The sequence below is a fragment of the Desulfurivibrio modestus genome, from assembly GCF_044068625.1.
GTDB lineage: Bacteria > Desulfobacterota > Desulfobulbia > Desulfobulbales > Desulfurivibrionaceae > Desulfurivibrio.
This window is the reverse complement of record NZ_JBIPKH010000011.1, coordinates 1-57,671: the sequence shown is the minus strand read 5'-3', so window position 1 is coordinate 57,671 and position 57,671 is coordinate 1. Positions and strand designations below refer to the sequence as shown.

Annotated in this window: 46 protein-coding genes (1 of these 46 running past the window's edge); 13 read left to right on the top strand and 33 right to left on the bottom strand. The window is 60.7% G+C overall.

All coding sequences use genetic code 11. The features are described 5' to 3' along the window. The 18 genes from ACHHRT_RS08330 to ACHHRT_RS08245 form a co-directional block, all read right to left on the bottom strand. Nucleotides 1-240: the beginning of a CBS domain-containing protein gene (locus ACHHRT_RS08330; protein ID WP_395499307.1), read on the bottom strand. Its footprint begins 2,415 nt before the window's first position; the window shows 240 of its 2,655 coding nt (coding positions 1-240); its start codon is at nt 238-240; its stop codon lies beyond the left edge, outside the window. A gap of 99 nt (nt 241-339) precedes the next feature. After that, entirely contained in the window at nt 340-1,650 is a 1,311-nt protein-coding gene (locus ACHHRT_RS08325; protein WP_395499306.1) for a multiheme c-type cytochrome, read from the bottom strand. A gap of 183 nt (nt 1,651-1,833) precedes the next feature. Next, nucleotides 1,834-4,020, bottom strand: a complete 2,187-nt coding sequence (locus tag ACHHRT_RS08320) for an HD domain-containing phosphohydrolase (RefSeq protein ID WP_395499305.1) — start codon at nt 4,018-4,020, stop codon at nt 1,834-1,836. A 128-nt stretch (nt 4,021-4,148) separates the two neighbouring features. Then, on the bottom strand, nt 4,149-7,082 hold the full coding sequence (locus ACHHRT_RS08315) for a PAS domain S-box protein (protein WP_395499304.1): 2,934 nt from the start codon (nt 7,080-7,082) through the stop codon (nt 4,149-4,151). Further along, a complete protein-coding gene (locus tag ACHHRT_RS08310) occupies nt 7,079-8,206 on the bottom strand; it encodes an ABC transporter substrate-binding protein (protein WP_395499303.1) in 1,128 nt (375 codons plus the stop codon). The genes ACHHRT_RS08315 and ACHHRT_RS08310 overlap by 4 nt, the downstream gene beginning before the upstream one ends. 135 nt (nt 8,207-8,341) lie before the next feature. Then, complete coding sequence (locus tag ACHHRT_RS08305; protein WP_395499302.1) at nt 8,342-9,964, bottom strand: ABC-F family ATP-binding cassette domain-containing protein; 1,623 nt, start codon at nt 9,962-9,964, stop codon at nt 8,342-8,344. A 74-nt stretch (nt 9,965-10,038) separates the two neighbouring features. Next, entirely contained in the window at nt 10,039-11,013 is a 975-nt protein-coding gene (gene xerD / locus ACHHRT_RS08300; RefSeq protein WP_395499301.1) for a site-specific tyrosine recombinase XerD, read from the bottom strand. 23 nt (nt 11,014-11,036) lie between these two features. Beyond that, nucleotides 11,037-11,231: a 30S ribosomal protein S21 gene (rpsU, locus tag ACHHRT_RS08295; RefSeq protein ID WP_462348132.1), complete on the bottom strand. Its 195-nt coding sequence runs from the start codon at nt 11,229-11,231 to the stop codon at nt 11,037-11,039. Nucleotides 11,232-11,442: 211 nt separating this feature from the next. Next, complete coding sequence (locus tag ACHHRT_RS08290) at nt 11,443-11,859, bottom strand: ATP-binding protein (RefSeq protein ID WP_395499300.1); 417 nt, start codon at nt 11,857-11,859, stop codon at nt 11,443-11,445. Between the two features lie 67 nt (nt 11,860-11,926). After that, the gene (locus ACHHRT_RS08285; RefSeq protein WP_395499299.1) at nt 11,927-12,466 is read right to left on the bottom strand and encodes a DUF1638 domain-containing protein; all 540 of its coding nucleotides are present in this window, start codon (nt 12,464-12,466) and stop codon (nt 11,927-11,929) included. Next, complete coding sequence (locus tag ACHHRT_RS08280) at nt 12,463-12,864, bottom strand: carboxymuconolactone decarboxylase family protein (RefSeq protein ID WP_395499298.1); 402 nt, start codon at nt 12,862-12,864, stop codon at nt 12,463-12,465. Before ACHHRT_RS08280 ends, ACHHRT_RS08285 begins: the two co-directional genes overlap by 4 nt. Before the next feature lie 238 nt (nt 12,865-13,102). Continuing rightward, nucleotides 13,103-13,750 carry a flavodoxin family protein gene (locus tag ACHHRT_RS08275; protein WP_395499297.1) on the bottom strand — a complete coding sequence of 216 codons (648 nt, stop codon included), beginning with the start codon at nt 13,748-13,750 and terminating at the stop codon, nt 13,103-13,105. Nucleotides 13,751-13,866: 116 nt separating this feature from the next. Continuing rightward, entirely contained in the window at nt 13,867-14,571 is a 705-nt protein-coding gene (locus ACHHRT_RS08270) for a Crp/Fnr family transcriptional regulator (protein ID WP_395499296.1), read from the bottom strand. A 375-nt stretch (nt 14,572-14,946) separates the two neighbouring features. Further along, nucleotides 14,947-15,672, bottom strand: coding sequence for a hypothetical protein (locus ACHHRT_RS08265; RefSeq protein WP_395499295.1), 726 nt, complete (start codon nt 15,670-15,672; stop codon nt 14,947-14,949). Beyond that, nucleotides 15,665-17,467, bottom strand: a complete 1,803-nt coding sequence (gene vsr / locus ACHHRT_RS08260) for a DNA mismatch endonuclease Vsr (RefSeq protein ID WP_395499294.1) — start codon at nt 17,465-17,467, stop codon at nt 15,665-15,667. The genes ACHHRT_RS08265 and vsr overlap by 8 nt, the downstream gene beginning before the upstream one ends. A 21-nt stretch (nt 17,468-17,488) precedes the next feature. After that, nucleotides 17,489-19,144 (bottom strand): imidazole glycerol phosphate synthase subunit HisF, encoded by a 1,656-nt coding sequence (gene hisF, locus ACHHRT_RS08255; RefSeq protein ID WP_395499293.1) that lies wholly within the window; start codon nt 19,142-19,144, stop codon nt 17,489-17,491. Next, a complete protein-coding gene (locus ACHHRT_RS08250) occupies nt 19,141-19,827 on the bottom strand; it encodes an XTP/dITP diphosphatase (RefSeq protein WP_395499292.1) in 687 nt (228 codons plus the stop codon). The genes hisF and ACHHRT_RS08250 overlap by 4 nt, the downstream gene beginning before the upstream one ends. A gap of 13 nt (nt 19,828-19,840) precedes the next feature. Further along, on the bottom strand, nt 19,841-21,157 hold the full coding sequence (locus tag ACHHRT_RS08245; protein ID WP_395499291.1) for a nucleoside recognition domain-containing protein: 1,317 nt from the start codon (nt 21,155-21,157) through the stop codon (nt 19,841-19,843). Between the two features lie 146 nt (nt 21,158-21,303). Between ACHHRT_RS08245 and ACHHRT_RS08240 the strand changes: the two genes are divergently transcribed. Continuing rightward, nucleotides 21,304-22,365: a LysM peptidoglycan-binding domain-containing protein gene (locus ACHHRT_RS08240; RefSeq protein WP_395499290.1), complete on the top strand. Its 1,062-nt coding sequence runs from the start codon at nt 21,304-21,306 to the stop codon at nt 22,363-22,365. Between the two features lie 152 nt (nt 22,366-22,517). On the opposite strand, the gene ACHHRT_RS08235 is transcribed toward ACHHRT_RS08240, so the two are convergent. Further along, on the bottom strand, nt 22,518-23,144 hold the full coding sequence (locus tag ACHHRT_RS08235) for a peroxiredoxin (RefSeq protein ID WP_395499289.1): 627 nt from the start codon (nt 23,142-23,144) through the stop codon (nt 22,518-22,520). 164 nt (nt 23,145-23,308) lie between these two features. Here ACHHRT_RS08235 and ACHHRT_RS08230 point away from each other — a divergent pair, with 164 nt between their 5' ends. The 9 genes from ACHHRT_RS08230 (at nt 23,309) to ACHHRT_RS08190 (ending at nt 36,656) form a co-directional block, all read left to right on the top strand. Beyond that, nucleotides 23,309-23,866, top strand: coding sequence for a shikimate kinase (locus ACHHRT_RS08230; protein ID WP_395499288.1), 558 nt, complete (start codon nt 23,309-23,311; stop codon nt 23,864-23,866). A gap of 18 nt (nt 23,867-23,884) precedes the next feature. After that, entirely contained in the window at nt 23,885-24,946 is a 1,062-nt protein-coding gene (aroC, locus tag ACHHRT_RS08225) for a chorismate synthase (RefSeq protein WP_395499287.1), read from the top strand. A gap of 10 nt (nt 24,947-24,956) precedes the next feature. Beyond that, nucleotides 24,957-26,606 carry a glycogen synthase gene (locus ACHHRT_RS08220; RefSeq protein ID WP_395499286.1) on the top strand — a complete coding sequence of 550 codons (1,650 nt, stop codon included), beginning with the start codon at nt 24,957-24,959 and terminating at the stop codon, nt 26,604-26,606. Nucleotides 26,607-26,687: 81 nt separating this feature from the next. Continuing rightward, nucleotides 26,688-27,692 carry a type I glyceraldehyde-3-phosphate dehydrogenase gene (gap, locus tag ACHHRT_RS08215; protein ID WP_395499285.1) on the top strand — a complete coding sequence of 335 codons (1,005 nt, stop codon included), beginning with the start codon at nt 26,688-26,690 and terminating at the stop codon, nt 27,690-27,692. Nucleotides 27,693-27,746: 54 nt separating this feature from the next. After that, nucleotides 27,747-31,991, top strand: coding sequence for a PEP/pyruvate-binding domain-containing protein (locus tag ACHHRT_RS08210; RefSeq protein WP_395499284.1), 4,245 nt, complete (start codon nt 27,747-27,749; stop codon nt 31,989-31,991). A 180-nt stretch (nt 31,992-32,171) separates the two neighbouring features. Next, nucleotides 32,172-33,635, top strand: coding sequence for a multiheme c-type cytochrome (locus tag ACHHRT_RS08205; RefSeq protein ID WP_395499283.1), 1,464 nt, complete (start codon nt 32,172-32,174; stop codon nt 33,633-33,635). A gap of 107 nt (nt 33,636-33,742) precedes the next feature. Next, nucleotides 33,743-34,549 carry a TSUP family transporter gene (locus ACHHRT_RS08200; protein ID WP_395499282.1) on the top strand — a complete coding sequence of 269 codons (807 nt, stop codon included), beginning with the start codon at nt 33,743-33,745 and terminating at the stop codon, nt 34,547-34,549. A gap of 14 nt (nt 34,550-34,563) precedes the next feature. Continuing rightward, complete coding sequence (locus tag ACHHRT_RS08195; protein ID WP_395499281.1) at nt 34,564-36,003, top strand: sensor histidine kinase; 1,440 nt, start codon at nt 34,564-34,566, stop codon at nt 36,001-36,003. Next, nucleotides 36,000-36,656 carry a response regulator gene (locus ACHHRT_RS08190; RefSeq protein WP_395499280.1) on the top strand — a complete coding sequence of 219 codons (657 nt, stop codon included), beginning with the start codon at nt 36,000-36,002 and terminating at the stop codon, nt 36,654-36,656. The genes ACHHRT_RS08195 and ACHHRT_RS08190 overlap by 4 nt, the downstream gene beginning before the upstream one ends. Before the next feature lies 1 nt (nt 36,657). Here the strand turns inward: ACHHRT_RS08190 and ACHHRT_RS08185 are convergent, their stop codons facing one another. Beyond that, nucleotides 36,658-37,458: an undecaprenyl-diphosphate phosphatase gene (locus tag ACHHRT_RS08185; RefSeq protein WP_395499279.1), complete on the bottom strand. Its 801-nt coding sequence runs from the start codon at nt 37,456-37,458 to the stop codon at nt 36,658-36,660. A gap of 180 nt (nt 37,459-37,638) precedes the next feature. Here ACHHRT_RS08185 and ACHHRT_RS08180 point away from each other — a divergent pair, with 180 nt between their 5' ends. Continuing rightward, nucleotides 37,639-37,944 carry an ArsR/SmtB family transcription factor gene (locus tag ACHHRT_RS08180; RefSeq protein WP_395499278.1) on the top strand — a complete coding sequence of 102 codons (306 nt, stop codon included), beginning with the start codon at nt 37,639-37,641 and terminating at the stop codon, nt 37,942-37,944. Here the strand turns inward: ACHHRT_RS08180 and ACHHRT_RS08175 are convergent. The 7 genes from ACHHRT_RS08175 to dnaN form a co-directional block, all read right to left on the bottom strand. Further along, nucleotides 37,941-38,789: a GGDEF domain-containing protein gene (locus ACHHRT_RS08175; RefSeq protein ID WP_395499277.1), complete on the bottom strand. Its 849-nt coding sequence runs from the start codon at nt 38,787-38,789 to the stop codon at nt 37,941-37,943. The two genes, ACHHRT_RS08180 and ACHHRT_RS08175, sit on opposite strands and share 4 nt — an antisense overlap. 172 nt (nt 38,790-38,961) lie before the next feature. Further along, complete coding sequence (locus tag ACHHRT_RS08170; protein ID WP_395499276.1) at nt 38,962-40,395, bottom strand: DUF3373 domain-containing protein; 1,434 nt, start codon at nt 40,393-40,395, stop codon at nt 38,962-38,964. A 239-nt stretch (nt 40,396-40,634) separates the two neighbouring features. Next, nucleotides 40,635-41,681: a selenide, water dikinase SelD gene (gene selD, locus ACHHRT_RS08165; protein WP_395499275.1), complete on the bottom strand. Its 1,047-nt coding sequence runs from the start codon at nt 41,679-41,681 to the stop codon at nt 40,635-40,637. Beyond that, the gene (locus ACHHRT_RS08160) at nt 41,682-42,713 is read right to left on the bottom strand and encodes an NAD(P)H-dependent glycerol-3-phosphate dehydrogenase (RefSeq protein WP_395499274.1); all 1,032 of its coding nucleotides are present in this window, start codon (nt 42,711-42,713) and stop codon (nt 41,682-41,684) included. Beyond that, nucleotides 42,706-45,216: a DNA gyrase subunit A gene (gene gyrA / locus ACHHRT_RS08155; protein WP_395499273.1), complete on the bottom strand. Its 2,511-nt coding sequence runs from the start codon at nt 45,214-45,216 to the stop codon at nt 42,706-42,708. The genes ACHHRT_RS08160 and gyrA overlap by 8 nt, the downstream gene beginning before the upstream one ends. Nucleotides 45,217-45,240: 24 nt before the next feature. Further along, nucleotides 45,241-47,640 (bottom strand): DNA topoisomerase (ATP-hydrolyzing) subunit B, encoded by a 2,400-nt coding sequence (gyrB, locus tag ACHHRT_RS08150; protein WP_395499272.1) that lies wholly within the window; start codon nt 47,638-47,640, stop codon nt 45,241-45,243. 64 nt (nt 47,641-47,704) lie between these two features. Further along, entirely contained in the window at nt 47,705-48,835 is a 1,131-nt protein-coding gene (gene dnaN / locus ACHHRT_RS08145; RefSeq protein ID WP_395499271.1) for a DNA polymerase III subunit beta, read from the bottom strand. Between the two features lie 382 nt (nt 48,836-49,217). On the opposite strand from dnaN, the gene ACHHRT_RS08140 reads away from it, so the two are divergent. Further along, the gene (locus ACHHRT_RS08140; RefSeq protein WP_395499270.1) at nt 49,218-50,333 is read left to right on the top strand and encodes a serine hydrolase domain-containing protein; all 1,116 of its coding nucleotides are present in this window, start codon (nt 49,218-49,220) and stop codon (nt 50,331-50,333) included. On the opposite strand, the gene ACHHRT_RS08135 is transcribed toward ACHHRT_RS08140, so the two are convergent. Continuing rightward, nucleotides 50,325-51,482, bottom strand: coding sequence for an iron-containing alcohol dehydrogenase (locus ACHHRT_RS08135; protein ID WP_395499269.1), 1,158 nt, complete (start codon nt 51,480-51,482; stop codon nt 50,325-50,327). The two genes, ACHHRT_RS08140 and ACHHRT_RS08135, sit on opposite strands and share 9 nt — an antisense overlap. 17 nt (nt 51,483-51,499) lie before the next feature. Then, nucleotides 51,500-52,318, bottom strand: a complete 819-nt coding sequence (locus ACHHRT_RS08130; RefSeq protein WP_395499268.1) for a mechanosensitive ion channel family protein — start codon at nt 52,316-52,318, stop codon at nt 51,500-51,502. A 196-nt stretch (nt 52,319-52,514) separates the two neighbouring features. Between ACHHRT_RS08130 and ACHHRT_RS08125 the strand changes: the two genes are divergently transcribed. Then, entirely contained in the window at nt 52,515-53,297 is a 783-nt protein-coding gene (locus ACHHRT_RS08125; protein WP_395499267.1) for a DUF481 domain-containing protein, read from the top strand. Here the strand turns inward: ACHHRT_RS08125 and ACHHRT_RS08120 are convergent. From ACHHRT_RS08120 to ACHHRT_RS08105, 4 genes are all read right to left on the bottom strand, one after another. Further along, entirely contained in the window at nt 53,266-54,213 is a 948-nt protein-coding gene (locus ACHHRT_RS08120) for a mechanosensitive ion channel family protein (protein WP_395499266.1), read from the bottom strand. The two genes, ACHHRT_RS08125 and ACHHRT_RS08120, sit on opposite strands and share 32 nt — an antisense overlap. Nucleotides 54,214-54,235: 22 nt before the next feature. Beyond that, complete coding sequence (gene recQ, locus ACHHRT_RS08115) at nt 54,236-56,059, bottom strand: DNA helicase RecQ (protein WP_395499265.1); 1,824 nt, start codon at nt 56,057-56,059, stop codon at nt 54,236-54,238. Further along, the gene (locus ACHHRT_RS08110; RefSeq protein ID WP_395499264.1) at nt 56,056-57,291 is read right to left on the bottom strand and encodes an LL-diaminopimelate aminotransferase; all 1,236 of its coding nucleotides are present in this window, start codon (nt 57,289-57,291) and stop codon (nt 56,056-56,058) included. The genes recQ and ACHHRT_RS08110 overlap by 4 nt, the downstream gene beginning before the upstream one ends. 222 nt (nt 57,292-57,513) lie before the next feature. Beyond that, on the bottom strand, nt 57,514-57,671 hold a 158-nt coding region (locus ACHHRT_RS08105), incomplete at its 5' end, for a BamA/TamA family outer membrane protein (protein ID WP_395499343.1).

The following is a 57,671-nucleotide window of genomic DNA, read 5'->3' as shown; positions in this document are numbered from 1 at the left end:
GCCCAGGCGGGAGGCCTGGCGGGTATCGACCAGAATCAGTTTGGTGATCTGGTCAAAGGGAATATTTTTCAGCCGCTGAAAGTCATAAACATACTCCACCGCCTGGCTGAAAAAATCGCGCAGGTTCTTCTCCTGGGCCCCGGCAAAGGCCAGCACCGCCCCGGGGTAAAGCATCTTGGCCGCCACCATCGAGGCCAGGGCATCGAAATCGGCGTTGATATGGGTGGTGATCAGTTCCATCCCGCCACTCTACCTTCGCTCCCGCTCTTTTGCAATCGGACGGCGGACAAAGGGGGAGGACGGGAATCGGCCTTGCCGGGGGGGTGCCGTTGACCATCCCTACTTTCGGGCAATGGCGATATTGGCCCGGGCCATCTCGACACTTTCAATTTTGGGCGCGTTCTCACCGTCATGAAAGTCCAGGGTTTCCTGGGAAAAGGAACGATACATCAAGCGCACCTGGGCTTCATAGTTTCCCTTGCCGGGCAGGGCGATGGCATAGGTCTCACTGTCGCGACCCTTGGCGGTGATGCGGCGGTCATAGCCGATCCCGGTGGCCCGCCAGCTCTTGCCGGTCAGGTTGCCCTCGCTGTCCGTGAAGAGCAGGCGGTAAAACACCGCGTCGGGATCGACATGGTTGGCCTCGTCCACGTAGCCGGAGTGAAAGACGGTTTTGCCACCGGCATCCACCACCTTCACCTCCAGCCACATTTTGCGGATGTAGGTTACACCGGTGGGAATCTTGTGGCCGGCCCCCACATTGTCCACATGGACCGTCAACTCCAGCTTGCCGTCGGCGACCTTGCTCTCCAACTGCAGTTGGGCAGCCGCCCGCAACTGCTCTTCCGCCAGCCGCGCCTGCTCCTCATGGCCCAGTTTGCGTTGGGTGAAGGAGCTGCCGCCCACAAAGCCGTGGAAGGCGACATTGTCGCGCTCCTTGCCCATGAAGCTCGACTTGCCGGGATTGTTGCCGATGCCCGGGGTCGGGGTCATGTGGCAGTTCTGGCAAGTGATCCCGGCCTCCGCATAGGGGCCCGCCTTCCAGTCATCATAGGTGTCGATGATGGGCACATCACCAATGGGGTGCCGGACATTATGACAGGCGCCGCAAAACTCGGTGGAGGTAAAGAGCGGCGAAAACTCAACCTCATGGAAGGGGGAGGAGCCATCGCCGCGATTGCCCCGCTTGACCGGGCCGGGATCGGAGATATTCCCCATGTTGAAGACGCGGTCGATCCCGGACACGGTGTGGCAAAAATCGCAGGAGATCCCCTGCAGGCCGGTATCATCAAAGCGGCTGCCATCATGGGGCGGCAGCTGGCCGGTACGGGCGGCAATGGGGGCATGGCAGGCGCCGCACAGGACATCGGTGGCCCCCGCGGTTTCGGCATGGGCCAAGCGGTAATCATCCTGATACCAACGGTTTTGCCAGGCATAGGCATGCATGGAGCGGGACCACTCCTGATGGATCTCCAGGTGACAACCCATGCAGGAGTCCGGCGACTGAAAGGATCCCGGCGGGAACTGCTGGGTCTCCACCACCAGTTGGTTGTCGAGCTCTCCCCCGGCGGCCGACAATGAAGAGGCGGAGTACCCCCCCAACAGGCTCAGGCCGGCAACCGCGACTAACACTTTGTAGCTTTTTTTCATCTTTTTACTCCCTGGATAAAGGTGTTTTAATGTGGCGTTCGCACCGCGAAACCACTACGCAATCAACAAAAAAGAGCACCAAATTTGTAAGATACAGCCTAGCGGCTAAGCCGGCAAAAGACAAGCTGAAAAAGAGAAGCTTTACTGGAAAGAGCAGCGACACCTAACTGTTCCAAGGTGAGCTCACAGGGTCTCGGCCGGGGTTACCTCCATCTTCTCCAGTTTTTCGATGGTGTAGAGCTGTTCGGCGGTGAGGTCGATATGGTGGGCGTCGATTTCAATTTCAGTGCTGGAGATGTCGGCAAAGGCCTTGAGCAACCGGCTGTCCAGATCCAGGTGATCCTGGGAGATGATGGCGAAATCGTTGCCGTAGGCCCGGAAAACCAGGGAGCGGGGAAAGGCGGCCTGGAGTTCGGCGGCAAAGCGGGTAAATAGCTTGTTGCCCTTGTCCCAGCCCAAACGCTTGTTATACTCCGGCAGATTGCGCAGGTGGAGCAGATAGAGGCAGGAGTAACGGTTGCTCTCCAGGTTGTTGAGGACGATCTTGAGATAGTCCTCATTGTAGAGCCCGGTCAGCCGGTCGTTGAAAAAGTAGGAGAAGCGCTTTTTCTCCAACTCGGTAAAGGGCAGCTGATTAACATGGAGGGGAATCTCGATCCCGGCCAGGACCTTGAGGGCCACCGCCACCACCTCGGCGTTGAACTGGCTCCCGGCCAACTGCTCCAGTTCGGCCAGGGCCTGGGGAAGCTGCTTGCGGGCCTTGTAGATTCGATTGGTGGTCATGGCGTCGAAGGCATCGGCCACCGCCATGATCCGCGAAAGCAGGGGGATCTCCTCGTCCACCAGGCCATCGGGGTAGCCGCTGCCATCGGGCCGTTCGTGGTGGTGCAGGATGATCACCGCCAGATCCTTGTACATCTCGATATTGGAGAGCATCTCATAACCGGCCCGGGGATGCAGTTTGATCAGCTCATAATCCAGCTCGGTGAGCCGGCCGGGCTTGAGCAGCACCGAGTCGGGAGTGGCGATCTTGCCGATATCGTGCAGGACGGCGGCCATGTAGAGCCGCTTTTTCTCCGCCTGGGGCAGCTTCATCTCCCGGGCGATCAAGCCGCAGTAGTGGGCCACCCGTTCGGTGTGACCGGCGGTATAGGTATCGCGCTGCTCGATCATATCGACAAAGGAGAAGATGGTCTCCTCGTAATTGGCGGTGCGTTCGGCGGTGAGTTTGGTGGTCAGCTCCCGCTGGCGGAAGGAATCGATGGCAAAGCCGATATCGCCGGCCAGCTCGTCAAGCATCTCCCGCTCTTCCGCCTCGAAGCCCTCCCGGCGCCAGGTATAGATGGCGAGGCAACCCGAAGGTTCCTCGTCCTGGCGAGCCCGCAGGGGCAGGCTGATCACCCCCTTGGCTCCCCTGACCCGCTCCGGATCCCGCCAGAGGGAAGCGTCCAGGGGCTCCTCCCCGACCAGCCGGGTGATGGTCCGGTTTTCCCGCAGACAAACGGCGGCGGCGACCTCGGCGAAGGGGCCGGGGCCGGCGGCCACCGTAAAGGGTGGTTCCACCAGGGGATTACGGGCGGGATCGGCCGTGTAAACCTCGCTGATCACCCCGTTTTTTAAGAGGCCGATCCAGCAGAAACGATAATTGCCGTGCTGCATGAACCGAGCACAGGAGCTTTCCAGCAGACTGGTAAGATTGGGGGAGGTAATCAGCAGCTTGTTGATGTGAGCCACCGTGTTGAGGATCTCCCGCAGGTAGCGCTCCCGGTCCAGGAGGGCGGCGATCTCCGCGGTCCGTTGGGCCACCCGGCTCTCCAAGGTTTTATTTAAATGCTCAACCTTCTCCTTGTCATGCTTGACCTTTTCACTGAGCAGTCCCACCGGAACGGCCAGAAAAAAAAGAAAGCCGATCCGCATGGCCAGGTCGGTCCAGTCGATCTGGGGCAAAATCTGCCAAATGCTGAGCAGATAGAAGAGGGCGGAAAAGACGGCGACCGCCAGTCCGAACCGGAGGCCAAAATAGATGGTGTGCAGACAGATCAGCAGATAGTAACCGAGGAAAAAGCTGCTGGTAAAGCTGGTGGCGGCGTGAACCAAAATGGTGAGGAAGGCCAGGTCGAGAAAGAGCGAGGTCAGATAAACCTTTTTCAGCAGCGCCGGCCGGAAAAAGATAACCAGGTAACAGATAAGGCTGTAAAGGAAAAAGGCGGCCAGGGCCCTGATCAGCAGGCTCTCCTCCCAGGGCGGCAGCGAGACCAGCAGGAGCCAGGCGACCCCGCCGGCCAGGCTGAAAACCCGCAGGAGCAGAAAGGTGAGGTCGATCTTGCCGGTTGCCGCCCTAACCCGGTTCCACCGCTGATTCAAAGACATGGAAAGCTCGAACCGTCGAAGATGACAGCCACGCCCGGGCAAGGAGCCGGGCCGGCCGGAAGGTGTTCCCGTCCCGGCGGATTCCCTCCGCCGTTACTGCTGATCATAGCGGCCCGGCGACATGACCGTCAAGCGCCTCCCGGCCCTTTTCCCTCTTTACCCCCGGTGACCAGCACCCGCCCCAGGGCCTCCAGCAGCTCCTGGAGGCTGTATGGCTTGACCACCGCCGCGCGAAAACCGTAGCCGGTAAAATCCGCCATGATCGAATCATTGGAATAGCCACTGGAAACAATCAGCCTGGCCGCGGGATCGATCTCCAGCAGCCGGCGGGCGGCCTCCTTGCCGCCCATCCCCCCCGGAATGGTCAAGTCGAGGATTGCCACGGCAAAGGGAGCGCCCTGGGCCAACGCCCGGCCATAGCACTCCACCGCCTGCTGGCCATCGGCCACCGCGGTCACCGCAAAGCCCTGCTGCTCAAGCATCATGGTCAACATCCCGCGAATTATCTCTTCGTCGTCCATGACCAGAACATGCCCCCCGGGCAATGGCAGCGACTGGGTCCAGTCCCCGGCCACCGCGGCGGGCCGGCCGGCCGAAGCGGGGAGAAAGAAGGTAAAGGTCGCCCCCTGGCCCGGGACACTGCTGGCGCCGATATGGCCGGAGTGGCGGTTGATGATGGAGTGGGAAATCGCCAGCCCCAGCCCGTTGCCCTTCTCTTTGGTGGTAAAATAGGGGTCGAAAACCCGCTCCAGCTGATCGTCGGCAATCCCCGCCCCATGATCGCTGATATCGATCCGAATATAACAGTTGCCGGCCAGCCGCAGCTGCAGGGGCAGGGCGGGGTCGCCCGCCGGGACATTGTGGCCGCGCACCGCGATAACCCCGCCTGCGGGCATGGCCTGGCCGGCGTTGATGACGATATTCTGAACCACCTGGCTGATCTGGCCGCTATCGATCTCCACCGGCCAGAGGTCGGCGGCAAAATCGTACCGGCAGGCGCAGGAGCTGCCGCGCAGCACGAATTCCGCCGAATCCTTGATCACCACGACCATATCCGCGGTTTTACGGACAGGGCTGCCACCTTTGGCAAAGGTCAGGAGCTGCCGGGTCAAACCGCTGGCCCGGGTGCTGGCCTTTTCCGCCCCCTGCACCAACGGCCGAATTTTGTCCTCTTCCGGCGGCAGGGTCAAGCCGATCAGGGCAAGGTTGCCCTGAATGGCGGTGAGCAGATTGTTGAAATCATGGGCGATCCCCCCGGCCAGGACCCCCACCGCCTCAAGCTTCTTGGCCTTGAACAGTTCATCCTCCATCCGATACTGTTCGGTCACGTCGCGAAAGACCAGAACCACCCCGATCACCCGGCTGTTCCGGTCCCGGATCGGGGCGCCGCTGTCGGCGATGCTGCGTTCCCGGCCGTCCCGGGCGATAAGGGCCGTATGGTTGGCAAGCCCGACGATTTGCCCGCTGGCCAGAACCTTATCCACCGGGTTTTCACAGGGCTGGCGGGTTTTCTCGTTGATAATGGGAAAAACCTGACATAGGGGCAGCCCCGCCGCCTCATGCTGCCGCCAGCCGGTAAGCTCCTCGGCGACCCGATTGATAAAGGTAACCCGGCCCTCGGTGTCGGTGGAAATTACGCCATCGCCGATGCTGCGCAGGGTCACGGCCAGCCGCTCCCTTTCGGCGGCCAGCGCCTCCTCGGCGCGAAGCCGCTCGCTGATGTCCCGGCAGAGGGCCATGATCATCGCCCCCTCCTCGGTTTCCACCAGGGCGGCGTTGATCTCCACCGGCCGCCTTTGATCCTCTGTCGAGCCATATTCAACCATAAGGTTGCGGACCATCCCCTCGCGCACGCAGCGATCCAAGGCCGCCCGGGTGGCCTGGTGGTCGGCCGGGGCCGTCCATTCCAGAGGATGATGGCCGATCACCTGCTTTTTGTCACCATGACCGGTAAGCTGCAGATAAAGCTCGTTGGCGTCCAGCACCACCCCCTTAGGATCGAGGATCACAAAACCGGTGGCGGTGGTCTCGATCAGGGTTCGGTATTTCTTTTCCGAGCGACGCAACCGATGGGTCGACCGCCGTAGCCGTTCCGCCATCCGCTTCATGAACAGGGAGAGCTCCCCCAGTTCGTCATGGCTTACCGGCGGCAGGGGATAGTCGTACCTGCCCTGCTCGATCGCCGTGATCGCCTGGCGCTGACTGAGCAGAAAACGGTTGGCATAACGGGAACTGACGAACCACAGGCCCAGGGTGACGAGGATGGCCAGAACCGCGACCCCGGCGGCCAGCCAGAAGAGCTGGCGCTGAATCGCGCCGGTGGCCCCGATAAGCTCTTCGCTGGTCCGCCGGGCGAAGAGGAGCAGGTGCTCCTGGGTCTCCCGCAGGTAGAGGCGGCGGTCATACCCCTCCAGGTAGTCCAGATAGTTGTTTTCACTTTTGGCCAGCAGGGTATTAAGCGATGCCAGCAGGGCCGGATCCTGGCGCCGCTGCCCGAGTTCCCGGCTGATCCGGCGCATTCCACCAATGGCGGTGGGATCGCGCTGGATAAGGGCCTGGGACTGGAGAGCCAGGAAGTTAATCCCCCGGGCGCTATCCTCGCCCCACTCGGGCAACCGGGCGGCAAGCTCCTGAAAGAGCGCCAGCCGCAGGGCCGGCGCCTCCTGCCGGAAGGCTTGCTCCCGCTGGTAGGCGGCGATCAGCTCCTCGGCGGCCTGCCGATAGTGCCCGAGAAGCTCCTCGACCAGCCCCAGTCGCCGATAAAAATCAGCCTCGGCGGGATTGAACTCGCGGCCCAGGAGGGCGACCATCTCCCGCACCTGGTCGATTTGGCCAACAAACTCCTCCCGGCTTGCTTCGGCGCTGCCCGGGGTCAGCCCCAGTTGCCGGCTCTCCAAAAGGTTAAGCTGCATCTCGAAGCTGTGAATCTGGCGAAGCTGGTCATTGAGCCGGCCCAACTGGAGCATGCTGCCCAATACCGTGATCCCCAGGACCAGGGTGATCAGGGTAAGGCTTAAAAACACCGCCAGAATCTTATAGGAGAGGGAAAAGCGCCAGTTCATGGGGTGGGCCGCCGCAAGTCGCGGGTGGCCGAGCTGTAGATCACCTCGTCAACCCTGTTTTCCCGCCGGGCCGCCGCCACCACCCCCTTCAACTCCCCTCCCTCGATCATGGTGTCCAGCCAGTGGTTGACCCCCCGGTACCAGTTGTGGTCAAACTCGTTGGAGTAGCGGATGGTCGGCAGCGATCTGCGCTCGATTTCGGGATCGATCTCCAGCCAGGCCGCTATCTGGAGGGCGCTGGCTTCGGGATATTCGTTGATATGGTCGTTGGCGCGCTTCAGCAGCGAGAGCAGGGCCGCAACCTCCCTGGGGTGGCGGCGGACAAAACTCTCGTCCCCGGCCAGGGCGCAACAGGGCATGCCCACCCAGCTCCCGGCCGGCGGCAGATCCCGCAGGTTCACCAGCAGCCGGCCCACCTGTTGAACTTCCGCCTTCGCCACCAGGGGCTGATTGATCACAAACCCGTCGATCAATCCGCTCTCCAGGGCGGCAAAGAGCCGGTCGCTGCCATGCAGATTGAGCAGCACCACCTGGGCTTGGGAATCATCATCGACCCGGCGGGAATAACTAAGGCCGGCACTCCGCAGGGCGGCCTCAAAGGCGAGGTTCTGCACTGAAACTCCGATCCGGTAGCCGATCCTGACCGGCACCGGGCTCTTTTGGACATATTCGACGAAGGCGGCCCAGGAGTCCGCCGGCAGATCCCGGTTCACGACAAACCCGGCCCCTTCCCCCATCAAGGGCAGCAGGATCCGCACCTCACTACCCTGGTCGATCAGGACGAGCATGGCCGGGACCCCGCCATAGGCCAGATCAACCTGTTTTTCGGCCAAACGGCGGATCAAACGGATTCCTCCCTCATCGGGGACGATCTGCAGCCGGGCGATAACCCGACCATCGGCAATCAGGTCATAATCGGTCTTGAAAGTCTGCTCCCGGAGAAAAACCCCGCCATTATCCCGGAAGTAATCCGGGTTCAGGGCGGCGATATAGAGGGCCGCGTGGTGGTCGTGGGGGGCGTGGCCGAAGCGGATAAGGGGCGGCTCCGCCGTTTTCCGCTCACACCCGGCAAGGGGAAGAAAAAAAGCCGCCAACAACAGCAATAAAAACAGGCATCTCTTCATCGCCGTCCTCCCATCCCTATCGTGGTATAGCCCCAAAGCGGAGAGCCTCGTACCAGAATAGTCGATAAGACAGCAAGATTCAACCGCCTGTCAAATTAATTTTAGTTTACAAACAACCATTCCCGGTGGGGAGGGTCAAGCCCGACCGCTCTTCTCCAGGTAGTAGTGGTAGTCCCCTTCATAGCTCCGCAGCTCGCCGTGGTCGATCTCGAAGACCCGGTTGGCCACCGCCCGCAGGAAATGGCGGTCGTGGCTGACCAGGACCACGGTGCCGGCGAACTCCTTAAGGGCCGCCAGCAGGATCTCCCGGGACTGGATATCGAGATGGTTGGTGGGCTCGTCCAGGATCAGGAGATTGAGAGGCCGGGAGAGCAGGGTGGCCAGCACCACCCGGCTCTTCTCGCCGCCGGAGAGATTGGCGATCCGCTTGTCGATCTCATCACCCCGGAAGAGGAAGGCGGCCAGGATATTGCGGATCACCCCCACCCCGGCCTGGGGCAGGGCCGTTTGCACCGTCTCGAAGACGGTCAGTTTGGGGTCCAGCACCTCCATGGCGTGCTGGCTGAAATAGCCGGGAACCACCGAGGCCCCCAGGGTGGCGCTACCGTTGCTGGGTTCGGTCCGGCCGGCCAGGACCTTCAAAAAGGTCGACTTACCGGCCCCGTTGACCCCCACCACCGCGATCTTGTCCTGGCGTTTGATCAGGCCTGAGATGCCGCCGAAGATCGACCTTTCGCCGCCATCGGGTCGGGGCCAGACCTTGGCCAGATTTTCCAGCCGGATCACGTCATCGCCACTGCGCGGGGTTTCGGCAAAGCTGAACTTGACCAGCCGCTGTTCGGCGGGCAGCTCGATCCGCTCAATCTTCTCGATCTTCTTGACCCGGGACTGGACCTGGGCGGCATGGGAGGCCCGGGCGGCAAACCGGGCGATAAACTCCTCCTCCTTGGCCAGCATCTCCTGCTGGCGGCGGTGGCTGGCCACCAGTTGTTCCCGCCGGATCTCCCGTTCCCGTTCGTAAAAATCGTAGTTGCCGGTGTAGGTGGTCACCTGCTGGTTGGCCACCTCCACCACCCGGCTGACCAGGCGATTCATAAAATCGCGGTCATGGCAGGTCATCAGCAGGGACCCCTTGAAATCGTTGACCAGCCAGTTCTCCAGCCAGATGATCGACTCCATGTCCAGGTGGTTGGTGGGTTCGTCCAGCAGAAGAACATCGGGGTTGATGGTAAGAATTTTAGCCAGCCCGATCCGCATCTTCCAGCCGCCGGAGAACGACTCCACCGGCCGGCGGTAATCCTCGGGACCGATCCCCAGGCCGGTGAGCACCGCCTGGGCCCGGGCCTCCAGGTCGTAGCCGCCCCGATGCTCGAACTCCTCCACCACCTCCCCGTAGCGGGCCAGGAGACTTTCCAGCTCATCGGGCTCCATGGGCTCGGCCATGGCGGCTTCCATCTCCGCCATCCGGGCGCCCAATTCGACGGTACGGGCCGAAGCCGCCATCACCTCGGCCAGGGCCGAACGGCCGGCCATCTCGCCCATCTCCTGGGAGAAGTAGCCGATCACGGTCTGGCCGGGGCGGGAGACCTCTCCCCGATCCGGCTGCTCCTCGCCGGTGATCAGGCGAAAGATCGTGGTCTTACCGGCCCCGTTGGGCCCTACCAGGCCGGTGCGGGTATTGGGCGGAATCTGAAAGCTGGCCTCTTGAAAGAGGATCTGGGGGCCGTGCTGACGGGTGACTTTGTTGAAATGGATCATGGCTGCTCCGGGCAAAAAAGTGGCTACTTAGCATGATTGGGGCCAAGAGGAAAGGGGTAAGTGGCGGCCGGGGTTCAGCCGCGGGGATGAAACTTGCTGTGGACCGCCTTGAGCCGGGCGGCGTCGACATGGGTGTAGATCTGGGTGGTGGCGATATCGGCATGGCCCAGCATCATCTGAACCGCCCGCAGATCGGCGCCATGCTCCAGCAAATGGGTGGCAAAGGAGTGGCGCAGGATATGGGGGCTGATCGGCTTTGCAATTCCGTTGAGCCGGGAGCACTCGCGGATAATCTGCCAGAAGCGGAGCCGGGTCATGGCGCCGCCCCGGGCGGTGACGAAGAGCATGTCGCTGCGCCGCTTCCTGAGCAGGCGGGGCCGGCCCTGGGTGATGTAGGCGGCCAGGGCCTGGCCGGCGGCCTGGCCAAAGGGGATCAGCCGCTCCTTGCTCCCCTTGCCCAGTACCCGCAGATGACCGGCCTGGTTGACCCCGCTCACCGGCAATTTGACCAGTTCGGAAACCCGCAGCCCACTGGCATAAAGCAGGTGCAGCATGGCGTGGTTGCGCAGGGCCAGGGGGGTGGGCTGAGCCGGGGGCGTCAGCAGGCGGTTGACCTCGGAGATCGTCAGAACCTTGGGCAGGGAGCGGCCGGGTTTGGGCAGGTCGAGCAGGGCGGAAGGATCGTGACTAATCAGGTTCTCCCGGCGGAGAAAGCGGAAAAAGGCGCGCAGGGCCGAGACCCGGCGGGCGCTGCTGCGGGGAGCGATCCCCCGGCGGTGGCAATTTTCCAGGTAGGCCCGCAGATCTTCCGGCCCGACGGCATCGATGCCGCTTAAGTCCGCCCGGCCAACGGCCAAAAAATCGAAAAAGGAAACGAGATCGGCCTGATAAGCCGCCAGGGTGTTGGCCGCCAGGCGACGCTCGGCGGCCAGGTACTGGAGAAAATAGTCCAGCAGGGGAGGGAGAAATGAAAACGCCCCGGAGCCTCCTCCTACTGGGGAGGGGCCGGGGCGTTTAGCTGGGAGTTTCGTCCCGCCTGGGCTGTTCATTTGAGCAGACCGGCAAGCGGACCTTAGTCCCGTTCCATTCTGAACTGCAGCTTCCGCAGCTTCCGCCGCGACTCCGCCGTCTTGCGACGACGCTTGGCGCTGGGTTTCTCGTAAAATTCGCGCCGCTTCAGCTCTTTCTTCATCCCGTCAAGCTGGAGCTTCTTCTTGAGAATCCGGATGGCGTGCTCAACGTCACCCCTGACTTCAACCTCGATCATTTAACTTTCACCGCCTTTTCGTCGATCGTCTGTGGTTAAGGGCCAAACCCGGCCCGGCAATTGCCCGGCCCGGTCATAATTTCGTCACAATTTGTCACAAATAACCAAAAACCGGAGGAATGTCAATTTATTCCTCTGGTGGTGAGGTGACAAGCAATCCCTTTCAGCCGCCCTGGCAAAAAAAACGGGGCATCGACGACAACCCGTGCAACTAAACCGGGCGGGGCCGGGCGCCGAGGCGTAGCAGGGCCAGGGGCAGGGGCTCGCTGGGGATGCCGTTGATCAGGCCCGGCTGGCGGGATTTGGCCAGGATGCGGCCGTTGCGGTACTTGGCGATCTGCTTGAGGTCTTTGGGGCGCAGTTGTTCGGTCCACTTGATTTCCAGAGGTTCAAAACCGTTTTCCACCACCAGGGCCAGATCGACTTCACCTTCGGCCTTGATGTAGTAGGTGGGGTAATACTGGCGGTACTGGGTGATCACCGTCGCCTCCACCAGCCGCCCGATCCACATGGGGTCGGCCGTCGCCGGCTGGACCAGGCTGCTGTACGGGTCCGGGCTTGGGTGCAGCCAGGAACGGACGGCGTGAAAAATAAAGGGGGGGGCGGACGGAGCGGACAGCGCCTGCAACTGTTCCGGCGACAAACTCTCTTTCAGCTTGATGACTTCGTAAAAATTGAGGGGGTGGAGGTGAAAATCAAAGATCCGGGCCGGTCGGCGGCGGCAGCTCGCTGAAAATCCGGACCAGGGCGTGGTGATCGTCGATCAGTTCCCCGGCCAGGTAGATGATCCGTTCCGGAAAAAGATGAGAAATGGTGTCTGACCCGATTTTATGGACCCCGTCCCAGCCCATGGCCTCCATGATGGAGGGCCAGGCCCGGATCCACCCCGGCGTCAGCACGAAGGCCCCTTCGGCCTCCGCTTCGGTCTTCCGCGGTCCCAGCAGGGCATCCAGGCAATTATCCGCCTCCAGGCAGGCAGCCCGGTGACTTTCCGCCACCCCCTCGATACCCGGCGAGCAGGCCCTGCCGTACACCACGCACAGTTCATTTTCCTGGTTTTGGCGACAAATGGCAAGCTGATCGTCCAGCTCCCGGTTCAACCGGTCCATGTCCGTATGCAGCGCCGCCGGCAGGGAAATGATCTCCAGGTCGGCGCGGGAGCCCAGAACGGCTTGCAGTTCGGGCACCAGCACCTGGCAGGCCACGACGGTTTTAGGTCGCGGCCCGGCTTTCATTTTCGCACCATGACTGGTGTTACGTCGCACGGGACCTCCAGGGAGCTGGCAATGGAGGAAAAACTGGTGAACAGCTCCATCACCATGGCGGTTTCGTTGAGTTCTTCTTCGGTGGCTCCGGCCATCATGGCCATGGTCTTGTGGGCCAGGTGACAGTACTGGCAATTGGTCATCACAGCGACCACCATGGCGATGAGCTCCTTGGTCTTGCGGTCCAGGGCCCCCTGCTTCAGCATGATCTGCTTGACCCGGACCCAGTTGTTTAAGGCCCAGTCCGGATCAACGGCCGCCTGGGCCTTGAAGAAGTTGGGTACCATACCGAATTTGGACCGGATCTCATCGTAGAGTTCCGCCGTTTTTCCCGTAGCCTGTTCTTCTTCCAGCATTTTGCATTCCATCTTTGATTGTCTCCCGATATATTTGTTTTAATGTAAGCAATCACTTACGTTTTAATAACTGGCGCCGACCGGGCGCGCTTGGTAACTCTTTTTTGCCTTGCGTTGCCGGCCAGGGCGGTCGGCGGGCTTGTGCCAGGCCTTATCACTCATCGGGAAAGAAATGGTGTCTGACCCGATTTTATGTGTTATGTGTATGTGCCCCGATTTTACCCCGATTTTACGCGCGATTTTAAACAGATCACGGCTTCGCGTGATGTCTGGCGGCCAGTTTCCGACCCAGTTCGGCGGCCTGTTGCCAGGCCGGCTGATCTTCCACCCGGCGGAATTTGTCCGGAGCGATGGCCAGATCCTTGCCGAATAGCCAGGGCAGGGCGCTCATTTCGCAATCGGAGCCGTGGCCGCAGACCAGGCACTCAGGGTTGCCCTCCGCCTCCAAGCGGCCGACAATTTCCATCCCTTCCAGGGTCAGGGCGTGGCTGATCTGGTCGCCGGCCTCCTTAATGCCGGGGGCGTCCCGGCCCAGGCCGGTGATGGCGATCACCGCCGCCTTGCCCCGGTTGAGGCCGGTGCGGTGGCGCATGCTGTACAGCCGCTCCAGGAAAGCCTTGGTGAAGCCATCGACGCTGCCGTAAGGTGGATAGGCGCCGATCACCAGAGCCCGGGCCCGGCGGATTTTTTCCCCCAGCGGTGGGAAGTCGTCGTTGACCTTGCAGACATTGTCTTCCACGCAGCCCAAGCAGGCCCGGCAGGGGCCGATGCGCAGCCGGCTGAGCTTGACAAACTCCGTCGGCAGGCCACTGCCGGCCAATACCGCCTGCACCAGCCGGTCGGTGTTGGAATTTTTGATGGGGCTGCCGGAAAGACCGATAATTTGGGGATGCGCCATGGCGGTTCCTCCTTGGTTGAGTGATCGGGTAAGCGCTGCTGCGGAACGATTACCGGCACTCTAAGCGGCATTATCTCCCCATGCTGTAGCCGTTGCTACAAGAGTAGTTTTTTATTTTAGTCCTCGTTCGGGGCCACCAGCAGATACCTTCCTTCCTGGACGACCAGTCCCGCCTCCTTCAATTCTCCCAGGGCCCGGGTGATGCTGACCCGGTGGACTCCAGCCAGAAAGCTCAGCTCTTCATGGGTCAGGACAAAGGGCAGCAGCAGCCGGCCATCGGGGCGAGGCCGACCGTGTTCGGCGGCCATGGCGGCCAACAGCCGGTGCAGGCGTCGGCCAATGGTGCCGCCGGCCATGTTGCCCACCTTTTCGGTCATGGTCGCCAGGCGGGCGCTCAGGTTGCGGATCAGTTGCAAGGCGATATTGGGGTGGGCCAGGACGATCTCTTCCAGTTGGCGGCGAGTAAAACCGCAGGTCATCACGGGTTCCAGGCAGACGGCGTCCACCGGGTAAATTCCGGTGGCGGCCAGCATGGTTTCGCCGATGAAATCGCCAGCCTGGCGGATATCCAGGGTCAGCCCCCGGCCATCCTCCAGCACCCGACTCAGCTTGACCCGGCCACATTTGAGCAGAAACAGGTCGTCGGCCGGTTCCCCCCGGGCGAAGATGGTCTCGCCGACGGCGAATTGGCGGCGGCGGGCCGCCCCGGCCATAAACTCCCGCTCGTCCGGGGCCAGATCGTTGAAGATCCATAATTGCCCCAGGCAAACCGCCGCCGTCTTCACCCCCGCCGGAGCCGTTTTGGCGCAAAGGCATTCCATCGCCTAAAAAACCCGGCTAAGTAAATAGTAAACCAACGCTCCCGCGCCCAGGGAACCGTAAATCAGCAGTCAGGGCGGGCAGCCGTCGGCCATCCGGCGCTTGAGCAGGACAAAGGCGCCAACCACGGAGAGCAGCGCGATCAAAAGCAGAATAATTTCCATACAGTGTCTATTACCCTGTCTACTCCAGACCGGCAAGGAGATGCAGTTCGGCCGGCCACAACACGCATTTTCCGGGCAAAATCGGCCGGCGGCGGGCGCAAAACGGAAAAAATGGTGTCTGAACCGATATTTCACTACAAAACGAAGAACCATCTCCTTCAACCGTGCGGCAACCGCAATGTGGGAAAATGGCGCCTGAAACTCTTTCTCCCTTCATCTTTCCCTTCGCGCTTCTGATGACAGTTGCCAAGCTCCGTGCACCACGCACAGGTCTATGTTGATGTTCGCTATCGTTATTTTTGCATCCGAGCGATCCAGCTTCAGAGTGAAGTCCCGTGGGCTTTTGCCAATGGGGATGTTGATGGTGGGGCCATCGGCCGAAAAGTGAGTCTTGCCGACATCCAAGACCTGGGAAAAAAGGGAAACCGGGATTTCCACCAGCTCGTAAAGGGCAAGTTCGCGAAAATAACGCAATTGTACTATGGCATCGACCTCGGAGCAATATTCCCGGAACAAACGATGGGTTTGCTCGCAACGCTTGGCGGCCGTCCGGCAATCCTGAATCCATGCGGCCTCGGTGAGTTTGCTGATGTGCAACTTGTCTCGCTTGAGACTTTTGGCCTGCGAGGACTTCAAACTGATCCGGCGGCCATCGATCATCACATCCCAGAAGCGCTGCCCGTCAGGGGCCTGCTCGACCTTCTGTCCAGCCTGGGCGCAGGCCGCCATCAAGGCGAAATCGAAACTGTCCTGCATCAGGGGGGAACCGATGAAACAGTGGTGAGCTAGAAGTTTGGAGCGGAATTCACTCTCGAACCCCTCGTTGTTCCAGGGGGAATCCTGGTTCATATTCACGGCGCAGGGGGTGCGCAGGGCGGTGATAAATTCCTGCAACCGCCGTTGCTCCGCAGCCGTGACCGTCATGCTGAAATTAACCATCGAATAATTCTCCCTGTTTTTTCTTCACGATATCGGCCGGCCGCAGGTTGGTCCCCGGCAGCAGAACGTCCGTCACCTTCGGTTGCTCCCCGGTCAGAATCCAGTGGGCCAGATGGGCGAGCTGATAGGAAACCAACGGCGGCACAGCATCGCCGATATGGCGGTACATGTTGGAAACGGCGGCTCCGTTGAACACGAATTCGTCGGGGAATCCCTGCAACGCCGCCAACTCGCGCACGGTGCAAAGTCGATTCTCTTCGGGGTGGGCGTAACGCCCGTTGCCGACATGTGAACATTCCCGCTTGATGGTCGGGGCTGGCCGATCCCAGGCCATCCGCCCGTACACATCGGGGTATGAACCGAAACGGCGCAGCGAGACGATCCGCTTCATGGCATCGGTCAAAAGGTAATCGGCATCCGGCCGGCTCAGAAGGTCCACCCAGGAACCGCCATCCTTGGGAATCGCCATTATTCGCCTCCGAACCGCCTCCGACGAGAAGTCGGGATGAAGGTCGCTACCCTCTGCATCCGGGGAGATGGTGGCAAAGGTTCGCCGGACCGTGATGGCCTCGTCGGCAACGGTCCAACCGTCCCACAAACTTTCCAGGGTGTGCAGGGGCAGATTCTGTTTGACCGCGATCACGATGGCCCGCTCGCGAATCTGGGGCAGGCCGAACCTCGACAACAGGTAGGTGCGGCCAAAGACGTTGTAGCCGTGATTCTCCAGAAACTCGCGAAACCACTCGTAATGGTGTTTGAAATTGCCGCGTATCAGTTCCCGGGCGTTCTCCATCATTACGATGTCGACGTCCAAGGCAACGGCGAACTCCGCCGATCTTCTCACCAAACTGTTGCGCCGGTCATCGCGCAGATGGTTATCGGGATTGGCCCGGCTGAACCCGGTACAGGGCGGGCAGGACGAGAGTACCGAAATATGCAGATCTGCTGGCAAACCCAGCGTTTCACGCAACTTGGTGGGGGGAACCGTGGTCAAATCCAGTCGCGTCGGGCAGATTCCGATATTGCGGCCATAGGTACCGTTGCATTGCAACTTGCCCTTGCCGACGCTGGGCTTGCCCAACTCGGCATCGGCCGCGCCAACCACCTTGAATGAGGGATGCCGGTGAAAACCGTAACTCATCCCACCGGCCCCGGAAAAGAGATCGACCACGGCGAAAGGCCGGTTCGCAAGGGATTCGGCCTTGCGGGAGCGCCCGGCAGCCGTAGCTTCATCTTCCCGGCCGGCATAGGAATCTATGCGATAGCGGACTTTTTTCTCGGCTGCGGCCAGCAATTCGCGGCGATCCAAGAAATAAGCGCCCGATTCCTTCGCCGCCACCCCGTCCTCAGCAGCGCTCTCCGACCGCAGCCAGCGGGCAACCCTGTGTACCGTCGCAACCGTATCACGCAGCAACTCGCATTCCCATACCACCAGAACCCGCCAGCCGAGACGCTCAATCTCCGCCTTGACACGGCGGTCCCTGGCGACATTTTCCGCGAATTTCTCCTGCCAGAATGCGGCTTTGGTCTTGGGGGTACTAGCATCATTGCACCCCTGATGCCGATGCCAGTAACACCCGTGTACAAACACCGCAGCCCGGCACATGGGAAACACCAGGTCCGGCTTCCCCGGCAAACGCCGGTCCCCAAGTCGATACCGCAACCCCAGCCGATGCAAGCCGCAACGCAATATCCACTCCGGCTTGGTATCGGCGGAGCGCACCTTCGACATCAAGGTCGATCTTTTTTCTTCGTCGAGAATGTCAGTCATGATTCTTACCAGTATCCAGCGCATTCCGGAATTGCCGGAAAAAAATCAACTCCGCACTTCAATCCCACAGCGTTGCAGATGTTCCTTGACCGTCGAGATCTCCACCTCGCGGCGGTGGAAGATGCCGGCGGCCAGGGCGGCGTCGGCGTTGGTGGCGGCGAAGACCTCCGAGAAGTGTTCGGGCTTGCCCGCCCCGCTGGAAGCGATCACCGGGATGGTCACCGCATCCTTGACCAATTTGATCAGCTCCAGGTCGAAGCCGGAGTTGGTGCCGTCCTTGTCGATGCAGTTGAGCAGGATCTCCCCGGCTCCCAGCTCCTCGCAGGCCTGGGCCAGGGTGGCGGCGTCGAGGTCGCGGCCCTCGCGGCCCCCCTTGACGGTACACTGGTACCAACAGAACGCCTCGCCGTTGGGGCCGGGGAAGGCGGTGGGGATTACCCGGTGTTTTGGAGCGTCCGCCGGGCTTTTTACGTAAATCCGGCGCGGATCGATGGAGATCACCACCGCCTGGTTGCCGTAGACGTGGGCGATCTGCTCGATGGAGCTTTTGCCGTCCTTTTGGCGGCCCCGGGCCAGGTACTCCTCCACCACCGCCACCGCGTCGCTGCCGATGGAGATCTTGTCGGCCCCGGCCCGGAAGTAGCGGGCCGCCACATCCAGGGCCGCATAGAAGCGGCCGTTGGCATCGGTGAATTCCCGGATACCGCCGCCGATGGTCAAAGGAACAAAAACCTCCTCCGAGGCCCGTTCCAGCACCTCCAGCATGGGCTGATCTTCCAGGGGAAAAGCGCGGAAGGCGGTGATATTGAGAAAGGTGACCTCGTCGGCCCCTTCCCGGAAGTAGCGGGCCGCCAGCTCCACCGGCTTGCCCAGGTTGCGGACCTCGCCGCCGGATTCGCGGACGTCGTACTGGTCACCCTTGGTCACCACCAGGTCGCCCCGGTCATTGCTGCGGACATCGAGACAGGCGATGATCCGCTTGGCCAGTTTGGTCCGGGCCGGTGGGAATCCGGAACCGGTCTGATGGGTGCCGACGGCCGGCGGGCGTGACCCCGGAGCCGGTTCGCGGTTGCTGATCTCCTCCCGGGCGGCGGCATCGCTCTGCAAAAAGTTTTTCAAAATCGCCAGGCCCGCCGCCCCGCTTTTCTCGGGGTGAAACTGGCAGGCGGTGACCCGGCCCCGCTGAACGGCGCTGACAAAATCGCCGCCATAGGTGGTCTCGGCCAGGACCCACTCCCGGTTGCTCTCGTCGGCCACTGCCCGATAGGTGTGGACGAAGTAGAGCTTTTCGCCCCGGTAATCGGCAAAAAGCGGCGAGGGGCGGCGGATGGCGATCCCGTTCCAGCCGATCTGGGGCACGGCCAGACCCGGGGCCAGGAACCGCTGAATCCGGCCCTTGATCAGGCCCAGTCCGGCCACCCCGGGGGATTCCTCACTGCCCTCATAAAGGGTCTGCAAGCCCAGGCAGATTCCGAGATAGGGGCGGTCGGCCCGCAGGTACTCCAGCAGGGGCTGGTAAAAACCCAGGCGGTGCAGGCTCTCCATGGCGCTGCCGAAGCTGCCCACCCCGGGGAAGATCAATTTTTCCGCCCGCAGAATATCGGCAGGTTCAACCACCTCCCGAACCTCAAACCCCAGTTTGCGAATGGCGTTACGAAGACTGCGGACATTGCCGGCTCCATAATCGAGCAGGGTGATCATTTAACCATCACCTCCTCGGACCAGTCGTTGTGCTCGAAGGCGCTGTGGTCGGGCTTGGGCTCCTTGCTTTCGCTCAGCCGCTGCTCCAGCCATTTCAAAATTTTGTCAAACTCCTCCCGCACCTGGGCCATGGCCTGGCCGCGGTGGCTGATCCGGTTTTTTTCGGCCGAATCCATCTCGGCGAAGGTTTTGTTCAGCGGAGGATAAAACATCACCGGGTCGTAGCCGAAGCCGCCGCTGCCCTTGGGCGCTTCGGTGATAACCCCTTCGCAGCGCCCCTCGTAGGTCAGGGCCGGGCCCGCAGGCACCGCCAGGGAGAGGACGCAGACAAAGGCGGCCCGCCGGTCGCTCTCTTTTTCCATCGCTTTGAGCAGCTTGACGATATTGGCCGCGTCATCGGCCTCTTCCCCGGCATAACGGGCCGAATGAACCCCCGGCTCGCCCCCCAGGGCCTCCACCACCAGCCCGGAATCGTCGGCCATGGCCGGCAGCCCCAGGGCCTTGGCGGTGAACAGGGCTTTCTTGTAGGCGTTGTCATCGAAGGTGGCCCCATCCTCCACCACCTCGGGCAGGGGCCCGAAATCGCTCAAGGAGCGGACATCCACCGGAAAACCCTCCAACATCTCCTGCAACTCCTTGACCTTGCCCTGATTGCGGGTGGCCAGTACGATTATCTGTTTCATCTTCAATCTTCTCCTAAAACCAGAGGTTGCATACCGCCACCGCCGCCACGATCCCGGCCCCGTCGGCCAGCAGAGCGGCGGGCAGAGCATGACGGGTGCGGGTGATCCCCACCGCCCCGAAATAGACGGCCAGCACATAAAAGGTGGTTTCGGTGGAGCCCTGCATCACCGAAACCAGAAAGGCCAGAAAACTGTCGGGGTCGCCGGCCACGATCTCGCTCATCATGCCGAAGGCGCCGCTGCCGGAGAGGGGCCGCATCAGGGCCATCCCCAGAGCCTCGGCCGGCATCCCCACCCGTTCGGTGAGCGGCGAGAGCAGGTTGACCATAATCTCCATGGCCCCGCTGGCCCGGAACATCCCGATGGCCACGAAGATGGCCACCAGAAAGGGGATGATCCGCACCGCGGTGGTGAACCCCTCCTTGGCCCCTTCGGTGGCCACCTCGTAAACCCGAACCCCCCGTAAATACCCGAAAATAAGCAAACCGGCAATCAACATCGGGATCAGCCAGGAGGAAGCGGCGGTCAAGCCGGAGATGGCATCATCGCCGGCGGGAGCGGCCGCGAAAAAAAGACGGTAGAGCAAACCGCCGCCGAAGGCCAGCAGCAGCAGGGTGATAAAGGTGCGCCCAGCCCGGCCCGGAGGGTTGAGCTCGGGGGGCGCCGGCTGCTCTTCGGGGCAGGGGGCGGCGGCCGGCTCGGCCGGCCCTTTTTCCCCCACCAGCAGCCCGCCGCCCGGTTCCGGGCCGGCCATCAGCTTGGCGGCGGTGATGGCCACGATGGTGGAGCAGCAGGTGGCGACAATGGCCGGAATCAGGATCTCGGCCGGACTGGTGGCCCCGGCGGCGGCCCGGACCGTAATTACTCCCAGGGGCAGCAGGGTGACGCTGGAGGTGTTGATCGCCAGAAAGAGGCACATGGCGTTGGTGGCCGTACCCTTTTCCGCCGCCAGCTTATCCAGCTCCTGCATCGCCTTGATCCCCATGGGGGTGGCGGCATTGCCCAGGCCCAGGGTGTTGGCGGCCATGTTCATGATCATGGCGCTCATGGCCGGATGCTCGGCCGGAACCTCGGGGAAAAGGCGGGTCATCACCGGGCGCAGGGCCCGGGCGATCATCCGCATCAAGCCGCCGGCCTCGGCCACCTTCATGATTCCCAGCCAGAAGGCCATGGGGCCGATCAGGCCGATGGCCAGCATAACCCCGGCCTTGGCCGACTCGAAGGAGGCGCGGGTCACCTCATCCATCCGCCCGGTATAGGCGGCGGTGACCGTGGCCACGGCGATCAGGCCCAGCCAGATAATATTGATCACGGAGGCTTTGGGTTGCATAACGAAAGCCACCTTACCCAAAATCCAGCCGGAAAATCCAGCTAAACCTATTGTGGTTGCACAATTAAACAAATAAAGTCAATATAAGGACGTTCCGTTACCATCCTAATGAGTAACATCGACTTTTAATGATAGGGGGATTGACCATGCAAAAACTTGTTCTCACGGCCATGATCGCTGCAACCGTTTCCTTCGCCCAACCCGGCCTGCTGGCCGCTGAGGAGGAGGGGGAGCTGGTTCGCCATACGGTGGTGAAGGGGGATACCCTGTGGGATTTGGGTGGCGGCTATCTCAACGACCACTTTTCGTGGCCCAAGATCTGGGAACTAAATCCCGAGATCGCCGACCCCCATTGGATCTACCCGGGCCAGGTTTTCACGATCCCCAGATATATGATCACCTACCCCACGGACAAACCCGTGGCGGAGGAACCGGTTATCGATGACGACCTGGACGCCCTGGCAGCCCTGGCTCGTCAACGCAGCCTCTCCAGCCAGCCCTTGGGCCTCCGGGTCGGCGGCGATGATCTGCTGGCCCGGATGGCCGAACTGGAGCAGGACGGCGATGCCCAGCTCCTGGCCCGCCAGTACGACCAGGGGATCGGCATGGTGACCCGCGAGCTGCCCGACGCCGGCCGGGTGGTGAACACCAAGTTGGGCTGGGAACACGCCGCCGGCGGCGAAGCCGTGCTGATTGAAGCCCTGGACGCCTGCCCCGGACGAAAATTCGGGGTCTATCGCAACCTGGGGCCGGTGCCGCCCCTCACCTATCGGGGCGAGAGTCCCGGCTATCTCCTGGCGGACATTGCGATCATCGAGGTGGTGGGCGATCATGAAAACGGCCGGCTGGCCGTGGTGCGCAGGGCCTTCGCCGAATTGAAGGCGGGTGATCTGCTGGGGCCGGTGCAGGAAAAACCGGTGATCGTCCCCGGCGCCGCCCAGGAGCGGCTCTCCTTCAACGCCACCGTGGTGGCCCTGCAGTTTCAGCAACAACTTGCCGGCCCCGGTGGGGTGGTCTACCTCAACGCCGGTCGCGACCAGGGACTAAGTCCCGGTCTGCGCCTGGGGGTAAGGGAGCCCCAGGAGTCCCGGGCAACCGGCGAGGTGATGGTACTGCAGGTGACCGCCGATCGGGCCGCCGCCCTGGTCACTGAAAAAACCCGGCAGGCGGTAAGACCCGGCGACCAGGTGGGCCCGGTCGGTCAGTAGATAAAAAAAGGCCCTTCTTGCCAAAAAAGAGGGAGGGGGAGGGAAGGCAAGAAGGGCCCAGGAGGGTATGTTTGTAATCAGGAGACAGCGGCTCTCCTGAAAGGTTCCGATTAAAATCGGAGGGGATCAAAAAAATATTTTAACTCTGCCGATCAGCCCTTCAAGGCATCGTAAACCTTGCCCACCAGCTTGGGGCCGGGGGTGAGGGTGCCGGCGCCCTGTTCCCAGCGGGCCGGACAGGCTTCATCGGGGTGGGCGGCCACGTACACGCTGGCCTGGAGCTTGCGCAGCAGCTCCTTGGCGTTGCGACCGACGTTGTAAAAATTGACCTCCGAGGCCACCAGCACCCCGGCGGGGCTGATAATGAAGGTACCCCGCAGGTCGAGCCCGCTCTCTTCGTTGTACACTCCGAACAGCCGGGACACCTCGCCGTTGCGGTCGGCCCCCATGGGATATTTAGCCTTTTCCAGAAACTTTTCCTCCCGCTTCCAGGCCAGATGGGTATAAACGGTGTCGGTGCTGACCGTGATCACTTCGGCCCCGGCGGCGGTGAGATTGTCATACTCCTCGGCCAGGTCGGCCAGCTCGGTGGAGCAAACAAAGGTAAAGTCGGCCGGATAGAAGACCAGGATGGTCCATTTGTTACGCTTTTTCAGCTCGGTCAAAGAGATCTTGCCGAAATCGTGCTGGACCGGATCATAGATCTCCAGCTCAAAATCGGGAACTTCCTGGCCGACCTGGAGCGGACCGCAACAGCAATCATCGTAATGGTGTTCCATCGTCTTTAACTCCTTTATTCATCTTTAATTTAATTAATCCCGGGTAGCTCCGGCTTCATTTTTGATAAAAGTTATCATCTTCAAAATATTTTGCAAGCTTTTTTTGTCCTCGCTCGCGGGCGATAACTTTTTTATTTTAAAGGGCCATATGGTAGAAGCAGGGGATGAAAAGGGAAACCGCGGCCCCCAGCGACCGCCAGAAAATTATTTTGATCGGTTATCGGGCCTGCGGCAAAACCTCGGTGGGGGTTTTGCTGGCCCAAAAACTGGGCTGGGAGTTCCTGGACCTGGACGCCGAGATCGTCAAGCGAACCGGCAGCGAGATTCGGGAGCTGGTGGCCGCCCGAGGCTGGGATTATTTTCGCGCCCGGGAGCGGGAACTGCTCCAGGAGCTGGTCCCGCGCCGACGACTGGTGGTGGCCACCGGGGGCGGAGCCGTACTGCACCGGGAGGTGTGGCCGACCTTGAAGCAAGAGAGCCTGACGGTCTGGTTGCGGGCCGATCCCGCCACCATCGCCGCCCGGCTCAGCGCCGATCCGGTCAGCTCCCGGCAGCGACCGGCCCTTACCGATCAAGGCTTGCTGGCCGAGATTAATGAGGTACTGGCCCAGCGGCAGGAACTCTACCGCCAAACCGCCGATCTGGAGATCGACACCACCACTCTGGAACCGGCGACCATCGCCGGGTTGATCAGCGAAAAATGGGGCCCCCGGGGCTCGTAACATCAATAGGACAGTACAATGGCAGGCAACACCTTCGGCAAAGTCTTTCAGGTCACCACCTGGGGAGAGTCCCACGGCAGCGGCCTGGGGGTGGTGATCGACGGCTGCCCGCCCGGCCTGGAGCTGGCGGCGGCGGATATCCAGGTCAGCCTGGACCGGCGGCGGCCCGGTCAGGGGGGCCCGGCCGCCACCCCGCGCAAGGAGCCGGACCGGGTGGAGATCCTCTCGGGGATCTTCGAGGGCCGCACCACCGGCACCCCCATCAGCCTGGTGATCTTCAACCAGGACGCCCACAGCAAGTCCTACGACCATCTCCGGGATATCTACCGCCCCGGCCATGGCGATATCACCTACCAGCAGAAATACGGCCTCCGCGATCATCGGGGGGGCGGCCGGGCTTCGGCCCGGGAAACCGCGGCCCGGGTGGCCGCCGGAGCGGTGGCCGGCAAGCTCCTGGCCCGGCGGGGGATCAAGGTTTGCGCCTACACCGTGATGCTGGGCGGAATTACCATTGGCCGACGCAACCTGGCGGAGATCGGAGAAAACCCTCTCTTCTGTCCCGATAATGAGGCCGCCGCCCGGATGATCGCCCGCATCGACGAAGTCCGCCGCCAGGGCGACACCCTGGGGGGGATCGTCGAGATCGCGGTGCAGGGGTGCCCGGCCGGTCTGGGTGAGCCGGTATTCGACAAGCTGGACGCCGAACTGGCCGGAGCCCTGATGTCCATCGGCGCGGTCAAGGGGGTGGAGATCGGGGCCGGCTTCGCCGCCGCCGCCCTCACCGGTTCGCAAAACAACGACCCCATCGAACCCGGCGGCTTTGGCGGCAACAACTCCGGCGGCATTCTGGCCGGGATCTCCAACGGCGACGAGATCATCGCCCGGGTGGCGGTCAAGCCGATTCCCTCCATCGCCCAGGAGCAGCGGACCATCAATCTCCGCAATGAACCGGTAACCATTAAAATCGGCGGCCGCCACGATATTTCGGCAATTCCCAGGATCATCCCGGTTTGCGAGGCCATGGTGACCCTGGTGCTGGCCGACCATCTCCTGCGTCAGGCCACGGTGCGCCTGAACTGATAAAAGAATGATGCCAAGCCAAACGATCAACAACATCTGGATGCTGAGCCGGGAGTATGACGGCCTGGCCGGGGCCGGCGGGGTCAAGGATGTGGTGCGTCAACTGGCCGAAGCCCTGGCGGAGTCGGGGCGGCGGGTCAGCGTGGTGCTGCCCCTCTACGGCTTTATCGAGCCCGAGGCCGCCGGATTCGTCCCCGCCAATCTCCATTTCGAGGTGGGAATGAACTATACCGGGGTGGAGCGGCGGGAACTGGTGCGGATTTATGCCCGCCACCTGGCCCCGCCTGCCCCCCGGAGCAGAAAGCGGGAGTGGCGGCCGACCGCGACCCCCTCCCCCCGGGGCGGCGGCCTTTCCCTCTATCTGCTGGACGCCCAACGCTATCAGGAGAAGCTGGGAGTTTACACCTACACCGCGGCCGAGGAGGCCCTCAACCCCCATCACCACCGGGGCAGCGGTCATTTCGATTATTTCGCGATGAACGTCCTGCTGCAGAAGGCGGCCCTGGCCCTGATGATCCACCTCCAGGCCCGGCCGGAGGTGATCCACTGCCACGACGGCCACACCGCCCTGCTGCCGGCCATGATCCGGGAGATCGAGGGCTTTCAGCACTATTTCAGCCAGACCCGCGCGGTGGTCACCGTCCACAACGCCGGCATCGGCTACCATCAGGAGGTGGGGGATCTGCCCTTTGCCGAGGCGATCACCGGCCTGCCCCCCCGGGTGATCCGCGACAACCTTCTGGAGGGCAAATTCGATCCCCTGCTGGCCGCGGCCGGCTACGCCCCGCTCAACACGGTGAGTGAAAACTACGCCCGGGAGCTGCGGGAAACCGAGGCCGACGCCCTCACCGGCTGGCTGGGCCACCGCCTGTTGGGCCGGGGGGTAAACCTCACGGGGATCACCAACGGGATCAACCCCGAGGACTTCAACCCCCAGGAGCCGACAAAAGTTGGGCTACCCGCCGCCTTTTCCCCGGGCCGGCGGGATTTTGCCGGCAAGGAGCTTTGCCGCCGGGAGCTGCTGGCCGCCCTGGCCGAAGCCCGCTGGCCCCACCTGCGGCTGCATGGATCCCTGACTCCACCGGAAGGGCAAAGCGCCGCCGATCACCCCCCGCTCTTCACCTTTGTCGGTCGCCTCACCGCCCAAAAGGGGATGGACAAGCTGCTCGGGGCCCTGGAAACCCTCTTGCCCCTGGATCACGGCTTTCAGATGCTGATCCTGGGCTCCGGCGACAAGGGCAGCGAGCAGGCCCTGATCCGCCTGGCCGAGGCCGAAAGCAACCGGGGGCGGCTCTGTTTCATGCAAGGCTATGATTCCCAGGTCGCCAACCTGCTCTACGCGGCGGGAGATTTTTTCCTGATCCCCTCCCAGTATGAACCCTGCGGGCTCACCGACTACATCGCCCAGCTCTTCGGCAACCTGCCGGTGGTTCACCAGGTGGGCGGGCTGGTCAAGGTGGTGGACGGAGTCACCGGCCTGGCTTACCGCGAACATAAGTCTGCCGCCCTGATGGGGGCCATGCAGCGGGCCCTGGCCCTTTTCCGCCAGGAGCCGGAAAAGATGCTTGACATGCGTCAGGCAGCGGTCCAGCATATCCAGGAGCACTACACCTGGCAAAAGGTGATGCGGCAATACCTGGAACTCTACCGGCAGCCCTGACCGGGGGCCGGCTTCCACGGCGACGATTACCAGACAACAAGCAAATACTGACCTAAAACAAGATCAGTAAGGAGGTTTACCATGAGCGTACGTGTCGGAATCAACGGATTCGGCCGGATCGGCCGCAGCATCTTCCGGGCGGTGGACACCGATCCCCTGTTTGACCAGATCGAAATTGTGGCGGTCAACGACCTCACCCCGCCCCCCACCCTGGCCCATCTGCTGAAATATGATTCGGTGATGGGAATTTACGGCCGGGAGGTCAAGGCCGGCGAGGGGGAGATCACGGTGGATGGCCGGGCGGTGAAGGTCTTCAGCCAGCGTGATCCCGCCGAGATCCCCTGGGGAGAGCTGGGGGTGGACTATGTGATCGAGTCAACCGGATTGTTCACCTCCGCCGAGAAGGCCCAGGCCCACCTCGATGCCGGAGCCAAAAAGGTGGTGATCTCGGCCCCGGCCAAGGGGGCGGTCAAAACCATCGTCATGGGGGTCAACGAAGAGGAGTACGATCCCACCAGCGACCATGTCGTCTCCAACGCCTCCTGTACCACCAACTGCCTGGCCCCGGTGGCCAAGGTGATCATGGAGCGCTTCGGGATCAAAAGCGGGTTGATGACCACGGTCCATGCCTACACCAACGACCAGTCGCTCCTCGATTTTCCCCACAGCGACCTGCGCCGGGCCCGGGCCGCCGCCCTCTCCATGATCCCCACCAAAACCGGGGCCGCCGCCGCCGTCGCCCTGGTGCTGCCGGAACTGAAAGGCAAGTTCGACGGCCTGGCGGTACGGGTGCCCACCCCCAACGTCTCCCTGGTGGATGTGGTGATGGAGCTGGAGCGGGAAACCACGGTGCCGGAGGTCAACCAGGCCCTGGCGGCGGCGGCGGGGCGCTATCTCGGCTACTCGGAAGAACCGCTGGTTTCCATCGACTACCAGGGCAACCCCCACTCCTCGGTGGTGGACGCCCTCTCCACCAAGGTGATCGGCTCGACGGTGAAGATCCTGAGCTGGTACGACAACGAATGGGGCTACTCCAACCGGGTGCTGGACCTGATCCTCCATATGGAACAGCATAAAACCCTGTAAGGTGCCATTCCGCTCCTTGCCAGAGGAAACCAATTACGGATAAGGAAAAACGTGGTGGATAAAGTCTGCAAGCCGGCCATCGACTCCGATGCCCTGCGGGCCAATCTGCGGGAAACCGCGGTGGCCTGCGTCGAGCTGGACCCGACCTGGAAGCTGCTGCTGGAGGTGGTGGCTGACTACAAAGGGATCCACGACACCCTGGAGGAGCTGCTCTACGACATCTGCCACCCCTTCCGCAACTGGCGCCTGATCCTGCCCCGTTACCGCTCCTTTGCCCTCAAGCATCTGGACCACTACCGCCGTCATCCCCAGGGCCCCGAGGCCTGCCGCCTGTTATGCGAAATCCCCTTGCTGGCCCTGCGGGAAACCGGCAAAAATGAACTTTTGGCCGCCCAGGCCGCCGAAGCCCTGCTGGCCCTGCTGGAAAAGCTGGTCCTGGTCCTCAAGCCCGAGGAGCTGGCGGCCTATCGACATACCCTGGGCCACTGCTGCAACCAGCTGGCCGCCCTGGAACCGCCGCTGCTGATGTTGCTGGTTCAGGGCCAGCACTCCCTTAAAAAAATCGCCGCCCGCCTGGCCGCCAAATGTCAAACCCCGGCTGCCGACGATCAGGAGGGACTCTGCGACCTGCCCGCCATGGCCCGGCTGCTGCGGCAGATTTTGCTGCTCAACTACCACTACTGGCTGGGCGAGGAAGATCCCCAACCCTGGTTCACCTCCGAGTGTGAAGCCCTCTGCCGGGGCTGGCAGGCCGGACCCCTCTTTCAGGAGATCTCCCACGCCCGCCTGGCCCAACATCTGCGGGTGGCGGAAGAGATCGATCCCGAGCGCCAGGCAAACGCCATAAACCGCCTGCTGGAGTTGCCGGATCACCTGGACATTGTCCGGCTCTACAAGGATATCCCCGACCGGCTGGCCGGAGAGGAATCGGCGGATCGCTTCTCGGAAAACCGCAAGATGCTTTTCCTCTTCCGGATCATGGACACCGGCGGCCTGGCCCTGATCCATGAAGAGACCCTGCGGGAGATCAACCGCAGCCTGGTGCAGCTGATCCGCCGCCAATCCTTTGAAGAGATCGAACGCTTCCTGCTGACCACCCTGGCCCTGCTCAAGAGCAATGTCCGGCGCTATCCCCACACCTCCCTGCAGTGCATCCAGGTGATCGGCTCCGAGGTGTTCCGCCGGGGCAACTCCCGGCTGGTGGAAACCTTCCTCTGGGAGACGGTGCGCTTCGGCTTCCAGTACGCCAATGTCACCGGTATCGGCGAGGATTGGCAGCCCTTGGCCAACCCCGCCCACCTGGCCAACATCCGGGTCTGGCTCAACCTGGTGGGCCAGGAGCCCAAATGGTGTTCCACCCTCTTTTCGGCCCTGATTATCAACCTCAAACTCTCCGGCACCTGCCTCAAGGACACCGACCTTTTTCAGCGCGATATCACCGAGCTGCTCAACCAGCCCATCGAGCCGGTCTATAACCTGGTCACCCAGTTCGCCAAGCTGGTGCCGGTTTTCTTCAACGACATCGGGGCCGAGGGTCAGTTGCGCGAGGTCTCCACCGAACTGGATGAGATTCACCAGCGCCGCGACAAACTGATCCATTTCCTCCGCAAACAGAGCCATGTGGAATCGAGCAACCTGATCGTCGATTTTATCGAGGCGATCATCCTCTTCTGGCGGGACCGCGACCGGCGGGGGCTGGCTCCCTACCTGCCCGAGGAGGTTTTGGCGCAGATCAGCCCGGAGGGGGAGTTTGTCGATGATCTGCATCGTCTGACCACCCGGATCTGGGGCCTGAACCATATCCGCCAGGTCACCGACCTGCTCAACTGGGACTTCACCCAGCGTCGCCACTACCTGGCGCAACAGGAGGATATTCCCCCCGGAGAGCGGCGCCGCTTCGATCTGCTGGTTCGGATGTACCGGCTCTGCCACCAGAAATACAACCTGGGCACCGAGGAGTTGCGCCAGCACCTGAAACAGGCGGCGGCCGGCGGCTTTCCCGAGATGGAGCAGTTGCTGGCCGATCTGGAGATCTGCGACACCTTCGAGTGCCTCAGCGCCATGCTCGATCACCTGGAGCAGCTCAGGGAGATCATCCTGAGCCCGGAGCGCTTTCCGGCCCAGGAGAGCATCTACCACAAACGCCATATCGCGGTGGATATCCCCTCGATTTACGGCCGCTACCAGGAGCGCAAATTCGATGCCCTGAGCCTCACCTTCCGCCTGGAGAACCTGGCCAACACCTACCTGGAAAAACTGCCGGACACGGTCAACCTGACCATCATCACCAAGGCCACCTTCATTAGGATCATCAAATGCCTGCGCCTCTATCTGCGGGCCCTGAAGATCGACGGAATCAGCAGCCGCAAACTCTCCTCCCATATGTCGCTGCTCAGTAACTCCCTGGGGATCAAACGTTTTTCCTATACCCAGTTCCTCGATATCTTCCGCGGCCTCTCCGAGGGGGTCAAGGATGTGATCTACACCTATTACACCAACCTCCACGAGAACAACCTGAGCATCATCATCCCCCAGATCGGCCAACCCAACCTGCTGCCCAAATACCGTTACCTCTGGCAGGAGGATGATCCCGGCGGCAATATCAACCGGCTTTCGGAAAGCTTTATGCGCGACCTGATCGCCGGCACCTTCGGTCTCCAGCATCTGGACAACTTCATCACCCGGATCTACCAGACCCTGGAAGCCCAGAAAGAGGTGCTGGACGAGGGTAATCTCGACCTGCTGATGACCTACAACCCCGAGCGGGCGGTCACCCCGCTCAATCCCCGCCACAGCCGCAACGCCAACCTGATTTTGCTGGGCAACAAAGGCTACAACCTCACCCTGCTGGCCATCCAGGGCAAGCCGGTGCCGCCGGGGTTTACCATCACCACCGAGGTTTTCCGTTGCTGGCCGGTGATCCGGGAATTCAACAAATGCCGGGACGATTTCATGGCCCGGCTGCGCCTGGCCCTCAACCGGGTGGAGGAGCAGACCGGCCGCCGCTTCGGAGATCCGGCCGCCCCCCTGCTCCTCTCGGTACGCAGCGGGGCGGCGATCTCCATGCCGGGAATGATGTCCACCATCCATAACGTGGGGCTCAACGAGGATATCGTCACCGAGTTCGCCGAACAGGCGGGCAAGGAGTTCCTGGCCTGGGACAACTTCCGCCGCTTTCTCCAGTCCTGGGCCATGGGCCGGGGGGCGGAGCGGGAGTGTTTCCAGGAGCTGATGGACGCGGCCAAGGCCCGTTATGGGGTGAAGTATAAACGTGATTTCTCCCCCGAGCAGATCCGGGAGCTGGCTCTGGAATATCAAAAAACCATCCGGGGCCGCGGGATCGGCATCCCCGACGATCCCTGGCTGCAGTTGACCGGAGCGGTGGAGATGGTGATGGCTTCCTGGGATACCCCCAAAAGTCAGGACTATCGAGCCATCATGGATATCTCCGACGACTGGGGCACGGCGGTGATCGTGCAGACCATGGTTTTCGGCAATATCGGGGCCCGGTCGGGCAGCGGGGTGGTGTTCACCGCCCATCCCTACCGCAAGGTGAGCCGGGTGGCCCTCTGGGGCGATTACGCGGTGGGGGACCAGGGGGAGGATATCGTCAGCGGCCTGGTCACCACCGAACCGATCTCGGTGGAACAGGCCGAACTGGACGGCCGGTCCCCGGAAAACACCCTGGAGCGCCGCTTTCCCAAGGTCTATGAGCGGCTTTTGGCAATCTGCCGCAACCTGGTCTATGAAAAGCGCTGGAACGCCCAGGAGCTCGAGTTCACCTTCGAGGGTCCCGAGGCCGAAGATCTCTACCTGCTGCAGACCCGGGACATGATCACCATCAAAAAGAAGGAGAGTTTCTTTATCTTTGCCGACCACGCCGGCGCCGATGCGGCGCTGCTGGCCCACGGGGTCGGGGTCAGCGGCAGCGCCCTATCCGGCCGGGCGGTATTCAACGGCGACAACATCCAGCGGATGCGCCGGGAAGACCCCGAGGCCACCCTCATTCTGGTCCGCCAGGACACGGTGCCGGAAGATATCAAGGAGATCGCGGTGGCCGACGGCCTGCTCACCGCCCGGGGCGGCCAGACCTCCCACGCGGCGGTGGTGGCCACCCGGCTGGAAAAAACCTGCGTGGTGGGCTGCTCCAGCCTCAAGGTTTATGAAAACGAGGAGCGTTGCGAAATCAACGGCACCGAGATCAACTTCGGCGATTTCATCAGCCTGGATGGCCGCAAGGGCCTGGTTCTACGCGGCTCCCACCCCACCAAAAAAGAGATGCAGATCCTCCCCCTCTAGTTACTCCCTTCCTCCTCCCCGCGACCGGGTCGAAATCTGTGAAGAACAGTTCACAACTCGACCGCTTTCTGTTGAAAGAAATTATCTGGTTTATCTCGACTTTCAGGCTTACTCTCAACAACCATAAGCTTCCGGCTTTTTACGACCCGGACAAATCAACCCAGAGGTGAGGAGGAAATCATGCGAAAAACTTTTCTGATCGCGGCAATGATGGTGGCGGGTTTTGCCGGGACCGCTTCGGCCAAGGAGTTCATGACTTGGCAGACCCCCGGTTTCACCGGGCCGGAAACCTGCAAGATGTGTCACTCCGACATCCATGGCCAGTGGTCCAGCAGCTGGCACACCATGAAAACCGAATGGGGTCCCGCCCATCCCGAGGTCTATCTGAGCCAGGGTGACCAGCGCTACCCCTGGGGCAAGGAGAAGGTTTATCCCTGGGTCAAGCGGGACTGGGACAAGCTGGATACCTACATGATTCTGGACCGCAAGGACGCCAACACCAACTATGTGGCCATCGACAAGGTGGCCTTGAACGAGGTGGATCTGGTGGTCGGCAGCCAGCGCAAGCAGCGTTATGCCGTCTACTATGACGGGGGGGCCCGCAAGGCCTGGCTGGCCACCACCCAGGACCGGGGGATCTCCTGGACCCTGGATAGAACAAAAGTTGTCGATTACCCGGGCAACAAAGAGCGGGCCGGCTACAAGTTTCTCTTCATCGAAGTTCGGCCCAAGGACGGCGACATCAACAAAAGCAATTACGGCACCTGGCGCTCCTGGCAGGAGCAGTGTATCGCCTGCCACGGCACCGGTTTCGATGCCGACGCCTTCTATAAAGCCAAGGAGGAGTACGTGGCCGGCAAGCGGGAACACCTGCGTGACACCTTTGTCGCCAGCGTCTCCATCTCCTGCGAGGCCTGCCACGGCGGCGGGGCGGCCCACGCCAAAAAACCCTCCCAAGATAACATCATCAATCCGGCCAAGTTGACCGACCCGGCCCAGCGGATGGTGACCTGCAACCGCTGCCATACCCGGGCCCAGACCAACACCATGCACGGTAAGGGCTCCAACGACAACCGCGGCTTCATTCTCGGGGAGCACAGCTACGAGGATGTGATGCAGTATACCCGCCCGGCCTGGGGCAAGGGCAATCGGCAAACCTCCATCGACGGCAAAGGCCGCCGGGATCATCAGCAGGACATGGATATCATGTTGAGCGCCACCATTAAAGGCTCCCACAGCGTCCATGCCAACATGGCCTGTTTCGATTGCCACAACGCGCATCAGGTGGGCAACAACCCGGAATACCCCTGGACCTACACCCCCAAGGAAGAGGCCTGTATTCAGTGCCACGGCGCCCAGACGACGGCGGTCCTGAAGGTGATGGACGGGCGGACCGGCTGGCCCCGCTATGGCTACGGCAACTGGGATAACGAAGGGGGCCGGGTGCCCAACAAGCAGCATATCTTCAACCTTGACGCCCAGGGCCGCTCCTTCGGCCTGGCGCCGGAACAGTATCATTGGGCCCTGAAGCAGGGGGGAAACCCCAAAAATGAGGCCGACTGGCTGGCGATCTGGCCTTGGGAGAAAGGGGCCCTGGAAGCCCAGGGGCAGAAGGTAGCCATCGGCGCCGCCCCCTGGCAATAACCAGGACTTGATTTTCCCTTAAAATCTCTTCAGGGATCGGGGGGGGGTTCGTTGCCGACGACGAAACCCCCTTCTTTTTCACCACCTTTTCTGGTAGATCAACCACCATGCTGACCACCGTCTTGCTCCCATATTTGGTTGTGGCCCTGGCTTCTCTGGGGGCGGCGGGATTGACCATGTACTCCGGTTTCGGCCTCGGCACCCTGCTGCTGCCGATCTTCGCCCTCTTTTTTCCGGTGGAGATGGCGGTGGCCGCCACCGCCGTGGTCCATATGGCCAACAATCTCTTCAAGATCGCCCTGGTCGGCCGCTACGCCGATCGCGGCCTGATCATCAACTTCGGAGTGCCCGCCCTCCTTGCCGCCCTGGTGGGAGCCGCCGCCCTGGGCCTGGTGGCCGGCCTGGGAACCATCACCAGTTATACCCTGGGGCCCCACACCGCCACCATCACCCCCATCAAGCTGCTGATGGGTTGTCTGATCTTCGTTTTTGCCCTTTTCGAACTGCTGCCCCGCCTGCGTCAGTTAAAATTTGACCGCCGTTACCTGCCCCTGGGCGGCCTGCTTTCCGGTTTTTTCGGCGGTCTCTCCGGCCACCAGGGCGCCCTGCGCTCCGCCTTTCTGGTCAAGACCGGGGTCTCCACCGAGGCCTTTGTCGGCACCAACGCGGTAATCGCCTTCATGGTCGACCTGGCCCGCCTGGCCACCTATGGGATCATGTTCTGGCTGGCTGGCACCCTCTCGCCCCTGGGGGCCGAACAGTGGCCCCTGGTGCTGACCGGGATCATCGCCGCCTTCAGCGGAGTGATCCTGGGTAAACGCTTGCTCGACAAGGTAACCATGGGGGCCATCAAAACCCTGACCGGGGTGCTGCTGCTGGCCATCGCCATCGCCCTGGGGGCCGGACTGGTTTAGGCCAGGGAGAAAACATGGCGGCCACCGCGACCCCTTTTTTCCTCTTTTTTGTTTATCTCTTTTACGGCGCGGCTTTTTTTGCCATCGGAGTGGCCATTGTTTCCCGGCTGAAAACCCTGGCAAATTTACAGCTGGCCGGACTGTTCCGGCTGCTGGCCCTCTTTGCCTTCAGTCACTCCCTGCATGAATGGCTGGAGCTGTTTCTTTTCCTCGAACTGACCATTAACTCCGCCCAACTGCAAGTTCGCCTCTTCAGCCTGCTGCTCCTGTTGCTCTCTTTCCTCTTCCTCTTCGCCTTCGGGATCAACATCCACCACAAACTCAACACCGGCAGCCGTCCCTACCTGATCGGACTGCTGCTGGCGGCCATGGGGTTATTTTTCCTGTTACTGCAAAGTCACCTGGTCCTGCAGAATCAGGAGTACCTCAATGTAATTGATTACAGCATTCGCAAACTGTTCGCCCTGCCCGCCACCCTGCTGGCCGGCAGCGGTTTTATCCTCTACGCTCGCCGTCTGCGCGACCTGAGCAGTAAGGGGGCCGGCAACTTCACCGGAGCCGGCCTGGCCATGCTGGCCTACGGCATCTTCACCGGCCTCTTTCCCTCCACCGCCACCCTGTTGTTGCTGCCGATTCAGCTCTGGCGGGGACTGACCGCCCTGGTTATTCTTCACTTCATCATGTACGCCCTTAATATCTTTCTGGCCCAGCGTGACGCCATGATCAGCGAAAAGCTGCAACGGACCGCCCATGGGGAAAAACTTGGTTCCATCGGTCGCCTGGCCGCGGGGATCGCCCACGAACTCAACAACCCCCTGGCCAACGCCTCCCTCCAAATGGAACTGCTTCGCCAAGACCAGGCCGTTACCGCCCTGCCGGAAAAAAGCCTGGCCCGCCTCCGGACCATCGAGCGTAACGTGGAAAAAACCGCCCAGATCGCCGGCGAATTGCTCTTTTTTGCCGACCGGCGTCAGGAATCAACCCCGGTGGAGGCCGTTAACCTGAAAACCGTAGTCGACCTGGTCTGGCAGGGCCTTTCTCCGCGCCAACAAAACTGCCGACTGGACAACAATCTACCCAATGACTTGCAAATTGAGGGGGTGGCCCTTAAGCTGGAGCAGCTGTTCCGCAATCTGCTGCTGAATGCCCTGGATGCCATGCCCGACGGCGGTGAGATCACGATAAACCTCCAGGAACAGGGGGAGCGGCTAACCATCACCATCCTCGACCGGGGGGAGGGGATCGAACCCGACCAGCAAAACCTGATCATGGAGCCCTTTTTCACCACCAAGGAGGTGGGCAAGGGGACCGGGCTGGGTCTGACCATCTGCTACGGGATTATCTCCCAGCATGGCGGCACCATGGAGATAGCTCCCCGGCCGGACGGCAAGGGAACCGCCGTTACCCTGACCTTTCCCAAACAACGGCGCCAAGGGGGACTAGAACCGCTGTGAACCAGGCCGGGCAAACCATCCTGATCGTTGATGATGATCGAGAACTGCGCGAAACCATCACTGAAATCATGGTGGGGGAGGGGTTTGTCGTTGAGCGCGCGGAAACCGCCGATCAGGCGCTGACCAGGCTGGCCCAGACCCCCTTCGACCTGGTGCTGCTGGATATGATCATGCCGGGAACCGATGGCATGACCGCGATCCATCTGATCAAAAAAGTCGCCCCCAAAACCAGGATCGTGGTGATCACCGCCTTCTCCTCAATCCAGAACGCGGTCCAGGCCATGCAGGAGGGAGCCAATGACTATCTGACCAAACCCTTCAAAATTGAAGCGCTGCTTACCACGGTGCGAAAAAACCTGGCCCAGGCCGGCTTCACCGACGCTTGCCGGGAGGTGAATATCGACGGCATCTTCCAGGGGTTGGCCAATCAGATCCGCCGCCAAATTATCCTGGTCCTTCAGGAAAGTGGCCCCTGCCGCTTTATGGATCTGGTGCGGGCTCTCAAGGTAAGCGATCACACCAAGGTAAATTTTCACCTGAAAGTGCTCAAGGAAACCGGCTTTCTTAAGCAAGATCCGGAAAAAATCTACTCCTTGACCGTCTCGGGAGCCCGGGCGGCCGCTTGCCTGACCATGATCTCCCGCAGCCTTTAACTCACCAGCCGAAAAAATAGAGCAGCACCGCCCCCAGCAGAAGCCGGTAGATCACGAAGGGCTGCATCCCCATCCGCCGAATAAAGGCCAGGAAGTAGTGGATACAGAGGTAGGCGCTGATCCCGGAGAGTACCACCCCCAACCCCAGACTCAACCACTCCACCGCCTCGTCGCCCCGGAGCAGGGAGACAACCTCCAGCCCCATGGCCAGGACAATCACCGGAATCGAGAGCAGAAAGGAGAAACGGCTGGCCGCCTCCCGGCTCAGGCCGAGGAAAAGGGCGGCGGTGATGGTGATGCCCGAACGGGAAGTCCCGGGGATCAGGGCCAGGGCCTGGGCGCAGCCGATGATGGCGATATCTTTCCAGCTCAGGGTGTGTTCGTCCCGGCCGTTGCCATGCTTCCAGTCCGACCAGGCCAAAAGCAGGCCGAAGCCGATCAGACTGAAGGCGATCACCACCGGCGAGCGCCACTCCTCCCCCACCGCGACCTTAAACAGCAACCCGGCCAACCCCACCGGGATGGTGCCCAGCAATACCCCCCAGGCCAAGCGGCTGTCGCCCACGGTTTGCCGGCAGGCCAGCGACCGGCCCCAATCCCGGCCCATCACCGCCAGATCACGGCGAAAATAGGTCACCACCGCGAACAGGCTGCCCAGATGGACGGCGATGTCGAAGCTCAAACCCTGATCCACCCAACCGGTGAGAACCGGCACCAGGATCAGATGGGCCGAGGAGGAGATGGGTAGAAACTCGGTTAGGCCCTGAACCACGGCCAGAATTGCGATCTGCAGTAAATCCATGCCCCATCCTATAATGGGGTGGCAATAAAGATTCAACCAAAAACAGGGGGCGACCGCCAACGTTGTCTTGCCTGTTACCCTTGTCTTGTGGTAGTAATATTTGTTGGATATTGTAACTTTTCGGATTTTAAGGCGGGGGAAACAGTGAGCGACAACGGCCAATTACTTTCATTGGAAATAATGGAGAAGGCGGCGGAGTGTCTGCGCACCCTGGCCCATCCACACCGCCTGCGGATCATCCAGATCCTGCTGGAGCATGACGAATCGGTGGGGGAGCTGGCCCGGGCCTGCGAACTGCCCAGCAACGCGGTGTCGGAGCACCTGCGCATCCTTAAGGATCGGGGTTACCTGCAAAACGAGCGCCAGGGGCGCAAGGTTTTTTACAAAATCGCCGAACCGGCCCTGGCCGACATCATGCACTGCATTGAAAAGCGTTTCGTGCTGGCGCCAGCCCAGGGGGTTGCCAATCTGGAGCTGCTCAACTAAGATCCCGCGATCTCTCCCCCCAGGCAGCAGTTACGGCCGCTGCCCTTGGCCCGGTAGAGGGCCTGATCGGCCAGAGCGAACAGTTCATTGGCCGACTCAACTTCCCGGCTCAACCCACCAATCCCGATACTTACGGTAATTTTGATCGCCGGCCACTCCCCCTCCTCGGAGGAGGAGGCCGGCACCATCACGCTTTCGGCAATGGTCCGGCGCAACTTTTCGGCCAGCTTCAAGGCGGCGGCCTCGGGGGTATGGGGCAGAATAACCAGAATCTCCTCACCGCCGTAACGGGCCACCAGATCGGTTCTGCGCAACTGCCCCTTGATCAGGCCGGCCAGGCTTACCAGAACCCGATCCCCGGCCAGGTGGCCATAAGTGTCATTAACCACCTTGAAGTTATCGATATCGATCAACATGATCGTCAGGGGTAATTCATCACGGTGGGAAAGGAGGATCTCTTCCCGCAGCCGCCGTTCCATATAGCGGCGGTTGAAAATTCCCAGCAGGGGATCGGTGATATTTTCCTGCTCCAACACACAGATCCGCTTGAGATCCAGGGTGGTTTTCAGGGAGAGGAGATTGACCACCAGCACAAAAACCGCGCCGAAAAAGAGGATAAAGGGCACCAGCAGATCAATGGTGCAAAGCGCATCGGTTTTGGCCTGGAGAAAAAAGAGATAACCCAGGTAGCTGGCAAAGAAGAAGAGGATGAAGACGCTAAGAATTTTCCAGCCCGTGCGGAGGTAGGGCCGGGGAAGTTCCCGGATCAGCTTTCTGACCAGAATAAGGGAGGCCAGCTGCAGCAAGGCTCCACTGACAACCAGCGCGATGAGGAGGTAGTCCATGATGGCTGGGTTGGTCCGCCTCGGTCAAATTTCATAAATATATGCTGAGTATTTTTTTCTATTCCATCCCACCCGGTAAGAGTCAATCTTTTTATGCACAATTCCGGTCCCGACCCGCCGCCGGTTTAGGGGGGCGGGCCGGGGCCGAAGTTTAGTTACTTCCCAGCGAAAATTAGAACTTGGCTTCGAAGGTTACATAAACCTGGTCGGCCTTATCCGCCATTAAGACACCCATCGCGGCCGCCTGCTGACGCTCGGCCGCGCTGCCCAGGTCGTAAGGCCGCATATTCCAATCCAGCGAACCGGTGTAGTCATAGCGGTAGTGCTGGTAACCCACCCGGATAAAGGCGTTGCCCAAGGGGGAAACCTGGCGACCGGGGATATCATAGATCCCGTAGATCTCGTAAACGTGACCCCGGGTGGCCAGCTTGGAGGCATAGATATCATCATGCCCCGGGCTCATCCCGATCCAGTATTCGCTGCCGTAGTTGTATTCCAGGCCCAGCTTGACGGGGGCTTGCGGCAGATCGTAACGGGTGCCCACGTAAATGGAGTAACCGTTTTCCGAACTGGTGTTGGGACCGACGGCCATATCACTGAACATCCCGTTCTGGTTGGGGTCGGTCCGACTCCAGCCACCGGCGATGAAGTAGTTCACGCTCTGCACCTTGTCCATATAGAGGGCGGAGGTGTGGTAGATATCACCGACATTGTCGCGAGGGCCCATCATGGCGAAAATGGCCGCTTCCGTCAAAGGATCGGCTATATCGGGGTAGTTGAAGACATCCATGGCAATATAGGACTGCAGGTAGACAAAACGATTGCCCTGATTGTGAATATCCCAGCTGATCCCCATGAAGTCGGTATCTTTGATGGTGGTGCTGCCCAAACCGGACTCAAAGCCGCGGCCGTAGCAGAAACGGATCCGGCCGGGCAGATCGACAAAACTGAACAGCTTGTCGTAGGCATAGCCGATGGTCAGCCCGTCAAAAGGCCAGTCCATGTAGGAAACCGGGGTGGCCATCCGGCGATCTTCGTTCTGACGCAACTGGCTGGGGGGTCCGTCGGTGGTGGGGCGACGGCCGATGGAAAACCAGAAGTTGGTGTCGGCGATATTGTTCCAGTTGACGATGGCCCGATCCACCAGCAGCGTGTTGTCGGACGCCCGCCGGCCGGAGTTGCCGTCGATTCCCGGATAACCGCCGAAGAAACCACCTTCATCATCCGGGGCATTCTGCATCCCCCAGGCCTTGAACATGGCCAGGCGGCCGACAAACTCGACATTGTCCTGAACCTTGGCGTACATATTGAGGCGTAAACGGTTGGTCATCAGGCTGTCGTTCTTTTCGGTCACCGTGGCGTTGGGATTGGCGGCGGTGTAGCGATCCCGGCTGTAGTAATCGTAGCGGCTGCGGAAATCACCCGACCAGTGGAAGCGGGTGCCAATGTCGTGCCAGACCGTCTGGTCAAGGGCGTCAAGCTGGGCCTGCTGCTCGGCCAGCTGCCGCTTCAACTCGGCGATCTCGTTCTCCAGAGTAGCCGCCTCTCCCACCACCGGTAAGGCCAAAAGACCGGTCAGGGCCAACATACTGAACGTTTTCTTCATCTTCTCTTCTCCTCTCACTTGCCAAAGATTTATCACCTGGTGGCAACTCCCCACACGGGGACCACCCCATCAGGGCCGGGCAACCCCTGTTGCCAGACCCAATCCCCATCAAAAGCAATGATCTTTTGTTTATATGTCTAAATATAACGATATGTCAACATAAAAAAACAGGACCCTAACCGTTACCAGGTTACCGAAAACAGACTACCACTAAGTTACGGCGGATTGAAAAAGAAAATTTAAGAGAGGTGGACAATTCCGGAGGGGCCGGGAAGCACTTCCCCGATGATCCCGAAGTCCAGGGGATAGTGGCGTTTAGCCAGGCGGGAGGAGATCCGGTCAATGGTGGCGGGGGGGGCGGCGATCAGCAGGCCGCCGGAGGTTTGGGGATCGTAAAGGGCCATCTCCAGGGGATCGGTTTCCCCCAGGGTGGAGCGGACATACTGGCGGTAGTAGTCGCGGTTGTTGTAAGCCCCCTCGGGGATGATCCCCATGCCGGCAAAATTGAGGGTTTGGGGAAGAATCGGAACCGCCTTGGCGTTCACGTTGATCGCCACCCCCGAGGCGGCGGCCATTTCATACAGGTGGCCCAGCAGGCCGAAACCGGTGATATCGGTGCAGGCGTGGGCCCCGGAGGTAACCATGACCTGGGCGGCCTCCCGGTTGAGCAGGGCCATCACCTGGCCGATCATCTTTTCGAGATCGGCCCCGGCCAGGCCCCCCTTGATGGCGGTGGCCAGGATACCGATCCCCACCGGTTTGGTCAGCAGCAACTGATCGCCGGGTTTGGCCCCGGAGTTGAACAAAACCCGGCTGGGATGGACGGTGCCGGTGAGGGAAAGACCATACTTGATCTCCTCATCCTCGATGGAGTGGCCGCCCACCAGCAGGGCGCCGGCTTCGTTAAGGGTATCCAGCCCCCCCCGCAGGATCTCCTTCAGCACCGCGCAATCCATCTTGCGAATGGGAAAGGCCACCAGGTTCATGGCCAGAAGGGGAGTGCCGCCCATGGCATAGACATCGCTCAGGGCGTTGGCCGCGGCTATCCGACCGAAGAGGTAGGGATCGTCAACAATGGGGGTGAAAAAATCCACCGTCTGGATCAGGGCGGTTTCGTCGTTGAGTCGATAAACCCCGGCGTCCTCGCCGCCCCCGATTCCGGCCAGCAACCGGGGATCGTGGGGCAAGTTCATCCCTGCCAGGATTTGGTCCAGGTCCCCCGGACCCAACTTAGCCGCTCAACCAGCGGCTTTGACGGTGCCGGTCAGCTTTTCCAGCTTCTTCACTTAACCCAACTCCTCTTTGCCCTCCCGGGCGAGCAGGTCGCGGACCGCCTCCCGGCAGGATTTATCTTCATAAAGCACCAAATAAACCTCTTCCAGAATCGGCATCTCCACCCCCATTCGCCGGGCCAGGGCCCGGGCCGAACTGGTGGTCTTGACCCCCTCGGCCACCATCCGCATCTCCGCTAAAATTTCGCCGATTTTCATCCCCCGCCCCAATTTCAGCCCCACCGTGCGGTTGCGGCTGAGATCGCCGGTGCAGGTCAGCACCAGATCGCCCAGGCCGGCCAGGCCGGAGAAGGTGAGGGGCTGGGCCCCCATCTTGACCCCCAGCCGGGTGATCTCGGCCAGCCCCCGGGTGATCAGGGCGGCCCGGGAGTTGGTGCCATAACCCAGCCCGTCGCTGATTCCGGCGGCGATGGCGATAATGTTTTTCAGGGCTCCCCCCAGCTCCTGCCCGATCAGGTCGGTGCCGGCATAAACCCGGAAGCGCTGGGTGAAGAAGAGTTGTTGGAAATAACGGGCGATCTCCTGGTCGGCGGCGGCCACGGTAACGGCGGTGGGCAGCCCTTCGGCCACCTCCCGGGCAAAACTGGGCCCGGCCAGCACCCCCAGGCGGCATTTAAGTTCCGGTCGCTGGGCCAGGGCCAGCTCCTCGGCCATCACCCCGGTCATGGTCAGCAGGGAATCGTTTTCGATCCCCTTGGCGGCGGAGATAATGGCACTGCCGGGCTCAAGATGGGGAACAATCCGCTTAAAGACCGCCCGGAAACCGTGGGAGGGCACCGCCATCACCACCGCCTCGCAGCCCCTGACCAGGGCCGGATCGCTGCCGGGTTCGATATTTTCCAGCAGAGGAAAACCGGGCAGATAGGCCCGGTTTTCCCGCTCCCGGCTCATCTCTTCCACCCGGGCCGGGGTGTGGCTCCACAGGGGAACCCGGTAACCCTTGCGGGCCAGGACTCCGGCCAGGGCGGTGCCCCAGCTGCCGGCCCCGATCACCGCCACCCGGCCGGGATCACCCTTTTCACTCATCTCCGCTCTCGAGCTCGAGTTCGCCCTCATCATCATCGGCCACCGATTCCGCCAGACGATCCAGAGCCACCACCTTTTCCTCCTTGTCCAGGTTAAACAGCCTCACTCCCTGGGTGGTGCGGCCGATCACCCGCAGATCGGTCATGGGCATCCGGATGATCTGGCCCCGATTGGTGATCATCATGATCTGATCGTCGTCGCAGACCTGCAACATTCCCACCACCTGGCCGTTGCGGGCGCTGGCCTTGATCGCCATCACCCCCTTGCCGCCCCGACGGATCAGCCTGAATTCATCCACCCGGGAGCGCTTGCCGTAACCGTTTTCGCACACCACCAGAATGGTTGATTCGGGATCGTGGGAAAGAACCTGGACCCCCACCAGCTCATCTTCGGGGGCCAGATTGATCCCCCGCACGCCGCTGGCGGTGCGGCCCATTGTCCGCACATCATCCTCGTTGAAGCGCACCGCCATCCCCCGCCGGGAGAGGAGCAACACCTCATTGTGGCCGTTGGTCAGGGCCGCGGCCAGGATTTCGTCATCCTCCCGGATGGTCAGGGCGATCTTGCCCCGGCGGATGGGGCGGCTGAATTCGCTTAAAGCGGTCTTCTTGACCACCCCCTTCTTGGTGACCATCAGGATATTGCAGGCCTCGCCCTCGGCCACCTCGAAGGAGGCCACCGGCAGAATGGCGGCCACCTTTTCCTCGGGCCCCAGATCCAGAAGGTTGACCACCGCCTTGCCCCGGGCGGTGCGGCCGGCCTGGGGCAGCTCATAAACCTTGCGCCAGAAGACCCGGCCCTTGTTGGTGAAGAAGAGCAGGGTATCGTGGGTGGAAGCCACCTGCATCCAGCTGATGAAGTCCTCTTCGGTGGTGCCGGCCCCGCGAATCCCCTTGCCGCCCCGCCGCTGGGAGCGGTAGAGATCCACCGGATTACGCTTGATATAGCCGGCGTGGGTGACGGTGACCACCATCTCCTCCCGGGCGATCATATCCTCGGGCAGGATCTCGTCGGGGGCTTCGATGATCTCGGTCCGCCGTTCATCACCATAGGTCTCCCTAATCGCCTCAAACTCCTCGCGGATGATCTTCATCACCAGGGACTCGTCGGCCAGGACCTGGCGCAGCCAGGTGATCTCCCGCATCAGGGCCTCATACTCCTCGATGATCTTTTCCCGTTCCAGGCCGGTCAGGCGATGGAGCCTCATTTCGAGGATGGCCTGGGCCTGAATGGCGCTGAGTCCGAAACGGCTCATCAGCCCCTCCCGGGCCTCCTGGGGGTTGGCCGAGGCCTTGATCAGTTCCACCACCTCGTCCAGGTTGGTGATGGCGATTTTGAGCCCCTCCAGGATATGGGCCTTCTCCTCGGCCTTGCGCAGGTCGTGGGCGGTGCGCCGGTAAACCACGGTCTTGCGGTGGAGCAGGAAGTGCTCCAGGATCTGACGCAGATTCAGGATCTCCGGCCGCATATTGACGATGGAGAGCAGAATCACCCCGAAACTTTTCTGGAGGGGGGTCATCTTGTAGAGCTGATTGAGCACCACGTCGGCGAACTCGTCCTTTTTCAGCTCCAAAACGATCCGCATCCCCTGACGGTCGGACTCATCCCGGACCTCGGAGATGGATTCGATCCTCTTCTCCTTGACCAGCAGGGCGATCTTCTCGATCAGGGAGGCCTTGTTCTGCTGGAAGGGAATTTCGGTGATGATGATCGATTCCCGACCGCTCTTCTGTTTTTCGATATGGGTGCGGGAGCGGATCAGCAGGGAGCCGCGCCCGGTCTCATAAGCCTCGCGAATCCCGGCCCGGCCGCAGATAAAGGCGCCGGTGGGAAAATCGGGCCCGGTGATGATCTCCATCAGGCCGCTGACCGTGATATTGGGATCCTCGATCAGGGCGATCAGGCCGTCGATCACCTCCCGCAGGTTGTGGGGGGGGATATTGGTGGCCATCCCCACCGCGATTCCCGAAGAACCGTTGACCAGCAGGTTGGGAATCCGGGCCGGGAAGACCTGGGGTTCGTTCATCGAATTGTCGTAGGTGGGGATGAAGTCCACCGTCTCTTTTTCCAGGTCGGTTATCATCTCCTGATCGATCCTGGTCATCCGCGCCTCGGTATAACGCATGGCCGCCGGCGGGTCGCCGTCCACCGAACCGAAGTTACCCTGGCCGTCCACCAGGGGATAGCGCATGGAGAAACTCTGGGCCATCCGCACCAGGGTGTCGTAAACCGCCGAGTCGCCATGGGGATGATACTTACCGATCACGTCACCGACGATCCTGGCCGACTTGAGAAAGGGGCGGTTGTGATAGTTGTTCAGCTCCCGCATGGCAAAAAGAACCCGGCGATGCACCGGTTTCAGGCCATCACGAACATCGGGCAGGGCCCGACCGACAATAACGCTCATCGCGTAGTCGAGGTAGGATTTGCGCAACTCCTTTTCGATGGAGATGGAGGGCTGCTCAACCGGGGCGGTGGGAGAGTTGTTGGTCTCTTCAGTCATATCTGTTCAATTTTCCGTTTCTAATTAAATATCAAGAGAGGAAACTTCCAGGGCGTTGGCCTGAATAAATTCGCGGCGGGGCTCAACCTTGTCCCCCATCAGGGTGGTGAAGATTTCGTCGGCCTTTTCCGCGTCCTCGATGTTGACCCGCAGCAGAATCCGGTTTTCGGGATTCATGGTGGTTTCCCACAACTGTTCCGGATTCATCTCACCCAGACCCTTATAGCGCTGGAGCGAGCTGCCCTTGAACGATTCGGCTCGGATCACCGTCAGCAGCTCCCGCCAGGAGGCGACGGCCAGCTCCTGATTTTTCACCATTACCGTAAAACTCTCTCCCAACATGGAACTGATCTTGGGGTACTGCGTCAACACCGCCCGATACTCGGGCATCAAGGGGATCTGGGGGCCAATGGTGGTAAGGAGATGAGCCTTGTCCTTAACCGCCACATCGAACTCATAACAACTGGGCCGCCAGCGGCAGGGCCGGATGTTGCCCAGGATAAACCTGCCGCCGCTCAACCGCTGGTGCAATTCCCCCAGCAGGGTTTCATTCTCAAACTGGTCGGCGGAATGGATATCCTCCTCCACCAGATAGCGCAGCAGCTCCTCCCAGAGATTGAGCCGCTCCAGATAGTCCACCAGCCGCTGGTAGCCGGAAAGATCCCGCAGCAGGGCCACCAGGGCCTCGCCCTCGATGACCCGGCCATCATTGCTGCGCACACTGATTATCTCGCTGGCCTGCTGAAAGAGAAAACGGTTCAATTCCTCATCATCGAGGAAGAACTGCTCCTTTTTCCCTCGGCTGAGCCGATAGAGGGGGGGTTGGCCGATAAAAACCCGGCCCTGTTCCACCAGGGGCAGCATCTGGCGGTAAAAGAAGGTCAAAAGCAGGGTCCGGATATGGGCCCCGTCCACATCGGCGTCGGTCATGATGATGATCTTGTGATAGCGCAGCTTGCTGATATCAAACTCCTCCCGGCCGATTCCGGTGCCCAGGGAGGCGATGATCTGCTTAATCTCCTCGCTGCTCAACACCTTGTCGAAGCGGGCTTTTTCCACATTCATAATTTTGCCCCGCAAGGGCAGGATGGCCTGAAAAACCCGATCCCGGCCCTGTTTGGCGCTGCCGCCGGCCGAATCACCCTCCACCAGGAAAATTTCTCGTTCTTCCGGTTTTTTGGACTGGCATTCGGCCAGTTTGGCGGCCATCATCAGATCCATGCCGCTGCCCTTTTTGCGGGAGAGCTCCTTGGCCCGCCGGGCCGCTTCCCGGGCCCGGGCCGCGTCCACCGCCTTGCCGAGGATCTTTCGCGCTTCCTGGGGATGTTCCTCCAGGTATTGGGAGATCTTCTCGTGGCAGATGGTTTCGACGATTGATTTGACCTCACTGTTGCCCAGCTTGGTTTTGGTCTGACCCTCGAACTGGGGATTGGGCACCCTGACCGAAATTACGCAGGTGATCCCTTCCCTTACATCATCTCCACTTAATTTTTCCCGCAAATTCTTAGGGATGATATCGTCGCTGGCATAGCGGTTGATGCACTTGGTCAGCGCCGCCCGGAAACCCACCACATGGGTGCCGCCCTCCCGGGTGTAGATATTGTTGACGTAGGGAAAGAGCCGCTCGGTATAACCCTCAAAATATTGAAAACTCACCTCAACCTGGACATCGTCCCGTTCTCCCTCGATGAAAACCGGCTCCAGATGCACCGTGGTCCGGTTGCGGTTGAGATACTCGACAAAGGCGTTGATTCCGCCCTTGAAGTGAAATTCATCCTCGGCTCCGGTCCTCTCGTCATGGAGAAGAATTTTGACATTGCGGTTAAGAAAGGCCAGCTCGCGGAGGCGGGCCTGGATGGTTTCATATTTAAACTCAGTGGTCTCCTTGAAGATCTCGGGATCGGGCAGGAAGGTAATCTTGGTGCCGCTATGTTCGGTCTCCCCCACCACCTCGACATCCCCCTCCTTGATGCCATGGTGATAAATCTGGCGGTGAATCTTACCATCCCGCTTGACCTCGGCCACGGTTCGCACACTCAGGGCGTTGACCACCGAAACCCCCACCCCATGCAAACCACCGGAAACTTTGTAGGTGGAGTGGTCGAACTTGCCGCCGGCGTGCAGGGTACACATTACCAGCTCCAGGGCGGAAACCCCCTCGGTGGAATGAATACCCACCGGAATACCCCGGCCGTTATCCTCCACGCTGACACTGCCATCCTTGTGGATGCTCACCCTAATTCGGCTGCAGTGGCCGGCCAGGGCTTCATCGATACTGTTGTCCACCACTTCGTAAACCAGGTGGTGCAACCCCTCTTCGGCGGTGTTGCCGATATACATGGCCGGCCGTTTCCGAACCCCTTCCAGGCCGGAAAGCACTTTGATCTGATCGGCGTCGTAACTGTTTTTCAATATTTCACTCAAGGCGGTCCATCCCTCTGTTTTATTTACCCAATAAACTGAGCCAAATTATCAAACCAGCTGCCACCTAAATTTTCATGGGCATGATTACGCTGAGATATCCGGGATCGTGGTCTCCCTGGATCAAACAAGGGCTCTCCTCGGAATTGATATAGGCCTTGATCATCTCGCTGGCCATCACCTGGAGAGACTCGTAAAAATATTTACCGTTGAAACCAAGCTGCATGGTTTCGCCATCGTACTTGGCCGCCACCTCCTCTTTGGCGCTGCCGAAATCCATATTCTGGGAGGAGAGGGTGACGCTATCCTTTTCGATCAAAAACTGCACCGCGTTAAAGCGATCTTCGGTGAAGATATTGACCCGGCGCAGGGAGTGCATCAGGCTCTTGCGCTCCAAACCGATGAAATTGTTTTTATTTATCACTTTGATAATGCTTTTGTAATCGGGAAAATCTCCACTCATCAGGCGAATAACCAAAGTAAAACTGCCCGCCCGCGCCACCACCTGTTTTTCCTCGATCCCGATGGCCAGGCTCTCTTCGCTGTCACAAATCTTGCGGATCTCCTGCACCCCTTTACGGGGGATCAGAATTACCCGCTCCATCTCCAGGGGGGTCAGATCACCCTCCACCTTCTTCTCCATCATCGAGAGGCGGTGACCGTCGGAAGATACCATGCGCAGAAAATGACCATCTGCCAAAATCTCCTTTTCCAGCAGCAAGCCGGCCAGGTTGAAATTGCCCTCACCCTCCTGGGCCACCGAGTAGATGGTCTTGTCGATCAGATCGGCCATGGTCTCCGAGGCGATGGTGGCCATGTTATCCTCCCGGTAAGGAGGAAAGGCGGGAAACTCTTCCGCCGTAATGCCAGCCAACCGGCAGTCACTGCTGCCGGCAACTATTTTGACCCGACAGTTGTCATGTTCTTCCAAACGGATCTGCTCCGCCTCCGATTCCCGCACCAGTTCAAAAAGTTTGCGGGCCGGCAGGGTAATCTCCCCCGGGGTGATCACCTCGGCCGGAACCCGGCAGCGTAACCCCACCTCCAGGTCGGTGGCGGTGAGGGTCAGACCATCCTGATCCGCTTCCAGCAGCAGATTGGAAAGTACGGCCAGGGTGCCCTTCTTGCCGGTGATGTTCTGGAGAGCGGCAAGGGCGGCAAGGAATTCGGGACGGGGAACATTCAGTGCGATTGCCATGGCGGATCCCTTTTAATAAGTAAAAGAGTTAAAAAGATTAAACTTATGGTTATTAAAGATTGTCAGTTTGTGGAATACCTGAACAAACTCTTAAAAAGACTATTTTTTTTATCAAAAGTCCGCTTGGGGACAATTTCGTGAAAAGTTTTTTTTTCAGTTTTAAACAACTTTTCCACAGTCAATCAACCGCCGGAAAACCGTTTTTGTTAATATCACTGTTTAAAACAAATTAAAATATTGTTTTTAGGTATTATTTATAATAATAACGGCCATGGGAAAAACACCCCTTAATAACCCCTCCATTTTAGCGTAAAAGGGTAAAAAAATAAATAAAAATAAGGAAATAAAGAGGATGATAAATTTTTTTTCACAGCAAAACAAAATGTTAGAAGATATTTTTCTGGAGGCGATGGCCAAAGGGGTTTTTCCAGGGGCGGCAATCGCCGTGGCCCATGGTTTGGCAACTAATCGAAACACCGAAATTAAATGCTTTGGAAAGACCGGTTATCAGGGGGATGAAATAGAGCCGGTGGACTCGGAAACCTTTTATGATCTGGCTTCCTTGACCAAACCCCTGGCCACCCTGCCGGCCCTGCTGGTTTTACTGGCCCGGGGAGAACTTAGTCTTGATGATAAACTTGAAGATCTTTTGCAACGGGAGGTTCCCCGGGAGAAGCGGGCGATCCGTTTACGGCAGCTCTTGGGCCACGGTTCCGGTTTACCGGCCCATCTTCCCTTTTTTGAGCAGTGGACTCCCCTGGCCGTCCAGGAGCAACGGGAGGAGATCAGGGAGCAGGTGATGACCGAAATTCTGGCCCGGCCCCTGCTTTTTACCCCCGGCAGCGCCACCCTCTACAGCGACTTGGGTTATATCCTGGCCGGGATGGTGGTGGAGTTGAAGAGCGGAGAGGATCTGGCCCGATTTGTTGAGAAGCATATTTATGCCCCCCTGGGATTAAGTAACCAGCTTTTTTTCAATCCCCACAACCACCCCCGCCATGTGGCCTATGCCCCCGGGGAGTACTGCTCCTGGCGTCAGCGTCTGTTGCGGGGTGAGGTGGGTGACGAAAACTGCGCCCTTTTGGGGGGAGTGGCCGGTCATGCCGGTTTGTTCGGCAATATCAAGGGGGTGGCGGGGTTGACCTCCTACCTGCTGGATCTCTGGCAGGATCGGGCCCCGGTAAAACTTATGCGGCCCGATGACCTTCAACACTGCCTGGTCAAACAGCAGCTTAAACCCGACACCACCTGGGCTTTGGGGATGGATACCCCTTCGGCCCAGGGTTCATCGGGGGGTGATCTGCTCTCGGCCGACAGTGTCGGCCATCTGGGCTATGCCGGAACCTCTTTCTGGATCGACCCCCACCGCGAACTGGTGATGGTGCTGTTGACCAATCGGGTCCACCCCAGCCGTTTCAATGACCAGATCAAGAAGTTCCGTCCCCTCTTGCACAACACCCTGGTCAACTTCTTGGATCACGGCAAATTGTCAATTTGAAGCCAGTCGCAAAATTTCGGCGATGGTTTTGGCGGGATAAATTTCCCCGATTTCCCAGCGCCGGGCCAGGCCATGGGCGTTGGCGGCGATCATGTCGATATCAGCCGCCGGAATATCGGCCTCCTGGAGGCTCACCGGGCTGCCCAGCCCGGTAAACCATTTTTTCAGGGCCGCAATTCCGGCTCGACCATCATCCAGATTAAAGATCTCTCGGGCAAAGCGCTGGAACTGTTGGGGATTGCGGGGCCGATACCATTCCATCCAGGCGGGAATCACAATGGAAAGTCCGGCCCCATGGGCGATGTTGTAGAGGGCGCTAAGGGAGTGCTCAATCATGTGGTTGGGAAAGGTATAGGGGCCGACGCCGGCCGGGGTCAGTCCGTTCAAGGCCAGGGTGGCGGCCCACATCAGCGAGGCCCGGGCTTCGGGGTCGGCAGGACGCTTCTTGATGGTTTCGGCATCCTCCATGATGGTCTTGATCAACCCCTCCACCAGCCGGTCCTGTAAACGGGTGGCTTCCCCCTGGCCCTCCTTGGTGAAATAGGCCTCGATCAGATGGGCAATGGCGTCCACCGCCCCGTAGGCGGAATAGGCCGGGCTAACACTGTGGGTCAGCTCCGGGTTGAGAATCGAAACCCGGGGGTGGGTGTGGATGCTGCCGATATTGTACTTCTGGCGGGTCTCCTCGTTGGTGATCACCGCGTTGCCGTTCATCTCACTGCCGGTGGCGGCCAGGGTCAGGATGGTGAACACCGGCAGGGCGCAGGTCACCTCCCGGCCCAGAAAAAATTCCCAGATATCCTCTTCGGCCGCCGCTCCCACCGCGATCGCCTTACCCTCATCCAGGACCGAACCGCCACCCACCGCCAGCACCGCCTCCACCCCGCTGCTGCGGGCCAGGGCGATCCCCTCCCGGGTGTGGCTTAAAACCGGGTTGGAGACCACCCCGCCAAACTCGACAAAACCGATGCCGCTCCCATTGAGGGAAGCGATCACCCGATCGAGGAGACCACTTTGGCGGGCCGATTCCCGGCCGTAAAGCAGCAGGACATTGCCGATGCCGACGGCTTTGAGTTCGGCGCCGATCTGCGTTTCGGCTCCGCGGCCGAAGATAATTTTAGTCGGGTTATGAAAAACAAAATCGTGCATCGCTAAACTCCTCCAACTCAGTTCAGTTTCTCGTTTTCATGGTAAAGATGGACATCCCGCTGGGGAAAGGGGATGGAGATCCCTTCCCGGTCGAAGGCCTGTTTGATCTTTTCGATCAACTCAAAACGGACCGGCCAATAATCCGAGGTGTTGACCCAGGGGCGGGCGACGATATTGACGCTGCTGTCCGCCAGTTCGGAAACGGCGATCAGGGGAGCCGGCTCCCGATGAACCCGGGGCTCGGCGGTGATGATGCCGGTGATGATCTCCTTGGCCTTGCCGGTATCGTCGCCATAACTGATTCCAAAGAGCAGATCCAACCGGCGGGTGGGGTGGGCGGTGACGTTGGTGATTACGTTGCCCATGATGGCGCCGTTGGGCACCACCACCTTCTGGTTGTCCGGGGTGGTCAGTTCGGTGTTGAAGATGGAGATCTCCTTCACCGTACCGGAAACCCCGCCGGCGGTGATGAAATCGCCCAGCTTGAAGGGGCGGAAGAGAATCAGCATCACCCCGGCGGAGAAGTTGCCCAACGAATCCTTCAAGGCCAGGCCCACGGCCAGGCCGGCGACCCCCAGCAGGGCCAGGAATGAGGTGGTGTTGATTCCCAGCCGATCCAGGGCCGCCAGGACCACCGCCGCCAGCAGGGCGTAATAAGCGACATTTTTCAAAAACTTAACCAGGGTGGCCTCCACCCCTCGCTGTTCCATGAACCGGCCCAGAAAACGGCTGATAAACCTGGCCGCCGCCTTTCCCACCAGAAAGATCAGCAGGGCGGCAAGCAGGTTGATCAATAAACCCGTGGCAGGCTCGAGAAGGGAGGTAAGCTGATCCATGGCGATGGTTTACCGACCAAAAATTAGTAAAAAAAGCGGGTAAAAAGGAGGACTCTTCAGCCACCATATTATGGGCGGTTGGCGACTGTCAAGCTCCTTGTCGGCGAGTTTCCCCGGCCTTCAATCCTTGCCCGGCCAGGAATTTTCGGGTTACTTTGCACTCCTTCCCAAGGATTTTAAAAAAGAGGAGGTTGATATGTTTTTTCGTGCCGCAGCAATTTCGTCCGCTCTCCTGCTGGGGATTTTTCCCCTGTCGGCGGCGGCGGAGGAAAACCGGGAAGATTCGCTCACCCTGGCGGTCACCGAAGATAAACCGCGCCGATGGAGCTACGAGGCGGGCCTGGATCTGATGGGCCGGGAGGGCAATGTGCGGGAGTTCGGCCTGGGGATCAACCTGGGGGCCACCCTGAGCGGAGCCGACGACACCCTGAAACTGGTGGGTGAACTGGAGAACCGTGAGTCAGAAGGGGAGAAAACCGCCGACAGCGTGATGGGCAGCCTTGATTACGAAGCCTTCTTCAGCGAGCGGATCGGCTGGTATTTCCGCACCGCCCTGGAGCGGGACAAGGTGGACCTGGTTGATCTGCGCTCCACCAGTTCGGCCGGTTTATCCTATCGAATCTTCAAGAGGGAGGAGCACCGCCTGGTGTTCCGGGCCGGTCTCGGTTACCGCTATACCGAATATGAAGGTCCCCATGAAGATGACTCCGACCCCACCCTGGACCTGGGTCTCTTCCACCGCTACACCCTGGACCAACGCTTGAAATGGCTCAACGAGCTGACCTATTCTCCCAGCCTTTCCCAAATGGCCGACGACTACCGGCTGATCCATGAAAGCTCCCTGGAGATGCCGGTGGGGCTGGGCGACTTCTGGTCCCTGCGGACGGGGGTACGCAACGAATACGACAGCCGCCCGGCCGGCGAGAAGCGACTGGACACCAGCTACTTCATGCGGCTGATCCTGAAGTGGGGGGAGTAGCCGGGTCGGAGTCGGGGCGGTATCTCTCCAGCAGTTGCAGTTCGATGGGTTTGCTGGCCTCGCCGAAATAGAGGGTGCGGTGGGGGAAGGGAATTTCGATGCCGTTTTGGTCGAAGGCCAGCTTGACCCGACGGAGGTATTCCCGCCCCACCGCCCACTGGCGGATCGGCCTGGTCTTGATCCGGCCCTTGATCACCACCGAGGAATCAGCAAACTTATCCACCCCGAAAATTTCCGGCTCCTCCAGCATCAGGGGGCCGATCTCCGGATCGGCCTTCAACTCCTCACCCACCTTTTTCATCACCGCCATCACCTGATCGGTGTTCTCCTTGTAGGCCACCCCGATGTCGAAGATATAAGCCGACCAGTCGTTGGTCATGTTGCTCAGGGTGGTTACGGTGCCGTTGGGAAAGATATGGACCACGCCACCCAGATCCCGCAGCACCAGGGTCCGGAAATTGACCCTCTCCACCAGGCCGCCGGTGCCGTTGACCACCGCCACATCCCCCACCCGGACCTGATTTTCCAGGATAAAAAAGAAACCGGCAATCACGTCGCGAACCAGGTGCTGGGCGCCAAACCCCAGGGCCAGGCCGAGGATACCGGCCCCGGCTAAAATCGGAGCGATATCCAGCCCCAGTTCCCGCAGAATGATCAGCCCCACCGTGATCGTAATGGCTATCAGGGCGGCCTGGCGAACCAGGCGAATCAAAGTTTCCACCCGTTTGGCCGCCTCGCTGGGCGGCTCTCCCTCCTTTCTGCCCTGCTCCAGCAGGCGCTGCTCCAAATTTTTCAGTCCCTTGCGGATCAGCAGCATTACCCCCCAGGCAACCAGCAGAATCAGCATGATCCGGATGCTGGTGGTGACAATATCATCCCAGCTGATACCTTGCAGATACCGTCCGATAAGTTCCATGTTGCCCTCGTGAGGTTGTGGGTTACTGGTTGATGGCGGCGAGAAATTGGGCTCCGTAGCGTTGCAGTTTGTGTTGGCCCACCCCGTGGATCTCCAGGAAGGCGGCTTCGCCGGCGGGGCGTTGGGTCACCATGGCGACCAGGGCGGCATCGCTGAAGACCACAAAGGGGGGCACTCCGTCCCGCTCGGCGATCTCCTTGCGCAAGCGGCGCAGGTTCTCGAAAAGGGCTTGCCCCGCTGGGTCAAGGCGACCCGGCGCATCCTCGATCCCCCGTCCGGCTCCCGGCCGATAGCGTCCGGCCGGAACAGCCCTCTCCGCCACCGGTCGGGGGCGGGGCCGCCCCATCTCCAGGCTGCTCTCCCCCCGCAACAGGGGGCGGCTGGTGGGGGTAAGTTTCAACACCGAATAGCTGCCCACATCCTGCTCCACATAACCCAGATGGATCAGGTGGCGCAGCAGGGCGGCCCAGTAGTCTTTGTCCCGGTCGGCCCCGATCCCGTAAGTGGAAAGGCGGTCGTGACCCAGCTCCAGCAGCCGCCGGTTTTTTGAACCCCGCAACACCTCGATCACATGGGTCATCCCGAACCGCTGCCCCACCCGGAAGATACAGGAGAGGGCCTTGCGGGCGTCCTCGGTGACATCCACCATCTCCGGGGGGTTAAGGCAGGTGTCGCAGTTGCCGCAATCCTGGGCCAGGTTCTCCCCGAAATAACCCAGCAACACCCGGCGGCGGCAGCCGCAGGCCTGGGCAAAACCCACCATGGCGTTGAGTTTGTGGCTTTCGATCCGGCGCCGTTCCTCGTTATCACTGTTGTCGATCAGGCCGCGGGCCAACGCCACATCGCCAAAGCCGAAGAGCAGCAGGGCCTCGGCCTCCAGGCCGTCACGGCCGGCCCGGCCGGTCTCCTGGTAGTAGCCCTCGATATTCTTGGGGATATCGTAATGGACCACGTAGCGGATATTGGATTTATCGATCCCCATCCCGAAGGCCACCGTGGCCACGATGATCAGGGTATCGTCGCGAAGAAAGGCCTCCTGAGCGCTCTCCCGCTCCTCGGCGGGCAGGCCGGCATGGTAGCTGCGGGCGCTAAAGCCGGCGGCGTTGAGCTTGGCGGTGAGCTGCTCCACCCGTTTCCGGCTGAGGCAGTAGATGATCCCCGCCTCCTTTTGGCGATCCTCCAGGAAGGTGGTGAGCTGGCGGAAGGGATTTTTTTTCTCCAGCACCGTGTAGCGAATATTGGGCCGGTCGAAACTGGTGAGATAGCAGCGGGCGTTCTCCAACCCCAGGCGGGCCAGAATATCCTTGCGGGTGTGGGGCTCGGCGGTGGCGGTCAGGGCGATGATCGGGACGGCGGGGAACTGCTGCCGCAGTCGGCCCAGCTGAATATATTCCGGGCGGAAATCGTGGCCCCACTGGGAGACGCAGTGGGCCTCGTCGATGGCGAAGAGGGCGATGGACAGCTCCGAGAGCCGGGCCAGAAAATCGCTGTTCATCAGCCGTTCGGGGGCCACATAGAGCAGATCCAGCTCGCCGGCGTGCATTCGGGCCAGGACCTGGCGGGCCTCCCCGGCCTGAAGCGAGGAGTTGTAAAAAGCCGCCTTCAGGCCATGGACCCGGAGGGCGTCGACCTGATCCTTCATCAGCGAAATCAGGGGAGAAACCACGATGGCCACCCCCGGCCGGTGCAGGGCCGGGATCTGGTAGCACAGCGACTTGCCCCCGCCGGTGGGCATCAGGACAAAGGCGTCCCGGCCCCCGATCAGCGCCTCGATGATCTCCCGCTGGTGGGGGCGGAAGGTTGTAAAGCCGAAAATATCCCGCAGGGACTGGTCGATCTTGCTCATTTGGCCAGGTTTTTTCTGATCCGGCTGACCGCCTCCTCCACGTTTTCCCGCTGGCCGAAGGCCGACAGCCGGAAATAACCCTCGCCGCTGGGGCCGAAACCGGAGCCGGGGGTGCCCACCACATGGCACTCGTTGAGCAGTTTATCGAAGAACTCCCACGAAGAGATGCCCTCCGGGGTCCGCAGCCAGATATAGGGGGCGTTGGTGCCGCCGTAACAGGTGATCCCGGCGGCGCTGAGCCCTTCGCGGATCAGACGGGCGTTTTCCAGGTAGTAGTTGATGATCTCCTGGTTCTGGCGCCACCCCTCGGCGGAATAGACCGCCTGGGCGGCCCGTTGCACCGGGTAGGAGACCCCGTTGAATTTGGTGGACTGGCGGCGGTTCCAGAGTTTGTTCAACCCCACCTTCTCCCCCCGGGCGGTTTTGCCGGTCAGGGCCTCGGGCACCACGGTGAAGGCGCAGCGCACCCCGGTGAAGCCGGCGGTTTTGGAGAAGGAGCGGAACTCGATGGCGCACCGTTCCGCCCCCTCAAGCTCATAGATCGAATGGGGGATGGCCGGATCGGTGATAAAGGCCTCGTAGGCGGCATCGAAAAAGATGATCGCCTCGTTGGCCAGGGCGTAGTCCACCCACTTTTGCAGCTCCGCCTTGCCGGCCACCGCCCCGGTGGGGTTGTTGGGAAAACAGAGATAGATCAGATCGACCTTTTCCGTGGGCAGGGGCGGGGTGAAGTTGTTCTCCGCCGTGCAGGGGATATAGACGATCCCGTCGTAATAGCCCCGGCTGTCGGCCTCGCCGGTGCGGCCCACCATGACGTTGGTGTCGTTGTAGACCGGATAGACCGGATCGCCGATGGCCACTTTGTTGCCCAGGTCGAAGATATCGAGAATGTTGCCGCAGTCGCACTTGGAGCCGTCGGAGATGAAAATTTCCGAGCGCTTGAGCTTGACCCCCCGGGGAGCGAACGCCTTCTCGATGATGGTGTCGATCAGCCACTCGTAACCCTGCTCGGGGCCGTAACCCATGAAGGAGTCAACCCGGGTGAGGTCGTCGATTCCCCGGTGAAAGGCCTCGATCACCGCCGGGGCCAGGGGCCGGGTGACATCGCCGATCCCCAGCCGGATCACCTTGGCCTCGGGGTTGGCTTCGGTGAACATTTTGATCCGCCGGCCGATTTCGGGAAAGAGGTAACCGGCCTTGAGTTTGAGATAGTTGTCGTTGATCCGTGCCATACCAGAAAAGCCTCCAGCAAAAATGATGACCTTGCAAAAACCCACCAAACGTGTTGGTCGGCCATGCGAAAATAAGCAGTTACAAAGAGCGCCCTGTCGTCGTCGCGGCTTTTTATCGGCAATGCTGCCGATGACTGACAGCGACGTCGACAAAAATTGGGGTTGAAAGGGGTACTAACCATAAAAGCCCGATCTGTTTATGTCAAGCCGGGCTCAGAAAAGTTAAAAGGCCATCCCCAGGCTGAAATGAATCACGAAATCGGGTTCGTGGCGGTCGGCCCGGCGGTCGGGGTTGAAGGCGAAATCGAGCCGGGCCGGGCCCACCGGCAACAGATACTGGATCCCGGCCCCCAGGCCGGGGCGAAAATCCTTGAAGTAAT

Excerpts from the sequence above, each read along its gene's own strand:
- ACHHRT_RS08325 (WP_395499306.1), bottom strand. The coding sequence starts at position 1,650 with ATGAAAAAAAGCTACAAAGTGTTAGTCGCGGTTGCCGGCCTGAGCCTG.
- ACHHRT_RS08320 (WP_395499305.1), bottom strand. The coding sequence starts at position 4,020 with ATGTCTTTGAATCAGCGGTGGAACCGGGTTAGGGCGGCAACCGGCAAG.
- ACHHRT_RS08315 (WP_395499304.1), bottom strand. The coding sequence starts at position 7,082 with ATGAACTGGCGCTTTTCCCTCTCCTATAAGATTCTGGCGGTGTTTTTA.
- ACHHRT_RS08310 (WP_395499303.1), bottom strand. The coding sequence starts at position 8,206 with ATGAAGAGATGCCTGTTTTTATTGCTGTTGTTGGCGGCTTTTTTTCTT.
- ACHHRT_RS08305 (WP_395499302.1), bottom strand. The coding sequence starts at position 9,964 with ATGATCCATTTCAACAAAGTCACCCGTCAGCACGGCCCCCAGATCCTC.
- xerD (WP_395499301.1), bottom strand. The coding sequence starts at position 11,013 with ATGAACAGCCCAGGCGGGACGAAACTCCCAGCTAAACGCCCCGGCCCC.
- rpsU (WP_462348132.1), bottom strand. The coding sequence starts at position 11,231 with ATGATCGAGGTTGAAGTCAGGGGTGACGTTGAGCACGCCATCCGGATT.
- ACHHRT_RS08285 (WP_395499299.1), bottom strand. The coding sequence starts at position 12,466 with ATGAAAGCCGGGCCGCGACCTAAAACCGTCGTGGCCTGCCAGGTGCTG.
- ACHHRT_RS08280 (WP_395499298.1), bottom strand. The coding sequence starts at position 12,864 with ATGGAATGCAAAATGCTGGAAGAAGAACAGGCTACGGGAAAAACGGCG.
- ACHHRT_RS08275 (WP_395499297.1), bottom strand. The coding sequence starts at position 13,750 with ATGGCGCATCCCCAAATTATCGGTCTTTCCGGCAGCCCCATCAAAAAT.
- ACHHRT_RS08270 (WP_395499296.1), bottom strand. The coding sequence starts at position 14,571 with ATGGAATGCCTTTGCGCCAAAACGGCTCCGGCGGGGGTGAAGACGGCG.
- ACHHRT_RS08265 (WP_395499295.1), bottom strand. The coding sequence starts at position 15,672 with ATGGTTAATTTCAGCATGACGGTCACGGCTGCGGAGCAACGGCGGTTG.
- vsr (WP_395499294.1), bottom strand. The coding sequence starts at position 17,467 with ATGCGCTGGATACTGGTAAGAATCATGACTGACATTCTCGACGAAGAA.
- hisF (WP_395499293.1), bottom strand. The coding sequence starts at position 19,144 with ATGATCACCCTGCTCGATTATGGAGCCGGCAATGTCCGCAGTCTTCGT.
- ACHHRT_RS08250 (WP_395499292.1), bottom strand. The coding sequence starts at position 19,827 with ATGAAACAGATAATCGTACTGGCCACCCGCAATCAGGGCAAGGTCAAG.
- ACHHRT_RS08245 (WP_395499291.1), bottom strand. The coding sequence starts at position 21,157 with ATGCAACCCAAAGCCTCCGTGATCAATATTATCTGGCTGGGCCTGATC.
- ACHHRT_RS08240 (WP_395499290.1), top strand. The coding sequence starts at position 21,304 with ATGCAAAAACTTGTTCTCACGGCCATGATCGCTGCAACCGTTTCCTTC.
- ACHHRT_RS08235 (WP_395499289.1), bottom strand. The coding sequence starts at position 23,144 with ATGGAACACCATTACGATGATTGCTGTTGCGGTCCGCTCCAGGTCGGC.
- ACHHRT_RS08230 (WP_395499288.1), top strand. The coding sequence starts at position 23,309 with ATGAAAAGGGAAACCGCGGCCCCCAGCGACCGCCAGAAAATTATTTTG.
- aroC (WP_395499287.1), top strand. The coding sequence starts at position 23,885 with ATGGCAGGCAACACCTTCGGCAAAGTCTTTCAGGTCACCACCTGGGGA.
- ACHHRT_RS08220 (WP_395499286.1), top strand. The coding sequence starts at position 24,957 with ATGCCAAGCCAAACGATCAACAACATCTGGATGCTGAGCCGGGAGTAT.
- gap (WP_395499285.1), top strand. The coding sequence starts at position 26,688 with ATGAGCGTACGTGTCGGAATCAACGGATTCGGCCGGATCGGCCGCAGC.
- ACHHRT_RS08205 (WP_395499283.1), top strand. The coding sequence starts at position 32,172 with ATGCGAAAAACTTTTCTGATCGCGGCAATGATGGTGGCGGGTTTTGCC.
- ACHHRT_RS08200 (WP_395499282.1), top strand. The coding sequence starts at position 33,743 with ATGCTGACCACCGTCTTGCTCCCATATTTGGTTGTGGCCCTGGCTTCT.
- ACHHRT_RS08195 (WP_395499281.1), top strand. The coding sequence starts at position 34,564 with ATGGCGGCCACCGCGACCCCTTTTTTCCTCTTTTTTGTTTATCTCTTT.
- ACHHRT_RS08185 (WP_395499279.1), bottom strand. The coding sequence starts at position 37,458 with ATGGATTTACTGCAGATCGCAATTCTGGCCGTGGTTCAGGGCCTAACC.
- ACHHRT_RS08180 (WP_395499278.1), top strand. The coding sequence starts at position 37,639 with ATGGAGAAGGCGGCGGAGTGTCTGCGCACCCTGGCCCATCCACACCGC.
- ACHHRT_RS08175 (WP_395499277.1), bottom strand. The coding sequence starts at position 38,789 with ATGGACTACCTCCTCATCGCGCTGGTTGTCAGTGGAGCCTTGCTGCAG.
- ACHHRT_RS08170 (WP_395499276.1), bottom strand. The coding sequence starts at position 40,395 with ATGAAGAAAACGTTCAGTATGTTGGCCCTGACCGGTCTTTTGGCCTTA.
- ACHHRT_RS08160 (WP_395499274.1), bottom strand. The coding sequence starts at position 42,713 with ATGAGTGAAAAGGGTGATCCCGGCCGGGTGGCGGTGATCGGGGCCGGC.
- gyrA (WP_395499273.1), bottom strand. The coding sequence starts at position 45,216 with ATGACTGAAGAGACCAACAACTCTCCCACCGCCCCGGTTGAGCAGCCC.
- dnaN (WP_395499271.1), bottom strand. The coding sequence starts at position 48,835 with ATGGCAATCGCACTGAATGTTCCCCGTCCCGAATTCCTTGCCGCCCTT.
- ACHHRT_RS08140 (WP_395499270.1), top strand. The coding sequence starts at position 49,218 with ATGTTAGAAGATATTTTTCTGGAGGCGATGGCCAAAGGGGTTTTTCCA.
- ACHHRT_RS08135 (WP_395499269.1), bottom strand. The coding sequence starts at position 51,482 with ATGCACGATTTTGTTTTTCATAACCCGACTAAAATTATCTTCGGCCGC.
- ACHHRT_RS08130 (WP_395499268.1), bottom strand. The coding sequence starts at position 52,318 with ATGGATCAGCTTACCTCCCTTCTCGAGCCTGCCACGGGTTTATTGATC.
- ACHHRT_RS08125 (WP_395499267.1), top strand. The coding sequence starts at position 52,515 with ATGTTTTTTCGTGCCGCAGCAATTTCGTCCGCTCTCCTGCTGGGGATT.
- ACHHRT_RS08120 (WP_395499266.1), bottom strand. The coding sequence starts at position 54,213 with ATGGAACTTATCGGACGGTATCTGCAAGGTATCAGCTGGGATGATATT.
- recQ (WP_395499265.1), bottom strand. The coding sequence starts at position 56,059 with ATGAGCAAGATCGACCAGTCCCTGCGGGATATTTTCGGCTTTACAACC.
- ACHHRT_RS08110 (WP_395499264.1), bottom strand. The coding sequence starts at position 57,291 with ATGGCACGGATCAACGACAACTATCTCAAACTCAAGGCCGGTTACCTC.